This is a genomic window from Aquabacterium sp. (assembly GCF_036273115.1).
Lineage (GTDB): Bacteria > Pseudomonadota > Gammaproteobacteria > Burkholderiales > Burkholderiaceae_C > Aquabacterium.
This window is the reverse complement of the sequence record NZ_DASUIN010000002.1, coordinates 171458-229128: the sequence shown is the minus strand read 5'-3', so window position 1 is coordinate 229128 and position 57671 is coordinate 171458. Positions and strand designations below refer to the sequence as shown.

General features: G+C 61.6%; 49 protein-coding genes (2 of these 49 running past the window's edge). 16 read left to right on the top strand and 33 right to left on the bottom strand.

Translation table 11 applies throughout. The annotated features are described in order from the left end of the window. The 6 genes in view from VFW72_RS01770 to flhB are tightly spaced (at most 45 nt apart) and all read right to left on the bottom strand, a layout consistent with a single transcriptional unit that may run on beyond the window. Positions 1-367, bottom strand: the 5' portion of a protein-coding gene (locus tag VFW72_RS01770) for a methyl-accepting chemotaxis protein (RefSeq protein ID WP_329672541.1). It extends 1013 nt beyond the left edge of the window; 367 of the gene's 1380 nt are visible here — the first part of the coding sequence; the start codon lies at positions 365-367; its stop codon lies off the left edge, out of view. Positions 368-411: 44 nt separating this feature from the next. After that, the gene (locus tag VFW72_RS01765) at positions 412-1125 is read right to left on the bottom strand and encodes an RNA polymerase sigma factor FliA (RefSeq protein WP_329672540.1); all 714 of its coding nucleotides are present in this window, start codon (positions 1123-1125) and stop codon (positions 412-414) included. A gap of 16 nt (positions 1126-1141) precedes the next feature. Beyond that, positions 1142-1981: a flagellar biosynthesis protein gene (locus VFW72_RS01760; protein ID WP_329672539.1), complete on the bottom strand. Its 840-nt coding sequence runs from the start codon at positions 1979-1981 to the stop codon at positions 1142-1144. 45 nt (positions 1982-2026) lie between these two features. Continuing rightward, a complete protein-coding gene (gene flhF / locus VFW72_RS01755; protein ID WP_329672538.1) occupies positions 2027-3778 on the bottom strand; it encodes a flagellar biosynthesis protein FlhF in 1752 nt (583 codons plus the stop codon). Continuing rightward, on the bottom strand, positions 3775-5880 hold the full coding sequence (gene flhA, locus VFW72_RS01750; RefSeq protein WP_329672787.1) for a flagellar biosynthesis protein FlhA: 2106 nt from the start codon (positions 5878-5880) through the stop codon (positions 3775-3777). Before flhA ends, flhF begins: the two co-directional genes overlap by 4 nt. Then, the gene (gene flhB, locus VFW72_RS01745; RefSeq protein ID WP_329672537.1) at positions 5880-7076 is read right to left on the bottom strand and encodes a flagellar biosynthesis protein FlhB; all 1197 of its coding nucleotides are present in this window, start codon (positions 7074-7076) and stop codon (positions 5880-5882) included. Before flhB ends, flhA begins: the two co-directional genes overlap by 1 nt. 239 nt (positions 7077-7315) lie before the next feature. Here flhB and VFW72_RS01740 point away from each other — a divergent pair, with 239 nt between their 5' ends. Further along, positions 7316-9376 carry a DUF1631 family protein gene (locus tag VFW72_RS01740; protein ID WP_329672536.1) on the top strand — a complete coding sequence of 687 codons (2061 nt, stop codon included), beginning with the start codon at positions 7316-7318 and terminating at the stop codon, positions 9374-9376. Between the two features lie 60 nt (positions 9377-9436). Here the strand turns inward: VFW72_RS01740 and VFW72_RS01735 are convergent, their stop codons facing one another. From VFW72_RS01735 to ppk1, 10 genes are all read right to left on the bottom strand, one after another. Further along, entirely contained in the window at positions 9437-10984 is a 1548-nt protein-coding gene (locus tag VFW72_RS01735) for a SpoVR family protein (protein ID WP_329672535.1), read from the bottom strand. Next, positions 10981-12297 carry a YeaH/YhbH family protein gene (locus VFW72_RS01730; protein ID WP_329672534.1) on the bottom strand — a complete coding sequence of 439 codons (1317 nt, stop codon included), beginning with the start codon at positions 12295-12297 and terminating at the stop codon, positions 10981-10983. Before VFW72_RS01730 ends, VFW72_RS01735 begins: the two co-directional genes overlap by 4 nt. 117 nt (positions 12298-12414) lie before the next feature. Next, positions 12415-14337 carry a PrkA family serine protein kinase gene (locus VFW72_RS01725; protein WP_329672533.1) on the bottom strand — a complete coding sequence of 641 codons (1923 nt, stop codon included), beginning with the start codon at positions 14335-14337 and terminating at the stop codon, positions 12415-12417. A gap of 230 nt (positions 14338-14567) precedes the next feature. After that, positions 14568-17084: a GspE/PulE family protein gene (locus tag VFW72_RS01720; RefSeq protein WP_329672532.1), complete on the bottom strand. Its 2517-nt coding sequence runs from the start codon at positions 17082-17084 to the stop codon at positions 14568-14570. Positions 17085-17169: 85 nt separating this feature from the next. After that, a complete protein-coding gene (gene tolA, locus VFW72_RS01715) occupies positions 17170-18099 on the bottom strand; it encodes a cell envelope integrity protein TolA (protein ID WP_329672531.1) in 930 nt (309 codons plus the stop codon). A 2-nt stretch (positions 18100-18101) separates the two neighbouring features. Then, positions 18102-18485 carry a biopolymer transporter ExbD gene (locus tag VFW72_RS01710; protein ID WP_414638768.1) on the bottom strand — a complete coding sequence of 128 codons (384 nt, stop codon included), beginning with the start codon at positions 18483-18485 and terminating at the stop codon, positions 18102-18104. Between the two features lie 59 nt (positions 18486-18544). Beyond that, the gene (tolQ, locus tag VFW72_RS01705) at positions 18545-19249 is read right to left on the bottom strand and encodes a protein TolQ (RefSeq protein ID WP_329672529.1); all 705 of its coding nucleotides are present in this window, start codon (positions 19247-19249) and stop codon (positions 18545-18547) included. Between the two features lie 18 nt (positions 19250-19267). Continuing rightward, entirely contained in the window at positions 19268-19729 is a 462-nt protein-coding gene (gene ybgC, locus VFW72_RS01700; RefSeq protein ID WP_329672528.1) for a tol-pal system-associated acyl-CoA thioesterase, read from the bottom strand. 32 nt (positions 19730-19761) lie between these two features. Then, complete coding sequence (locus tag VFW72_RS01695; RefSeq protein ID WP_329672527.1) at positions 19762-20280, bottom strand: SixA phosphatase family protein; 519 nt, start codon at positions 20278-20280, stop codon at positions 19762-19764. 44 nt (positions 20281-20324) lie between these two features. Next, on the bottom strand, positions 20325-22355 hold the full coding sequence (ppk1, locus tag VFW72_RS01690; RefSeq protein WP_329672526.1) for a polyphosphate kinase 1: 2031 nt from the start codon (positions 22353-22355) through the stop codon (positions 20325-20327). Positions 22356-22605: 250 nt separating this feature from the next. Between ppk1 and VFW72_RS01685 the strand changes: the two genes are divergently transcribed. Next, positions 22606-24063 carry an NAD-dependent succinate-semialdehyde dehydrogenase gene (locus VFW72_RS01685; RefSeq protein WP_329672525.1) on the top strand — a complete coding sequence of 486 codons (1458 nt, stop codon included), beginning with the start codon at positions 22606-22608 and terminating at the stop codon, positions 24061-24063. A 5-nt stretch (positions 24064-24068) separates the two neighbouring features. Here the strand turns inward: VFW72_RS01685 and polA are convergent, their stop codons facing one another. Next, positions 24069-26915: a DNA polymerase I gene (gene polA / locus VFW72_RS01680; protein ID WP_329672524.1), complete on the bottom strand. Its 2847-nt coding sequence runs from the start codon at positions 26913-26915 to the stop codon at positions 24069-24071. 155 nt (positions 26916-27070) lie between these two features. Here polA and VFW72_RS01675 point away from each other — a divergent pair, with 155 nt between their 5' ends. Continuing rightward, positions 27071-28033 carry a homoserine kinase gene (locus tag VFW72_RS01675; RefSeq protein WP_329672523.1) on the top strand — a complete coding sequence of 321 codons (963 nt, stop codon included), beginning with the start codon at positions 27071-27073 and terminating at the stop codon, positions 28031-28033. Between the two features lie 4 nt (positions 28034-28037). Then, positions 28038-28817: a BPSS1780 family membrane protein gene (locus VFW72_RS01670; protein WP_329672522.1), complete on the top strand. Its 780-nt coding sequence runs from the start codon at positions 28038-28040 to the stop codon at positions 28815-28817. 6 nt (positions 28818-28823) lie between these two features. Here VFW72_RS01670 and VFW72_RS01665 read toward each other — a convergent pair whose 3' ends face one another. Further along, positions 28824-29747, bottom strand: coding sequence for a LysR substrate-binding domain-containing protein (locus tag VFW72_RS01665; RefSeq protein ID WP_329672521.1), 924 nt, complete (start codon positions 29745-29747; stop codon positions 28824-28826). A 39-nt stretch (positions 29748-29786) separates the two neighbouring features. Then, the gene (gene recG, locus VFW72_RS01660) at positions 29787-31838 is read right to left on the bottom strand and encodes an ATP-dependent DNA helicase RecG (protein WP_414638767.1); all 2052 of its coding nucleotides are present in this window, start codon (positions 31836-31838) and stop codon (positions 29787-29789) included. 208 nt (positions 31839-32046) lie between these two features. On the opposite strand from recG, the gene VFW72_RS01655 reads away from it, so the two are divergent. Beyond that, on the top strand, positions 32047-33318 hold the full coding sequence (locus tag VFW72_RS01655) for a glycerophosphodiester phosphodiesterase (RefSeq protein WP_329672519.1): 1272 nt from the start codon (positions 32047-32049) through the stop codon (positions 33316-33318). Between the two features lie 53 nt (positions 33319-33371). Here VFW72_RS01655 and VFW72_RS01650 read toward each other — a convergent pair whose 3' ends face one another. Then, positions 33372-33740, bottom strand: coding sequence for an ArsC family reductase (locus VFW72_RS01650; protein ID WP_329672518.1), 369 nt, complete (start codon positions 33738-33740; stop codon positions 33372-33374). Between the two features lie 145 nt (positions 33741-33885). Here VFW72_RS01650 and ubiG point away from each other — a divergent pair, with 145 nt between their 5' ends. Both ubiG and VFW72_RS01640 read left to right on the top strand, forming a co-directional pair. Then, complete coding sequence (gene ubiG / locus VFW72_RS01645; protein ID WP_329672786.1) at positions 33886-34593, top strand: bifunctional 2-polyprenyl-6-hydroxyphenol methylase/3-demethylubiquinol 3-O-methyltransferase UbiG; 708 nt, start codon at positions 33886-33888, stop codon at positions 34591-34593. Continuing rightward, the gene (locus VFW72_RS01640) at positions 34590-35267 is read left to right on the top strand and encodes an HAD-IA family hydrolase (RefSeq protein ID WP_329672517.1); all 678 of its coding nucleotides are present in this window, start codon (positions 34590-34592) and stop codon (positions 35265-35267) included. The genes ubiG and VFW72_RS01640 overlap by 4 nt, the downstream gene beginning before the upstream one ends. 69 nt (positions 35268-35336) lie before the next feature. Here the strand turns inward: VFW72_RS01640 and VFW72_RS01635 are convergent, their stop codons facing one another. From VFW72_RS01635 to VFW72_RS01620, 4 genes are read right to left on the bottom strand one after another with little or no spacing between them, the layout of a single operon-like run. Then, positions 35337-36791, bottom strand: a complete 1455-nt coding sequence (locus tag VFW72_RS01635) for a mannose-1-phosphate guanylyltransferase/mannose-6-phosphate isomerase (protein ID WP_329672516.1) — start codon at positions 36789-36791, stop codon at positions 35337-35339. A 47-nt stretch (positions 36792-36838) separates the two neighbouring features. Beyond that, on the bottom strand, positions 36839-37867 hold the full coding sequence (galE, locus tag VFW72_RS01630) for a UDP-glucose 4-epimerase GalE (RefSeq protein WP_329672515.1): 1029 nt from the start codon (positions 37865-37867) through the stop codon (positions 36839-36841). A gap of 20 nt (positions 37868-37887) precedes the next feature. Further along, the gene (locus VFW72_RS01625) at positions 37888-39090 is read right to left on the bottom strand and encodes a hypothetical protein (RefSeq protein WP_329672514.1); all 1203 of its coding nucleotides are present in this window, start codon (positions 39088-39090) and stop codon (positions 37888-37890) included. Positions 39091-39115: 25 nt separating this feature from the next. Then, positions 39116-40510 carry an undecaprenyl-phosphate glucose phosphotransferase gene (locus VFW72_RS01620; RefSeq protein ID WP_329672513.1) on the bottom strand — a complete coding sequence of 465 codons (1395 nt, stop codon included), beginning with the start codon at positions 40508-40510 and terminating at the stop codon, positions 39116-39118. 220 nt (positions 40511-40730) lie between these two features. Between VFW72_RS01620 and VFW72_RS01615 the strand changes: the two genes are divergently transcribed. The 9 genes from VFW72_RS01615 (at position 40731) to clsB (ending at position 50122) form a co-directional block, all read left to right on the top strand. Next, positions 40731-41282: a hypothetical protein gene (locus VFW72_RS01615; protein WP_329672512.1), complete on the top strand. Its 552-nt coding sequence runs from the start codon at positions 40731-40733 to the stop codon at positions 41280-41282. Positions 41283-41337: 55 nt separating this feature from the next. Further along, positions 41338-42900 (top strand): ubiquinone biosynthesis regulatory protein kinase UbiB, encoded by a 1563-nt coding sequence (gene ubiB / locus VFW72_RS01610; RefSeq protein ID WP_329672511.1) that lies wholly within the window; start codon positions 41338-41340, stop codon positions 42898-42900. A gap of 20 nt (positions 42901-42920) precedes the next feature. Then, positions 42921-44381 (top strand): sodium:solute symporter family protein, encoded by a 1461-nt coding sequence (locus VFW72_RS01605; RefSeq protein WP_329672510.1) that lies wholly within the window; start codon positions 42921-42923, stop codon positions 44379-44381. Between the two features lie 114 nt (positions 44382-44495). Then, positions 44496-44810, top strand: coding sequence for an FmdB family zinc ribbon protein (locus VFW72_RS01600; RefSeq protein WP_329672509.1), 315 nt, complete (start codon positions 44496-44498; stop codon positions 44808-44810). A gap of 21 nt (positions 44811-44831) precedes the next feature. Continuing rightward, positions 44832-45491, top strand: a complete 660-nt coding sequence (locus VFW72_RS01595) for a DUF502 domain-containing protein (RefSeq protein ID WP_329672508.1) — start codon at positions 44832-44834, stop codon at positions 45489-45491. Positions 45492-45581: 90 nt separating this feature from the next. Beyond that, positions 45582-47384, top strand: coding sequence for an aspartate--tRNA ligase (gene aspS, locus VFW72_RS01590; RefSeq protein ID WP_329672507.1), 1803 nt, complete (start codon positions 45582-45584; stop codon positions 47382-47384). An 82-nt stretch (positions 47385-47466) separates the two neighbouring features. Beyond that, positions 47467-47949: a dihydroneopterin triphosphate diphosphatase gene (gene nudB, locus VFW72_RS01585; RefSeq protein WP_329672506.1), complete on the top strand. Its 483-nt coding sequence runs from the start codon at positions 47467-47469 to the stop codon at positions 47947-47949. A gap of 44 nt (positions 47950-47993) precedes the next feature. Continuing rightward, positions 47994-48803, top strand: a complete 810-nt coding sequence (locus VFW72_RS01580; RefSeq protein WP_329672785.1) for an endonuclease/exonuclease/phosphatase family protein — start codon at positions 47994-47996, stop codon at positions 48801-48803. Beyond that, entirely contained in the window at positions 48803-50122 is a 1320-nt protein-coding gene (clsB, locus tag VFW72_RS01575) for a cardiolipin synthase ClsB (RefSeq protein WP_329672505.1), read from the top strand. Before VFW72_RS01580 ends, clsB begins: the two co-directional genes overlap by 1 nt. A 35-nt stretch (positions 50123-50157) precedes the next feature. On the opposite strand, the gene VFW72_RS01570 is transcribed toward clsB, so the two are convergent. The 9 genes in view from VFW72_RS01570 to cobU are tightly spaced (at most 11 nt apart) and all read right to left on the bottom strand, a layout consistent with a single transcriptional unit that may run on beyond the window. Beyond that, on the bottom strand, positions 50158-50757 hold the full coding sequence (locus VFW72_RS01570) for a histidine phosphatase family protein (RefSeq protein ID WP_329672504.1): 600 nt from the start codon (positions 50755-50757) through the stop codon (positions 50158-50160). Beyond that, on the bottom strand, positions 50703-51584 hold the full coding sequence (locus tag VFW72_RS01565) for an adenosylcobinamide-GDP ribazoletransferase (protein ID WP_329672503.1): 882 nt from the start codon (positions 51582-51584) through the stop codon (positions 50703-50705). The genes VFW72_RS01570 and VFW72_RS01565 overlap by 55 nt, the downstream gene beginning before the upstream one ends. Next, positions 51581-52624, bottom strand: coding sequence for a nicotinate-nucleotide--dimethylbenzimidazole phosphoribosyltransferase (cobT, locus tag VFW72_RS01560; protein WP_329672502.1), 1044 nt, complete (start codon positions 52622-52624; stop codon positions 51581-51583). Before cobT ends, VFW72_RS01565 begins: the two co-directional genes overlap by 4 nt. After that, positions 52621-54132 (bottom strand): cobyric acid synthase, encoded by a 1512-nt coding sequence (locus VFW72_RS01555; RefSeq protein ID WP_329672501.1) that lies wholly within the window; start codon positions 54130-54132, stop codon positions 52621-52623. The genes cobT and VFW72_RS01555 overlap by 4 nt, the downstream gene beginning before the upstream one ends. 11 nt (positions 54133-54143) lie before the next feature. After that, positions 54144-54713, bottom strand: coding sequence for a cob(I)yrinic acid a,c-diamide adenosyltransferase (cobO, locus tag VFW72_RS01550; RefSeq protein WP_329672500.1), 570 nt, complete (start codon positions 54711-54713; stop codon positions 54144-54146). Continuing rightward, a complete protein-coding gene (locus tag VFW72_RS01545) occupies positions 54713-55522 on the bottom strand; it encodes an ABC transporter ATP-binding protein (protein WP_329672499.1) in 810 nt (269 codons plus the stop codon). The genes cobO and VFW72_RS01545 overlap by 1 nt, the downstream gene beginning before the upstream one ends. A gap of 1 nt (position 55523) precedes the next feature. After that, positions 55524-56522, bottom strand: coding sequence for an iron ABC transporter permease (locus VFW72_RS01540; protein ID WP_329672498.1), 999 nt, complete (start codon positions 56520-56522; stop codon positions 55524-55526). After that, positions 56519-57490, bottom strand: a complete 972-nt coding sequence (locus VFW72_RS01535) for a helical backbone metal receptor (RefSeq protein ID WP_329672497.1) — start codon at positions 57488-57490, stop codon at positions 56519-56521. Before VFW72_RS01535 ends, VFW72_RS01540 begins: the two co-directional genes overlap by 4 nt. Then, positions 57487-57671 carry the final stretch of a bifunctional adenosylcobinamide kinase/adenosylcobinamide-phosphate guanylyltransferase gene (cobU, locus tag VFW72_RS01530; RefSeq protein ID WP_329672496.1) on the bottom strand. The gene runs 370 nt beyond the window's last position, so only the last 185 of its 555 coding nucleotides appear in the window; the start codon falls outside the window, past its right edge; the stop codon is at positions 57487-57489. Before cobU ends, VFW72_RS01535 begins: the two co-directional genes overlap by 4 nt.

Below are 57671 nucleotides of genomic sequence, written 5' to 3'. Positions count from 1 at the left end.
CACCCGCCACTTCCTGCAATGTGGCCACCACCCCTGACACTTCTTGCCCCACATGCGCCACCGTGTCGCGTGCACCAGCGACAGATTGCAAGCCCTGCACGGTGAGGTCCCGAATGAGCGACTGCGCCTGAATGATGTCTTGCAGCTGGGCCGTCAGCTGTTTCAGGGCGTCCTGCTGGTGAATGGCCACGGCGCTGGTGTCTTCCAGCGTACCGCGCAACTGCGCAGCTTCCTTGCCGAGGCTGTCGGCATCGCGCGCAAGACCCGAAGCCAGGGAACGAAGGTCGGGCTGCGGCGCCTCAGAAGGCAAAACGCCAGCAGACTCCCCAGGGAGAACTGCTGGCGCACGACGAAATACATTGAACATGGTCGCCTCACCGTCTTGATCAGATCAGTGATGCCGGCCACACCTCACCATTCGCGCAACTTCACTCTCAGACGTGCAATCGACTGGCTGTGCAACTGGCACACACGGGACTCGGTCACGCCCAGAACCGCAGCGATTTCCTTGAGATTCATGTCCTGCTCATAGTACATGCTCATGACGTACTGCTCACGCTCGGGCAAGTTCTTGATCGCTTCCACCAAGGCCACACGCATGCGGTGATCCTGCAGCATGCTCAGCGGGTCGTTGCCCTCGTCTGACACATGGCGGTCAAGGTAGTCATTGTCGCCATCCTCGCCACTCATGTCCTCCAGGTAGATCAGCTGGGTGCCGCGCACTTTGCCGAGCATTTCCTGGTATTCGACGAGGGTCAGGCCCATTTCCTTGGCGATTTCGCTTTCCTGCGGCGCTCGGCCCAGCTTCTGCTCCAGCTTGTGCACGGCCGACTCGATGTCGCGCTGCTGTTTGCGGGTGCCGCGGCTGAGCCAGTCTGCGCCACGCAGTTCGTCGAGCATGGCGCCGCGAATGCGCTGGGTGGCGAAGGTTTCAAATTGCACGCCCTGCCCTGCATCGAATCGGGTCAGCGCGTCGGACAGGCCGATCATGCCAACCTGGATCAGGTCGTCGATTTCGACGTTGGCGGGCAACTTGGCAATCATCTGGTGGGCCAGACGACGCACAAGCGGGCTGTATTGCTTGAGCATGGAATCGATGTCGAGACGGCCTTTGGCGGTGTACATGTTCTGCTCCATGGCATCAATTCAATACAGGGGCGACACGCGAGGGCAAAGCTGCCCCGGGTGACACCAGGTGGTCGAAAGCGGTGTCGCCCAGGGTCTGAACCCAGGCGCATCGCAACAGTCCTGCCGCCAGCTCCTGAAATTCGGCGCTGGGATCGCGGTCAGAGGATTCTTGAGGGTCGAGCCGCAAGCTGCGGTGCTGTGCTGCGCCCAGGAAACTGTCGGCACATTGCGCGAGGCGGCGAGCCACTTCGTCGGCCTGCTTCGAGCGGGCCGACGCGCACACCACCAGGTCGTAGGCCAGCCAATGGCCGCGCTGCACGATGACCTTGATGGCACCATACGCGTCGGTCAGGCCTTCTGCGAGGTCATTGCTGAACAGCAAGGGACGCAGATTGGCGTGCCCGGCTCGGTGACCAAAAATGCGAACCAGCTCGCTGGCCGAGGCGTGAATCAGGATGACATCGCTCTGCGGCGATGCGTCGGCCAGGGCATCCAGCAAGGTGGCACACGAGCCTCGGGCATCCACATGGCGCAGGGGCAGGCCTCGAGCCGGCATATAGCGCACCTGACGCGACAGGTCTTCAATGCCTTCAGCCAGGTCAAAGGCAGCCAACTCACTGGGAGGACGAGCCTGATCGCTGGCGTCGACCACCAGAGTGTGGAGACCAAAGCCGGCGTAGGTGGTACACAGGCGCTCTAGAACCAGCCCACCACAGGCTGCGGCTGGGTTGGCCACCACCGGGATGAACCGAATCACCCGGGAGGCAAACATCTGGCGCAGGCCGTGGGCCTGATCCGTGGGGCGCCCGGCTCCCGGGGCGCTTGCAGAGGTTGAACGGTCAGAACGAATCATGTTTTTGTGATGGTTATCAGATCGGTCAAACAGAATCAGATGTCATCAAACAGTTCGCGCGGACGCCTGTGCTTCACTCAGGTTGACTGGTGGCATCGAGAACACCAGGCTGACCTCGTTGGGATCCAGGCGATAAGCCGGGTTGAGGCTGGCACGCAGAGCCCGATGGATCAGCGCCTGAGCAGACAGACGATGCCAATCTTCTGGCACTCTTTGGCCGTTTGCTACACCGAGAACCCGAGTTTTGTGACGAATTAACGCATCCAGGGCTGGACCGAGCTTCACGGCTTCATCCAGCTTGGACAGAATCACGCCCGCGCATTGGTTTGCCTGGTAGGACAGCATCACGTCTTCGATGGCGTCACCCTGAGCTGCGGTGTTGACCACCAAGAGCTTTTGGATGCTGGGGTGAGCCAGCATGTCGAGCAGTTCCTTGCAACGGGCATCGCGCTGGGGCATGCCGGCGGTGTCGATCAGGATCAGCTTCTTGCTGGCCAGCAACTCGAGCAGGTCTTCCAGCGCAGCGCGGTCATGGGCCATGTGAACGGGCACGCCCAGGATGCGGCCATAGGCGCGCAGTTGTTCGTGGGCGCCCATCCGGTAGGCATCCAGGGTGATCAGGCCCAGGTTGTGGGCACCGTGTTTGGCAGCAAACGCGGCCGCCAGCTTGGCGGTGGTGGTGGTCTTGCCCACACCGGTCGAGCCGATCATGGCGAACACGCCAGTACGGTCTTCGATGCCGGGTTCCTGGTCGGCGGTGTTGAGGTTGCGTTGCAGCACCTGGGTGGCCCACTGCACTTCGTCGGCGGCACCGGAAGATACCTCGGCGGGCATCGCGTCCAGCATCTTGCGAATCAGCACAGCCGAGAAGCCTCCGTCGAGCAGCTTCTGCGCCAGTGCGGCCTGCGAAGGCGTGCGGCCCAGCTTTTCGATGAAAGCCATGGTCTCGAACTGCTCTTTCATCATGGCGCGCATGGCACGCAGCTCACCCAGCATGGTGGCATTGGCCTCTTGCGCGGCCTTCAAGGCTTCCATGGTGGCGGCGTCGGGGCGAGAATCGCGGCCCGGGTTCTGACGAGCAGTCAGGCCAGACAAGGTCAGCTCGGGGTTGTCGGTGCGCAGCGGCACCACCTGAGCAGGACGTGCCGGGGCAGGCTTGGGTTGTTCTACCGCTTGTGGCGCAGCAGCCTGAGGGCGCAGCAGTTGCTGCACATCGGGCCAGGCTTCCACGGGCTCATCACGCACGGGGGCCGCCTGCTGCATCATCGGCTCACCACCCAGATCCACCGAGGTGGACACGGCGGGGCGCTGGGGCTTTGGCTGAGCGAAACGCTGGCTCAGTTGCTCTTCGGGCGACACGGCCAGAGCGGGTTCGGTACGGGCTTGCAGAGCGGCCTGACGGCGCTTGAGCATGCGCTCGCGGACATAGTCCTGGAACGACAGGGTGCTCATGGCCAGTTGCTTGACGTCGTCTTGCACCGAGTTAGCCAGATTGGCCACGGTGTTGCCCACGCCAGACTTGCCCGACTCACGCTGAGGCGCAGCCTCCTTGGTCGCAGCCGCAGCAGCGGGTGCCACCTTGGGAAAGGTCACAGGCTCAGGGCGAGCTTGAGGCTCAGAGCGCTCGACAGGGTAAGAATCGATGGCTGGGACGCTGTCAGCGGCCATGGCCAGAATTTCGATGCCACCTTCAGGAGCGGGCTTGGTCGACAGGACGACGGCATCATCCCCGAAGGCTGCTTTGACCTTCTGCATGGCTTCGCGAGAATTGCGTCCGATAAAGCGTTTGACGTTCATGCGTGGCCTCCGATCAGGGTACCGATGCGAATCGAATGAGTCTCAGGAATTTCGCTGTGGCCGAGCACCTTCAGGCGGGGTGCGGCGCGCTTGAGCAGGCGGGCGACCATCGGGCGGATGGAATCGGGCACCAACAGGCAAGCGGGGTGGCCCAGGTTTTCCTGGCGTTGGGATGCGTCTGCGGCCTGGCGGGTCAGATGATCCGCCACACCGGGGTCGAGCATGGGGCCACCGGCGCTGGTCAGGGCCTGAGTCAGCAGGCGTTCCAGATCAGGTTCGATGGCGATGACATCCAGTTCGCGAACTGGACCGTAGATTTGCTGGACGATGGCGGGAGCGAGACCGACGCGAATGCGCTTGGCCAGCTCGGAGGGATCGTTGGCGAGCGCGGGGATCATCGCGGCTTGCTCGGCCACGGTTTCAATGATCGAGCGCATGTCGCGAATGTGCACGCCCTCTTCGAGGAGCAGTTGCAGCACTTTTTGCAGGGTAGCGATACCAACCATCTTGGGAACCACGTCTTCAATCAGTTTGGGAGCCAGTTTCGTTACATGCTCGACCAGTTGTTGAGTTTCGACTCGTCCCAGCAACTTCGCCGCATGCAGTTGCATCAAGTGTGAGAGATGAGTGGCCACGACAGTCGAGGGATCAACGACCGTGTAACCAGCCATTTGCGCGGCATCCCTTTGTCGTTCTTCCACCCACACCGCGGGCAGTCCGAAGGCGGGATCTACCGCCGGGGCACCCTGGATCGGATTGGTCACGTGGCCAGGGTTGATCGCCATCAGCATGCCTGGGAACACCTCGCCCTCGCCCACCACGGCACCGCGCAGGGTGATGCGGTAGAAGCTGGGGCGCAGCTCCAAATTGTCTTTAATGTGCACAGATGGCGGCAAAAAGCCGACTTCTTGCGCGAACTTGCGTCGAACGCCCTTGATTCGATTCAGCAAATCGCCGCCACGGTCCTTGTCGACCAGCTGAATCAGGCGGTAGCCCACTTCCAGGCCCAGGGTGTCAACAGGTTGCAGGTCTTCCCAGGTGGCTTCGCCATTCGGGTTGGCGGCCTCGGCTGGTTTCTCGACCGGCTTGGGCGCATTGCGCTCGGCCTCCTGCTTTTCGTTCAGCTTCCAGGCACCGTAACCCAGGCCACCAGCCACCGGCAGGAAGATCAGAGCCGGCATGCCAGGAATCACCCCCAACATGCCGATGATGCCAGCTGCCACCCCAATGACTTTGGGGTTGGTGAACATCTGGCCCATGATTTGCTGGCCAACGTCCTGATCTTTGCCGACGCGGGACACCACCATGGCGGAAGCCACCGAGATCAGCAGGGCAGGAATCTGGGCCACCAGGGCATCACCCACCGCCAGCAGCACATAAGAACTGGCCGCATCGCCGGGCGACAAATTGTGCTGAACCACCCCAATGATGAAGCCACCGATGATGTTGATGAACAGAATCAGGATGCCGGCAATCGCATCGCCACGCACGAACTTGGAGGCACCGTCCATCGAGCCATGGAACTCGGCCTCTTCGCCCACTTCCTTGCGGCGGCGTTTGGCTTCCTTGTCATCGATCAGGCCGGCACTGAGGTCGGCATCGATGGCCATCTGCTTACCGGGCATCGCATCCAAAGTGAAGCGAGCGCTGACTTCGGCAATCCGTTCAGAGCCCTTGGTGATCACCACGAAGTTGATCACCACCAGAATCGCAAACACGATCAGACCGACGGCGAAGTTGCCACCGATCAGGAAGTGACCGAACGACTCGATCACCCGGCCAGCCGCGCCAGTTCCGGTGTGGCCTTCCATCAGCACCACGCGGGTCGAGGCCACGTTCAGCGACAGACGCAACAGGGTCGTCAGCAGCAGCACCGAAGGAAAGGCCGCAAAGTCCAGCGGACGCAGCATGGTGGCCGCGACCATCATCACCATCAGGGCCGTGGCGATGTTGAAGGTGAAGAACAGGTCCAGCACAAAGGCTGGCAGGGGCAACACCATCAGGGCCAGCACGAAGACCACCACCAGCGGGGCCAACATGGCCTGGGTGTTCTTGGCCTGACCATTCAAGACGAGTTGAAGTTTTTGAAGCCAGGGGTTCATCATTCAGCCTCCACACTGCTCATGGCATCAGACTCGGCTTCGACCTGCTCTTTGAGCTTGGCCGATTGCAAAGGATCAAGGGCCGCCGGCACATCCAGGTCGGGCATGTTGCCGGGCATCGGGGCCTTGCCAGACAAGGCCGCCTTCAACTGGTACACATAGGCCAGCACCTGCGCCACAGCGCTGTATAGGGCCATGGGCACTTCGGCGTCGACTTCGGTATTGGCGTACAGCGCACGGGCCAGGGGCGGCGCTTCCAGCACGGGCACGCGGTTTTCGGTGGCAATGTCGCGAATGCGGAAAGCCAGCAGATCGAGGCCCTTGGCCACCACGCGCGGGGCGCCCATCGTCGCCTCGTCGTACTTCAGTGCCACGGCATAGTGGGTGGGGTTCATGACCACCAGATCAGCCGTGGGTACAGCAGCCAGCATACGCTTCTTGGCCATCTCGCGCATCCGTTGCTTGATGCGGCCCTTGACCTCCATATTGCCTTCCTGCTGCTTGAATTCGTCCTTCATTTCCTGATGGCTCATCTTCATCTTCTGAGCAAACAGGAAACGCTGCAAAGGCCAGTCCACGATGGCAAAGGCTGCCATCACCAGCAGCATGGAGCCCAGCACTTCGCCAATCGTCACGCCCAGGTCGTGAATGGCGGCAGGCAAGGGGCGGCCCAGCAACTGCACCATGTCAGGCCAGACCTTGGAGAGGAACATCGCGCCGGCTACACCCAGAATCAGGGCCAGCAGACATGATTTGAGGGCGTCGATCAACTGTTGCTTGGAAAACAGATTCCCGAGGCCAGTGATGGGATTGAGCTTGCCGAAATTGGGCTGCAGCACCTTGAAGGTCATCACCCAGCCGCCAGCAATCACGCCGGCTGCGACCGATGCCAATGCCACAGCCAGACCAAATGGCACGATCATCAGCAAGGCCTGACCAGCCAGGCTGCCCAGACGCTCGAGCATCATTTCAGGGGCAGCCACCGTGCGGGCGTCAAAGCGCATGCCGGCGGTCATCTGCAATTGCAGGCGGTCCATCCACACAGGGGTCAGCGCCAGCAAGATGCCAGTCGCAGCCAGAACCACCAGGAAATGCCCCAGATCGCGCGAACGCACGACCTGCCCGTCTTCTCGGGCTTTCTGCAGTTTCCGCTCTGACGCGGGTAACTGCTTGTCTTGTGAACTTTCTTCGGACATGGCGAAAGGGATTTACTGCGACCTGTCCCCGATTCTTGAGGACCGCAGCAAAATCTTTAGCGAGATAAGCGGGGCCCAACAGGCTCTATTTCGCGCCCCGGAAGGCACCCGCTCGAACCGACGCCCCGACCCGCCCTGCCCTCAACTCGACCAGCCCCTCACCGCAATCTCCACAAATGACCGCTTTGTGTGAGCCTCTTCACGGCTTACGCCCCCCGATAAACCACTAGCATGCCCCCATGGCCCACAACCCCCATTACCTGAAGCATGTCCAGAGCGTCATGGCCCGCGTGCCAACGCTGGCGGCGCAGTGGGTCTCGTTGACCTTGGGCGCTCTGCGGGCATCCAATACTGATCTGGCCTTGGCCAACGACCGTCGGCTGCTGTTCCAGCTGATGGAATCGCTTCAGAACCAACGCAAGAAGCTGGAAGACCAGTTTGCTTACCAGATTCAGGCCGAAATCGAGGCCGCCGATCGCCCTAGCAGCGCCACCAGCCTGGACAACATGCGGCTGGACCAACTGAAGTTGGTGGACGAATCAGAAGCGGAAAAAGAAATCGAAATTTCTCGCACCCTGCAACTCATCGACCTCAAGGCAGAGTGGGAATTGCGAGAGCTTCAAGCGTTTGCCGCCACGCTCCAGGGCGAGAGCACCTTGAGGCCCGAGGCCAACATCTTCCGGCCCACGGTTTTTGCGCGCGCCCTGAGCAACGCCACCAACGATCTGGGCTTATCCGTTGGCGAACGCAATCTGCTGCTGCGCATCGGCGCCAAGGTCTTGTCCGAACTGCTGCGTAATTTCTACGCTGAAATTTGCGACGATCTGCGCAACCAGGGGTACACGCCACTGGCGTACCGAGCCGTGACGATGCCTCCCCGCATCCCCGCCTCCGACATCAACGTGACGCAGCCTGGCGCCCTGCAAAGCCTGCTGCACCGCATTCCATCGCAGCACCTCATGGGTCGCGCCATGCCGGCACCCATGGTGGCAGCCTCGCTCGACCATGCCTTGGGGCAGCTTCCCAGTAGCGGTCAGATCAGCGCTCCTCCGCCACCCGGGGTCCGAGCCGATCCTCAAACTGTCGCCCTGATGTCGCGCCTGTTCGAGCAAATGGTGAAGGACGAGCAGCTGCAACCCGCCGTAAAAAAGGTCATTGCCCAGCTCCAGCCCTCGGTGCTGCGTGTGGCCATGCACGACCCTCGCCTGCTGCGAACCGACAAACACCCGGCCTGGCGCTTCATGAACGAAGTGGCGTCCTACGCGAACGGCCACACCGGCCCGAAGCAATCCGGGCTGTCCTCCTTCATGGCCTTCCTGCAACCGCTGGTTCAGAACCTGGTTGAAAACCCACGCCCGCAAGCGGCCGAGTTTGAAGAGGCCCTGCATAAGGTTCAGAACTTCATCGAACTGCGCTCTCAAGCAGAACTGCAGCCCACTCAACAGGCTGTCAGCGAGCTCGAGATCGCCGACCAGCGACAGGCCCTGAAACCCATCTTGCGCCAGCAGGTTGCGCGCCAATTGGCGGCAACGAAAGTGACCGAGCGCGTCAAAGACTTTCTCAGCGGCCCTTGGGTCGATGTGCTGGCCCACACCATGGCCACCCACGACCATGACGATGCCGAGGTGCAAACCATGCTCGGCACGGTCGACGACCTGCTCATGAGCTTGCAGCGACCGGCCACGCCCGAAGAGCGTCAAGCGCTTCGTCGAGCACTCCCCGGCCTGATCGAGCGGCTGCAAAAAGGCATGGCCTTGATCGACCTGCCTCAGGGTCAACGCGATGCCATTCTGGACGAGCTGATGATCATTCACAGCCGTTACCTCCGCTCGACGCCGAAGCCCCAACGCGAGCCTACGCCTGAGGAGTTGGTGCGTCAGATGCAGGACGAGATGACGCAGGAGGAGGAACTCGAGCCAGAGCCGGTTCGTCCGCGTCAGGAACTCGACACGAATGTCGGCTCCCTGCCGACCGTCCCCATGTCATTTGGTGATGAGATCCCGAGCGATGCGCCCAATGCGGCCGTGTCCGAATGGATCGACACCCTGCACAAAGGCAGTTGGTGCAAGCTGCTGCTCCAGGGGCAATGGGTCTCAGCCCACCTGCTCTGGTTCAGCGCGAACCGCCAATTCTTCATGTTCTCCAGCGATCATGCCGGACGCATGCACTCACTGACTCGCCGCGCGCTCGAGCGCCTGCGCTCGGAGGGCTTGGCCACCAGCCTGGAAGACCGCAACCTCATGCAACGTGCGGTTGACAGCCTGCTGCAGGATCTGGACACCAACACCGGGCCTCTGTAACACCTGCAGTCTTTGCAGCGGTCGAAGCACACAGCCCCAAGCCGCGCCGCCCCACTCCGATCACTCAGCGTTGGCCGGCACCACCGTCCAATGCTGGCGCATGTCTCCCGTGTGGTTCACGCTTTCCATATGGACCGGGAAGCCCCACAAGCGGGCCACATGTTTGAGCACCTCGCGGGTGCTGTCACCCAGAGGCCGGTCGTTGTGGCGGGTATGGCGCAGGGTCAAAGATCGGTCTCCCCGCAAATTCACACTCCAAACCTGAATATTGGGCTCGCGCGAGCCCAGATCGTATTGGCGCGACAAGGACTCGCGTAGCGCTCGGTAGCCCGAATCGTCGTGTATTGCGCTGACTTCATACTCCGACGCCTCTTCTTCATCACGAATGGCGAAGAAACGGAAATCGCGCATCACCTTGGGACTCAGGAACTGCCCGATGAAACTTTCATCCTTGAAGTTGCGCATGGCGTAGTCCAAGGTCTTCAGCCAAGCATGCTCTTCCTTGGGCGTGTTCTGAGCTGAACCGGCGAAATCGGGGAACCACAGGCGGTCTTCTTCGGTGGGGTGCTCACAGATCCGTTTCAGATCGGTGTACATGGCGAAACCAAGCGCGTAGGGGTTGATGCCACTGTACGCCCGGCTGCCCACCTGGGGCTGATAAATCACATTCGTGTGAGACTTCAGCCACTCCAGCATGATGCCGTCGGTGAGGTAGCCGTCGTCATACATGGTGTTGAGCAAGGTGTAGTGCCAGAACGTGGCCCACCCTTCGTTCATGACCTGGGTTTGCCGCTGCGGATAGAAGTACTGCGCCACCTTGCGCACGATGCGCACAATCTCGCGCTGCCAGGGCTCCAGCAAGGGCGCATTCTTTTCAATGAAGTACAGCAGGTTTTCTTGCGGCTCGGCCGGGAAGCGCCGCACCGATTCTTCCTCGCTGAACTTGTCGGCCCGGCGTGGCAGCGTGCGCCACAAGTCGTTGACCTGTTGTTGCAGGTAGGCCTCGCGCTCTTCGCGACGCGCCAGTTCCTTGTCCAGAGACAACTTGCTCGGCCGACGATACCGGTCTACACCGTGGTTCATCAGAGCATGGCACGAGTCCAGCAACTCTTCTACGGTGTCAATGCCATAGCGCTCTTCGCAGCGGGCCACGTAGTTCTTCGCATAGACCAGGTAGTCGATGATCGACCCCGCATCGGTCCACATGCGAAACAGGTAATTGCCCTTGAAGAAACTGTTGTGCCCATAGGCCGCATGCGCAATCACCAGGGCCTGCATGGCCATGGTGTTTTCTTCCATCAGGTAGCTGATGCAGGGGTTGGAGTTGATGACGATTTCATACGCCAGCCCCATGAAGCCACGGCGATAGTTTTTTTCGGTGGCAATGAATTCCTTGCCGTACGACCAGTGCCGATAGTTCACCGGCATGCCCACGCTGGCGTAGGCATCCATCATCTGCTCGGCAGTGATGATCTCAAGCTGGTTCGGGTAGGTGTCAAGCTGGTAGCGCTGCGCCGTGTTGCGGATGACGTCGTGGTATTCCTCGATCAACTCGAAAGACCAGTCAGAAGGGCCCGGCAAGGGTTTGGTGTGGTCAGACGTGCTCATGCATCCACTCCTTCCTTCTTGAACAACTCACGGAAGACGGGGTAGATCTGCGAGGGCTCCAGCACCTTGCGCATCGCAAAGTGCTTGTGCTTTTCCGCCAGAGCGAGGTATTCGTCCCACAGGTTCTGTTCGGTCTGCGCCACCTGCACATAGGCGTAGTAGCGCACCAGCGGCAAGATCTTGTCTTCGATGATTTCGCGGCAGCGGCTTGAATCGTGGTGCCAGTTGTCGCCATCGCTGGCCTGCGCCACATACAGGTTCCACTCGCTGGTGGGGTAGCGCGCCTGAATGATTTCATCAAGCAGCACCAAGGCACTCGACACCACGGTGCCGCCGGTTTCGGTAGCGTGGAAGAAATCGTGTTCGTTGACCTCTTGCGCCTGGGTATGGTGGCGAATGAACACCAACTCAATCTTGTCGTAGTGACGGGTCAGGAACAAATACAGCAAGATGAAGAAGCGCTTGGACAACTCCTTGCGCTGCTCGTCCATCGAGCCCGACACGTCCATCACGCAGAACATCACAGCCTTGGTGGTCGGCACCGGCACCTTGATGCGGCTGCGGAAGCGCAGATCAATCGGGTCCAGGAAGGGAATGCCCATGATGCGCCCACGCAGGTGGTGCAAACGCGCTTCAATCTCTTCAATTTCCTTGGCTCGTTCCTGCACCAAGGCGGCATCGCCCGGGGCACTGCCTGCCTCGGCATTGAGGCGACGCAACTCCTCCAGCCGCGCTTCCAGCTCTTGCACTTCGCGACGGCTGCTGGCGCCCAAAGCGATGCGGCGCCCCAAGGCCCCGCGCATGGAGCGCACCACGTGCAAGTTGTTGGGCGTGCCATCGCTGCTGTAACCCGCGCGCTGGCTTTTCCATTCAGGCACCTCAGCCAGTGCCGTGCGAACCAAATTGGGCAAGGCCAGGTCTTCAAAGAAGACCTGCATGAACTCTTCCTTGCTCAGGGTGAAGACAAAGTCGTCTTCACCTTCGCCGGAATCGCTCGCATCCCCCGATCCACTGCCCTGCCCGCCGCCACCTTGCGGCTTCTCGATGCGGTCGCCCCGCACATATTCGCGATTGCCGGGGTGCACCACTTCGCGCGTGCCGCCATCGCCATGACTGAACACAGGCTCAGACAGGTCACGCTTGGGAATGGCAATGTCTTCGCCTTTTTCAATGTCGCGAATGCTGCGGCCATTGATGGCGCGCTGAACGGCTTCTCGCACCTTGTCGCGGTAGCGACGCAAGAAGCGCTCGCGGTTGCCGACTGACTTGTTCTTGCCCGCCAGTCGGCGGTCGATGATGTGTTGACGCGTCATGTCAGCCCCTCGCTCGCGGAGTACCACGAGCGATCCCCCGAGGGGATCTCGCCCGCCTTGGGGCGGCCCGGCGACGGGCTCGCCCGCTCCGTTACGCTCACCTGCATAGAACTCCGATCAGGACGACTTACGCACTCGCAAGTACCATTCACACAGCAGTCTGACTTGCTTGGCCGTGTAGCCCTTCTGGACCATGCGGTTCACAAAGTCTTCGTGCTTCTTGACTTCATCTGCACTGGCCTTGGCGTTGAAGCTGATGACCGGCAACAATTCTTCGGTGTTGCTGAACATCTTCTTCTCGATCACGGTGCGCAGCTTTTCGTAGCTGGTCCACAAGGGGTTCTTGCCGCCGTTGTTGGCCCGGGCCCGCAACACGAAGTTCACGATCTCGTTACGGAAGTCCTTCGGGTTGGCAATGCCAGCAGGCTTTTCGATCTTTTCCAGTTCGGCGTTCAGCGCCCCACGATCAAAGATCTCGCCGGTGTCGGTGTCTCGGTATTCCTGATCCTGAATCCAGTAATCGGCGTAGGTGACATAACGGTCAAAGATGTTCTGGCCGTACTCGGAATAGCTTTCCAGGTACGCAGTCTGAATCTCTTTACCGATGAACTCGGCGTAACGAGGCGCCAGCATCTCCTTGATGTAGGCGATGTACTTTTGCTCCGTCTCAGCCGGGAACTGTTCGCGCTCGATCTGCTGCTCCAGCACATACATCAGGTGCACCGGGTTGGCCGCCACCTCCTGGCTGTCGAAGTTGAACACCTTCGAGATGATCTTGAAGGCAAAGCGGGTGGAGATGCCGCTCATGCCCTCATCGACACCTGCATAGTCGCGGTACTCCTGAATCGACTTGGCCTTGGGGTCGGTGTCTTTCAGATTCTCGCCGTCGTACACCTGCATCTTGCTGAAGATGCTGGAGTTTTCCGGCTCCTTCAGGCGTGTCAGGATGGCGAACTGGCTCATCATCTTCAGGGTGCCGGGAGCGCATGGCGCACTGGCCAGCGACGAGCCCCGCACCAGTTTTTCGTAGATCTTGATCTCTTCGCTCACACGCAGGCAGTACGGCACCTTGACGATGTAGATCCGATCCAGGAACGCTTCGTTGTTCTTGTTGTTGCGGAAGGCCTTCCACTCGGATTCGTTCGAGTGAGCCAGCACCACGCCGTCAAACGGGATGGCGCCGAAGCCTTCCGTGCCTTTGAAGTTGCCTTCCTGGGTCGCGGTCAGCAAGGGATGCAGCACCTTGATGGGGGCCTTGAACATTTCGACGAATTCCAGCAAGCCCTGATTGGCTAGGCACAGGCCACCCGAGTAGCTGTAGGCGTCGGGGTCGTCTTGCGCGTAGGTTTCCAGCTTGCGGATGTCGACCTTGCCCACCAGGCTGGAGATGTCCTGGTTGTTTTCATCACCGGGCTCGGTCTTGGCAATGCCCACCTGCTTGAGGATGCTCGGGTAGCGCTTGACCACCCGGAACTTGCGGATGTCGCCACCAAACTCTTCCAGGCGCTTCACCGCCCAGGGGCTGAGGATGCGCTGCAGATAGCGGCGAGGAATGCCGTATTCCTTTTCCAGAATCGGGCCATCCTCCGTCGGGTCAAACAGCCCCAGCGGCGACTCATTCACGGGCGACCCTTTGATCGCATAGAACGGCACCTTCTCGGCCAGCAGCTTCAGCCGTTCGGCAATCGAAGACTTGCCGCCACCCACCGGGCCCAGCAAGTAAAGAATCTGCTTCTTTTCTTCCAGGCCTTGCGCCGCATGGCGGAAGTAGCTCACGACCTGCTCGATGGCATCTTCCATGCCATAGAACTCTTCGAAAGCCGGGTAGATCTTGATGACCTTGTTGGTGAAGATGCGAGACAGGCGCGGATCGTTGCGCGTGTCGATCATCTGCGGCTCACCGATGGCCTTGAGCATGCGCTCGGCAGCCGTGGCGTAAGCGGTCGTGTCCCGCTTGCAGATCTCGAGGTATTCCTCCAGGGAATATTCCTCTTCGCGGGTGCGCTCGTAACGAGCGGCGAAGTTGCTGATGACGTCCATGCAGACCTCCAGAACCAACGACTCAAGCCATTGATGTTCATCTGGAAGACCGGGAATCCAGCTGCGGTGACCCGGCCTAACTGACTCGCATCGCCTTAACACCTAAGATCAATGAAATCGCCTGATCTGGATACCCAGAGAAACCATGGTTTCCCGGCCCAATTCGCGACTTCCTTGTCTCTATCTTGCACCTTTTTTGACAAGCGTGTTGCTGCATCAGTACAACAACCTCATCGATTGCTTGTCGCTCGCACTTCATCCAGACTGGTCACCCCAGCCAGGACTTTCTCGATACCGTCCTGGCGCAGCGTGCGCATGCCCTCTCGCATGGCTTGCTGCTGCAACTCTTCCGCCCGAGCTCCGGTCTGAATCATGCGGCGCAACTCGCGGCTGATGGACATCAGCTCATGAATGCCGGCCCGGCCTTTGAAGCCGGTGTGAGCACAGCGTTCACACCCTTTGTTGTGGTGCAGCATGAGCTTGCCGTTCTGGCCAAACTCTTGAGCCCACCGCGACAGCACCGCCTCTCGAGCCAACTCAGGTACCCCCTGGGGCACGCAGTAGAGGTAGTCGGCGAGCAACTCTTCAATGTAGGCATCACTCGCTGGTTCGGAAACCAGGCACTCCGTGCACAAGCGCCTGACCAGACGCTGCGCCAGCACCACCAGCAAGGAATCGGCAAAATTGAACGGGTCCATGCCGATGTCGAGCAGGCGCGTGACGGTTTCGGGCGCGCTGTTGGTGTGCAGGGTCGACAAGACCAAGTGACCGGTCAGCGAGGCTTCGATGCCCATGCCGGCGGTTTCCTCGTCGCGCATTTCCCCCACCATGATGACGTCGGGGTCAGCACGCAGAAACGCCCGCAACGCCTTCGCAAAGGTCCAGTCGATCTTGCTGTTGACCTGCACTTGCCGCAGCCCCGGCTGGGTGATTTCGATGGGGTCTTCTGCCGTCCAGATCTTGCGCTCTGGCACGTTGATGTAACTGAGCGCGGAGTGCAGCGTGGTGGTCTTGCCTGAACCGGTTGGCCCCACGCACAAGACCATGCCGTACGGCCGTTCCATGGCCTCTTTCAGACGTGTCAGGTTGCGGGAGTTCAAACCGATTTTGTCCAGCGGCAGGGGCTTGGCCGAGGCCAGAATCCGCATCACCACATCTTCCAGGCCGTTGTTGGTCGGAATGGTGGCCACCCGCAGCTCGATCTTGTACTGGGGCACAAACCGAGCAAAATTGATCTTGCCGTCTTGCGGCTTGCGGCGCTCGGAGATGTCGAGATCGCACATGATCTTCAAGCGCGCCACCATCGCATTGCGATAGTTGTGAGGCAGCTCCAGGTAGGGCAGCAGAGCCCCATCTTTGCGGAAGCGAATCTTGACCTTCTCACGCCCTGGGTAGCATTCGACATGGATGTCTGACACGCCCTGGGTGTAGGCCTCGACAATCATGGTGTTGATCAATCGCACCAGCGAGTTGTCGCTTTGCTCGATCGTCCGGTCTTCTTCCCGGTTGTTCGATTCTCGATCGGCTTCCAGATCAGCCACCAACTGGATGGAATCGACGGACTCCATGTCGTAGGCGGGCGGCTCGGCGCTCATGTTGGCGGCATGGTGGCCAACATCGGCCCCGATGTTGGCGTACAGATCACGAATGGCCCAGTCGATCTGGCTGTGCTGCGCCAGCACCGGCACGATCTTGCTCTGAGTCACGAACTCGATTTCAGCCAGTTTGGCGTGAGCACTGGGGTCTTCCAAGGCCACGATCAGGGTGTTGTCGCGCTGCAGCAAGGGCACAACATGCAAACGCGCCGCCACCTGAAATGGCACCTTCAGCAAGGCGTCCATTTCAGGCTTGAACTTCTCCAGGTTCACCAGCGGATAGCCCATCTTGCGCGACAAGGCCGTCTGCAAATCGTCACGCGAGACCAAACCCATCCGAATGAGCAATTCACCCAGTGGCACCCCCCGGTCGCGCTCTTGCTGATGCAGGGCATCGCGCAACTGCGCTTCGGTGATCATGCCCATGGCGGTCAGCGCCTCGCCAATGCGCACCATGGGCATGGAGCTTTGTTGCTCAATGGCGCGCAGCAATTGCTCGGCGGTGACCACCTGACGCGTCAGCAGAATTTCACCCAGGCGTTGATTGCGCAAGCGGGCTTGCTCGTCGATGGCCAGATTGATCTGGGCTGGCGTGGCCGCCTGATGCTCGACCAGCACCTCTCCAATGCGAGGCCCGAACTGGACCCGGTCAATCACTTCGGCTGGAATGAACAGGCGATTGACGTTGCCATCGGCGTCGAGCGGCGGAAACAGGAACAGGCCGAAGGGCATCTGGGCATGCCCCATGGTGTGGCCACGCAATTGCGACCCATCCTTGAGCCAGACCCGGTATTCCGTGTTCATGCGCTGATCCAGCACCGCTGCGTGCGGATCGACCTCGGGCGAGGTCACGGAGGCGGCGAAAGGCCGTGTCAGCAGCAGCGAGCGGAACTGGCCAAAGCGCAAGGGCATGGTGGTGCGTGACGGCGGCACCTGCACCTGAGCCACCTGCTCGTCTGGCACGAAAAACACGAGCCGTCCGCGCATGAGGCGGCCATTGAGGCCCACGATTTCGCAGGGCTCATGGTCGGTCTGGGGCTCGGGTTGCGGATAGCAGGCGTAAGGAGGCGTCGGCCAGCGGAACAGACCCGCGTCCGGGGCCGAAACATCGGTGTCTGTCAAAGACAGGGGCGGCTGAGACGGTTCAGACATGACACAGGTATCCTATTCAACCTGTGCCATCTTATGAAAAGCAGGCGTTCACAATCCGGCCATCAGAGGCCGAAAGTCAGGCTTGTTAGAAGTCCTGCGGGCGGAAATTGAACTCGAACGGACAAGGCACGCGCTTGTGCTCGTCTTGTGGCAGCACCTGGGTGCGTTCCAGGGCGCGCAGCACGGCCTGATCCCACTGTTCGTTGCCGGAAGCGGCAATGATGGTGCTGCGGGTGATGCGACCTTCCGAGTTGCACTCCACCTTGACCAATGCAGCTGGGTTACCCGCCACCCCATCGCGGGGGAACACGATGTTGGCCTTGATACGGGCTCGCAGACGGCCGATGTAGCTGTCGCTCAACCCTGCGGAGGCAATCTGGTCTTGCGCCAGGTTGCGCATCAGCCGATCCAGGTTGGCGCGGCGTTGCGCAGCCAGTTTTTCGGCTTCGGCCTTGGCCTTGGCCGCTTCAGCAGCCTTGGCGCGCGCCTCTTCCGCCTTGGCCTTGGCTTCCGCTTTCGGATCGGGCTTCACCGACTCTGGCTTGGCAGGGGCTTTCACAGGTGGCTTTTCAGCCGCCTTGGGGGGCACCTTCTTGGGCGGATCGGGCAGGAAGACCTCTTTGGGTTCCTTCTTGGCAGGCTTCTTGGCTTCCTTTTCCGCCTTGGCCTTGGGCTTGACTGGCACCATGGCCATGTCGGCCGGCTTCTCCAGGGGCTTTTCAACCGCGGGCTCGGCGGGAGGGACGGGTTTGGGCGGTGGAGTCACCTCAGCGGGCTGAGGTGGCGGCGGTGGTGGCGGCTCGGGCTGTGGATTGCCTTCCTGAACCTTGGGCACCTCGGTCCACATTTCTGCTTCGACCGGGGGCGGTGGCTGGATCTTCCAGTGCACGCCCAAGGCCAAAGCCCCCACCAGCAACAGGTGGGCGAACAAAGCCATCGCCAGGCCAGGCTTCCAGCCTCCGGCGTCTTGCGGACGGAACCGAGTTGAATCAGCCAGCACCATCGCTCCCGACATGGTCAACCGCCTGTGGTGCGCACCGACAGGCCCACGCGGCCAATGCCAGCGCGTTGCAGGGTGTCCATGATCTTGACCACGGCCTCGTAGCGCACGTCTTTGCGCGCAGAAATGATGACCGGCACCGCGGCCATGCCACCTTCCGCACTGTCTTGCACCTCTTTCACCTTGGTGGCCAGATCGGGCAGCATCACCATGCCGGCATCGCGACTGTTGACGCGCAACTTCACCCGATCTTCGTCTTCCACCACGATCTCGACCACTTTTTCAGGTGCCTTCTGGGCCTTGCCCATGGTGGGCAGGTCGACCATCCCTGTGGGCAGCAAAGGCGCACTGACCATGAAAATGATGAGCAACACCAGCATGACGTCGATGAACGGCACCATGTTGATTTCGCTCTTGGTTCGGCGGCGACGGCCGCCCAGGCCGAATGGTTCCGCCACGATCACTGCCCCACGTTGGCACGGCCGGGTTCGGCCGGGGTGGCATTGCGCGCCAGGATGTTGGAGAACTCTTCGACGAAAGACTCCATCTGGATGGCAATGCGATCAATGTCGCGTGAGAAGCGGTTGTAAGCCAGCACGGCGGGAATTGCAGCGAACAGGCCAATGGCCGTGGCCACCAGGGCTTCGGCAATGCCAGGGGCCACCGTGGCGAGGGTAACCTGCTGCAGGTTCGACAGGCCCGTGAAGGCGTGCATGATGCCCCAGACCGTGCCAAACAGACCGATGTAAGGGGATACGGAGCCCACCGAGCCCAGGAAGTCGAGCTTGGCTTCGATCATGTCCATTTCACGCTGATAGCTGGCGCGCATGGCACGACGCGACCCGTCAAGCAAGGCGGCCACGTCGTTGACGCGGCGCTCACGCAGCTTCATGAACTCGCGCATGCCGGCGGCGAAGATGCGCTCTTGAGGGGACACCGGGCCTTCGCCGCGTTGCGCGTCCTGGTAGAGCTCCTGCAAGGTTCGGCCCGCCCAGAATTCCTGGTCGAACTCTTCGTTGTCAGTGCGCACACGGCGCAAGCCAATGAATTTGCCGAAGATCACGGTCCAGCTGGCCAGCGATACCGTCAGCAGCAACGCCATCACCAATTGCACCACCAAGCTGGCATGCATCACCAACGCGATGATGGACAAATCCTGGTTCATGAAAATCAACCTCCAAAGTCAATTGTGATGGATGCCGGCCGCCCCGGTCAGCACGGCCAGCATGTCAGCCGGAATGCGTCCGGGCCTGAAGCCTTCAGCCCCCGGTTGCACCCAACCTATGCGGATGCGACCTTCGGTCAAGACCTGGTCGCCCCGCAGCACTTTCTGATCAAACACCATGGATGCCCTGCCCGCTTCCGCCACCTGCACGGTCACGGTCAGCCAGTCGTCAAGCCGCGCCGGCCGCACATAGCGCACCTGGGTTTCGCTGACGACAAACATGCCGCCCCCCGACTGCCGAGACGTTTCCTGGCCATAGCCCAGCGTGCGCAACCATTCGGTCCGCGCCCGCTCCATGAACTTCAGGTAGTTGGCGTAAAACACAATGCCGCCGGCGTCGGTGTCTTCCCAGTACACCCGGACATGGAGCTGAAACGAAGGGGCAGAGTTCCCCGACTCGGCGTTGGCAGAGGCATTCATCAGGCTCGATTATCGCGGCTTTACGAGCCGGATCAGAGCCAGTCGGGCGACTGCACCGTTTGCAGGGTCACTTGTTGTTCACCATGACGCTCGCGCAGGCGCAACCACCACACGGCCCCTTTCTTGACCGACCAGACCAGATCATGGCCCGTCAACAAGCGTGCAGCAGCAACGCCCAGGGTGGGTTGGTGCCCCACAATCAACACCGGCTCTTTGCCCTGAGGCCAGCGGGCGGCTTTGAGCAAGTCATCCACCGAAGCCGCCGGGTTCAACGCTTTGACCGTTTTGAACGAACGCCCCAGGGCCAGGGCGGTTTGCTGCGTGCGTTGTGCGGGGCTGACCAGCACCCGGGTCGACTCAGGCAAGCGCTGATTCAGCCAGGCGGCCATGCGCTCAGCTTGCTTGTGCCCCTTCGGGGTGAGGCTGCGCGCCAGATCGCGAACGGGATCGATCCGCACGGTGAGGTCCTGCCCCTGGGCCAGCGCTTGCGCCTGCTCGTCTGTCAGAGGCAGGTCTTCGGCCTGCGCGTGGCGCCACAAGATCAGATCCACTTTGTCCCCTCTCCCATTTCAGCGCCATCGGGCTCTAGCACGCCTTAAAGCGGCGCCCGGTAACGCGCCATCAACGCCTGCTGAGCGCTGTGCCCTTCGGTGCCCACACGGTTGTAGAACCCTTCGCTGTCTTGCACCCAGGCGTCCCGCCCGTCCATCAGGTAGGGGATCAGGCATTCGTCGATCACCCGCTGACGCAAGGCGGCATCGCGCACGGGCCAAGCCAGTTCGATGCGCCGCGTCATGTTGCGGTTCATCCAGTCGGCGCTCGACAGGTACAGGGCCTCGTCGTGCTCGTGTTCGCCCCAGCGGAAGTAAATGACGCGGGTGTGCTCCAACATCCGCCCCACCACCGAGCGCACACGGATGCGATCGGTCAGCCCCGCTACGCCGGGCGGCAACACGCAGGCGCCCCGCACGATGAGGTCGATTTCCACCCCTGCCTGGCCGGCATCAATCAAGGCGCGAATGAGCGGTTCGTCGGTCAGGGCATTGACCTTGACGACGATGCGCGCAGGCTTGCCCTCGCGAGCCGCGTCTGCCACCCGGGCCATCTGACGAATCAGGGCTTTTTGCAAATTGAAGGGAGCCAGCAGCAACTGGCGAGCCGCCTTCAGCTGGGTCATGCTGGACAACTGGGTGAACAGGTTGTCCACGTCGGCCGTGATGTCGGGGTTGCTGGTCAGGTAACCGACATCGGTGTAGAGCTTGGCCGTTTTGGGGTTGTAGTTGCCGGTGGACAGGTGGGCATAACGGCGCAGACGACCACCTTCACGGCGGGTCACCAGCATCATCTTGGCGTGGGTTTTCAAACCCACGATGCCGTACACCACCTGGGCACCCAGCGCCTCCAGGCGTTCCGCCCAGTTGATGTTGGCCTCTTCGTCGAACCGGGCTTTCAGCTCCACCACAGCCAGCACTTCCTTGCCCCGGCGCACGGCCTCCAGCAGCAAATCCATCAACACCGACTCGCTGCCAGTGCGGTAAATGGTTTGCTTGATGGCCAGCACATTGGGGTCGTACACCGCCTCGCGCAGGAACTGCACCACAGCGTCAAACGACTCGAAGGGGTGGTGCAGCATGACGTCGCTGCGGCGCAAGTGGTCGAACATGCCGCCGTGCTGCGGCAGGCCCTCGGGCCAGCTGGGCTGGTAAGGGGCGAAGCGCAGGTGATCGCCCTCGGCCTGGTCCACCAGTTGCGACAAGCGAACCAGATTGACCGGGCCATTCACATGGAACAGGGCGTGGCGAGACAGGTCGAACTGCTCAAGCAGGAAATCAGACAGGTCTTTCGGACAGCTGCGCACCACTTCCAGGCGAATGGCCTGACCGAACTGGCGGGTGCTCATTTTGGAGCGCAAGGCCAGACGCAGGTCGGTCACATCGTCTTCATCGACCTCGATGTCGGAATCTCGGGTGAGGCGGAACTGCGAAAACGCCTTGATCTCGCGACCAGGGAAGAGTTCGTGCAGGTGGGCGCGAATCACGCTGGACAAGAGCACAAAGGCTTGCTGCCCCTCACTGACCTCGTCTGGCAGGCGAATGACGCGAGGCAACACACGAGGAATGCGCACGATGGCGATGTCGTTATCGCGACCAAAGGCATCGCGACCGCCCAGACGCACAATGAAGTTCAGCGTCTTGTTGGCGACCTGCGGGAAGGGGTGGGAAGGGTCCAGCCCGATGGGCACCAACAGGGGTTGCACCTGCTTCTGGAAGAAACCCGCTACCCATTCGCGCTGCAGGTTATTGCGCTCTTCATGATTGAGGATGACGATGCCCGCCGCCCGCAGCTGGGGGCCCAATTCGTCGTTGAACACGCGGTACTGGTCTTCCACCAGTTGGTGCGATTCCTTGGCCACATCGGCCAGGTACTGGGCGCCGATACCGGTACCACGGGTTTTGGACGCTTCCAGAATATCGGCATAGCGAACCTCGAAAAACTCGTCGAGGTTGGACGACAGGATGCAGATGTAGCGCAGGCGCTCCAGCAGAGGGACGTCTTCACGTTGGGCCTGTGCGAGCACGCGGCGATTGAACTCGAGGATGGCCTGTTCGCGGCTGAGCAATTTCAAACGTGGAACTCCTGGCACAGAGGGACCTTCTGGAACAACAAATACAACGGGCAATACTGAATTCAGTGTATGACGGCACTCATGTCAGAAGTTTGACAAAAGCATGACAGCTCAGACCAAGGGTAAATGCGGGCATCTGGCGTTGCCCTGACGCATCGCCGTGTCCGAATCTGACAGGAGTACGATGCCCTAGCGTCACCTTGGCGCCCGTTTTACTCGGGCCTTGATTGGCCATTTGCCTCGCTTCACCATGATCGCCTTGCAAGACCCCCGCCTGCTGCAAACCCAGGCCTACATTGACGGGGCATGGGTGCCCGCCGACAACGGCGCCACCCACCCGGTGCACAACCCGGCCGATGGCGACTTGCTGGCCGAGGTGCCCGACATGGGCGCCGCCGAAACGACACGTGCCATTGCCGCAGCCGAAGCCGCCCTAGCGGCTTGGCGCCAACGCACAGCGCAAGACCGCGCCACCCTGCTCAGACGTTGGTTCGACCTGATTCACACCCATCGGGAAGACCTGGCCCGCCTCATGACCTTGGAGCAAGGCAAACCGCTGGCCGAGGCGCGTGGCGAGGTGAACTACGGGGCCTCTTTCATTGAATGGTTTGCCGAAGAGGGCAAGCGCGTGGCTGGCGAGGTAATTCCCGCCCCCAGTCCCGACAAACGGTTGGTCGTGATTCGCCAGGGCATCGGGGTGGTGGCTGCCATCACGCCGTGGAACTTCCCGATTGCCATGATCACGCGGAAGGTAGCCCCCGCGCTGGCGGCCGGGTGCACCATCGTGGTCAAACCCGCTGAAGCCACGCCCTTGTGCGCGCTGGCTTTGGCCGAACTGGCGCATCGCGCCGGCATCCCTGCGGGCGTGCTGAATGTGGTCACCACAGCGCGGCCGGCGTTGGTGGGACAGGTGCTCACGGCCAGCCCCACTGTACGCAAGCTGTCTTTCACCGGCTCGACGGCGGTGGGCAAACAGTTGATGGCGCAGTGCGCCGCCACGGTCAAACGCCTGTCGCTGGAGTTGGGCGGCAATGCCCCCTTCATCGTGTTTGACGATGCCGATCTGGATGCAGCAGTGCGAGGCGCCCTGGCCTCGAAGTACCGAAATGCCGGCCAGACCTGTGTATGCGCGAACCGCCTGCTGGTGCATGACAAGGTGTATGACGCTTTCACCGCCAAACTGGTGGCAGCAGTGGCCGCGCTGAAAGTGGGACACGGCCTGGCTCCCGACACGCAACTGGGCCCCCTCATCAATGCCGCCGCAGTCGACAAAGTAGACGCGCTGGTGCAAGACGCCATTCGCCTGGGCGCACAGGTCGCGCTAGGAGGCACCCGGCACGCTTTGGGAGGGCATTTTTACGCGCCCACGGTGCTGACCCACGTCACGCCTCAGATGCGCCTGGCGCAGGAAGAGATCTTTGGCCCCGTGGCCCCCATCTTTCGCTTCCACACCGACGACGAAGCCGTGCAGTTGGCCAACGACACCCGCTCGGGCCTGGCCGCCTACTTCTATGCCCGCGACATCGGTCGCGTGTGGCGGGTGGCTGAACAACTGGAGTACGGCATGGTCGGCATCAACGAGGGCCTGATCTCCAACGAGATGGCGCCCTTCGGCGGGGTGAAGGAGTCAGGCATCGGCCGCGAAGGCTCGCGGCACGGGATCGAGGAATACCTGCAGCTCAAGTATCTGTGCTTGGGCGGAATGTGAACCGCTCAGTGCGCAGCCTCCCAGTTCGGCCCCACCCCGACTTCGGCCAGCAAAGGCACACGCAACTGCGCCACTGAGGCCATCAGGCGAGGCAACTCCACGCGCACCCACTCGACTTCGTCATCGAGCACCTCGAGAACCAGTTCGTCATGCACCTGCATGATGATGCGTGAACGCTTGCCCTGCGCATCCAGCGCATCCTGCACAGCCACCATGGCCAGCTTGATCAAATCGGCTGCGGTGCCCTGCATCGGAGCGTTGATGGCCGCTCGCTCGGCCGCGGCACGCAGCGGACCATTGCCACTGTTGATTTCAGGCAGCCACAAGCGGCGCCCGAACACGGTTTCCACATAGCCCTGCGCCTTGGCCATGGTACGGGTGTCGTCCATGTACCGTTTGACGCCGGCAAAGCGCTGGAAATAGCGGTCGATGTAGGCGGAGGCGGCGCTGCGCTCGATACCCAGGTTCTTGGCCAGGCCATGGGCGCTCATGCCGTAAATCAAACCGAAATTGATGACCTTGGCATAGCGGCGCTGCTCGCTGGCGACCTCATCGACCGGCACCCCGAACACCTCGCTGGCCGTGGCGCGGTGCACGTCCACCCCTTCGGCAAAGGCCCGCAGCAGGTTCTCGTCTTGCGAGATGTGCGCCATGATGCGCAATTCGATCTGCGAGTAGTCAGCTGACACAATGACATAGCCCGGCGGCGCAATGAAGGCCTCGCGAATGCGGCGCCCCTCGGCCGTGCGCACCGGAATGTTCTGCAAATTCGGGTCGTTGCTCGACAGGCGCCCCGTCACCGCCACAGCCTGAGCATAGTTGGTGTGCACCCGGCCCGTTTCAGCGTTGATCATCAACGGCAGCTTGTCCGTGTAGGTGGACTTGAGCTTGGCCATGCTGCGGTATTCCAGAATGCGCGCCGGCAAGGGGTAGTCTTCCGCCAGCTTTTCCAGTACCTCTTCATTCGTCGAAGGCGCACCGGTTGCCGTCTTCTTCACAATCGGCAAGCCTTGCTTGACGAACAAAATTTCGCCCAACTGCTTGGGTGACCCCAGGTTGAAAGGCTGGCCAGCCAGTTCATACGCTTCCTGCTCCAGCTGCATGATGCGCTGACCCAGTTCATGGCTTTGCTGTTGCAACAAGGCCTTGTCGATCAGCACCCCGTTGCGCTCGATGCGCTGCAACACCCGCGAGGTGGGCAATTCGAAACGCTCATAAATGTCACGCAGCTTGGGCTCAGCTTCCAGTTGCGGCCACAGGGTTTCGTGCACATGCAGGGTCAAATCACTGTCTTCGCTGGCGTATTGCGTGGCCACAGGCACGGCCACCTGGGCAAATGGAATTTGCTGGGCGCCCTTGCCTGCCACGTCTTCATAGTTCAGGCCGCTGCGGCCCACATGGCGCTGTGCCAGGCTGCTCAAGCTGTGGGGGCGATGGGCCTCCAGCACATAGCTTTGCAACATGGTGTCGTGGGCATAGCCGCGCATCTGAATGCCATGGTTGGCCAACACATGGGTGTCGTACTTGATGTTCTGCCCCACCTTGGGCCGCGAAGCATCTTCCAGCCAAGGCTTCAAACGGGCCAGCACCTCATCCAACGGCAACTGCGTGGGGGCATCGGGCCCTTCATGGCGCAAGGGCAGATAGCAAGCCGCGCCCACCCGGTCGGAAAAACTCATGCCCACAATGCGGGCCTGCATGGGGTCAAGCGAATCGGTTTCGGTATCGAACGCCACCAGCGGGGCCGCTTGAATGCGAGCCAGCCAGGCATCGAACTGGGCCCAGTCCAGCACGGTGTCGTACTGGGCTTCCACCAGGGCCGAAGCGACTGCCGCGCCGCCTGTTTCGGGCGGATCTTCTTGAGAAAACAGATCCGGTGTACCGCCGGTCGCAGCCTTCGTCTGAGGCAACGCCGCGCTGACGGTCACTGCCCCGCCCCCCAACTGGCGCTCCACCTCAGCCTTGGCCGTGCGGAAACCAAAGCGGGTGTAGAAGCTCAGCAGTCCGTGCAGGTCAGGCGCCTTCAAGGCCAGGGCGTCCAGCTCAGGCCAATTGGGCACATGCCCCGCCAGATCGCAGTCTTGTTTGACGGTGATGAGGCGGCGGCCTTGTGGCAGCCAGTCCAGCGCCTTGCGCAGGTTCTCACCGGTCACGCCTTTGAATGAATCAGCGGCCGCGATCACGCCATCGAGCGAACCGTGTTCGAGCAACCACTTCACGGCCGTCTTGGGGCCGACTTTCTCCACCCCGGGCACGTTGTCCACCGTATCGCCAATCAGGGTCAGGTAGTCAATGATGAGCTCAGGCGGCACGCCAAATTTGGCCTGCACCCCGCCGATGTCCAGCACCTCGGGCGGCTTGGCCATGGTGTTGATCAGAGAAACCTGAGGCGTCACCAATTGCGCCAGATCCTTGTCGCCGGTGGAAATGACCACACGGTGCCCCGAAGCCGCAGCCACCCGGGCCAAGGTTCCAATCGCATCGTCGGCCTCGATGCCCGGCACCTCCAGCACGGGCCACCCCAGCAGCTTGACCACCTCATGGATGGGTTCAATCTGCGAACGCAGGTCATCGGGCATGGGCGGACGATGAGCCTTGTAGGCGGGGTACCACTCATCACGGAAGGTGGGCCCCTTGGCATCGAACACGCACACCGCGTGCTCGGCCTGAATGTGATCTCGCAACCACCCCAGCATGTTCACCACGCCATGAATGGCGCCGGTGGCTTCGCCCTGTGGCCCGCGCAGGTCGGGCATGGCGTGAAAGGCCCGATACAGGTAGCTGGAGCCATCCACCAGCAACAAGATGGGCAGGGAATCAGGAGACGGAGAGGAAGGAGCCATTGCGTTCATGGCCGCCATTGTGAGGCCATGCGTGAGGCCATGCTGAGGCCCCGGCGAAACGGAAACAATTGCCAAAAAGTAGGCCCAGCCCAGCCCAGGGGCCGGCCAGACTTTTACAATCGCGGGCTTGCCCTGTTTTTGTTCACCCCAGCCCGAGTCACCCCATGGCCGTTTTCACCGAAGTCACCCCTCAAGAAGCCTCCGGATTGCTGGCCGATTTGGGGCTGGGCACCCTGCAATCGATGCGTGGGTCCACCTCCGGTATTGAAAACACCAACTATTTCGTGAGCACCGACCGGGGTGACTATGTGCTGACCCTGTTCGAGCGCCTGAGCTTCGAGCAACTGCCCTTCTACTTGAACCTGATGCGGCACCTGGCGGTCAAGGGCATTCCAGTGCCGGCCCCCCAGGCCAATGCACAAGGTGAAATTCTGCACACACTCAAAGGCAAGCCCGCAGCGGTGGTGACCCTCCTCAAGGGCCGCAACCAGTTGGCCCCGCAAGCACCCGACTGCGCTCAGGTGGGAGCCATGCTGGCCAAGATGCATCTGGCTGGTCAGGACTATGCAGCCCAGCAGCCCAATTTGCGTGGCCTGTCCTGGTGGGTGGACACCGTTCCCGTGGTCACCCCGCACCTGAATGCCGAGCAAAAGGCCCTGATCGAATCCGAACTGGCTTTCCAGCAAGAGCTGGCCACGTCGTCGGCTTACCAGAGCTTGCCTCGCGGCCCCATTCACGCCGACCTGTTCCGCGACAACGTGATGTTCGACGGCGCTCAGTTGTCGGGCTTCTTCGACTTCTATTTCGCAGGCTGCGACACCTTCGGGTTTGACATTGCTGTGTGTCTGAACGACTGGTGTATTGATCTGGCCACGGGTGCGCTAGACGAGGCGCGTGCTCAAGCCTTTGTGGCCGCCTACGATGCCGAGCGCCGCCTGACCGACGCCGAACTGGCCTTGATGCCTGCCTTGCTGCGGGGCGCCGCGCTGCGCTTCTGGACCTCGCGCCTGTGGGACTTCTACCTGCCGCGCGACGCAGCCATGCTGCAGCCTCATGACCCGACGCACTTCGAGCGCGTGCTCACCTTGCGTCGCCAGCAACCCTGGCAGTACAAGCGGAGCGCCTGACATCATGAAGCTACGCCTGGTGCCTGCCCGCCAAGGGTTTGTGTGGCTGCGACATGGTCTGATGGCCTGCTGGCAGCAATCGGTCGGCTACCTGGGCTTGATGGGCATGCTCACCAGTGGCGCGCTGCTGCTGATGGTCTTGCCCTTGATCGGGCCGCTGCTGGTCATGGGGGCCATGCCCATGATCTGGATGGGCTTCATGCTGGCCACGCGTCGTGTGCTCACCGGCCAACGCATCACCCCCGCAGTCTTGATTGAACCGGCTCGTGTGGCCGATGCCCCGCGCAAAGAATGGCTACAACTGGGTGCCGCCTACATCGGCGCCATGTTCCTGGCCATGACGGTGGCCGACTGGGTCGGCCCTGGTGTGCAAGCCCTGCAAGACGCCAACGCGCAAGCCAAAGATGTGGTCGACCTGATCAGCGACCCGTTGGTGCAGGCCGATCTGTTCTGGCGCTGGGTACTGACCCTGCCGGTGGCTCTGGTGTTCTGGCACACGCCCGCTCTGGTCATGTGGGGCCGCATTCCCGTGGCCAAGGCCCTGTTTTTCAGCGCCGTGGCCAGTTGGCGCAACCTGACCGCCTTTGCCGTGTATGGCCTGGGCTGGCTGGGCGTGGCCACAGCCTTGGGCCTGGTCATTCGGGCTCTGGCGGCCCTCATTCCCGTTCCCGCCGTGACCGAAGTGCTGGCAGTGATCCTGGGTATGTGGGTGGCAGGCGCGTTCTACGCCTCGCTGTACTTCACGGTGGTCGACTGCTTCGAGGCCCCCGCGCAGGCCAGCTGAGCCCGCTTAAGCCGACAAGCGCGTCACCCCTGTCAATGGGCAGGCGTAAATGGCATTGCGCAGAGCCGCAATGGCCTCGTAGCGAGTGAAACTGCGGCGCCATGCCAGCACCACGCGCCGTGTGGGCACCGGGTCTTCAAAGGGAATGTAGGCGATGTGCTGATTGGGCTCGGCCGGCACCGACAATTGCGGCACCACAGTCACCCCCATGCCTGCGGCCACCATGTACTTGATGGTCTCGAGCGACGAACCTTCAAAGCTCTTGCGAATGCCTTCGGCATCACTCGAGAAGCGAGCGTATTCAGGGCACACCTCAAGAACATGGTCGCGGAAGCAATGCCCGGCCCCCAGCAGCAGCATGGTTTCCTTCTTGAGCTCTTCGGCGCTGACCTTGTCACGACTGGCCAGGTGATGCGTGCGGGGCACAGCCACCATGAAGGGCTCCTCGTACAAGGGGGCCATGGCCAGGCCGGCATCCATGAAGGGCTCAGCCATGATGGCGCAATCCAATTCACCTGCACGGAGCATGTCGAGCAGCTTGGCGGTGAAGTTTTCCTGCAGCATCAGCGGCATTTGCGGCACGTGATCGATGGCCTGACGGACCAGATCGGGCAGCAAATAGGGGCCAATGGTGTAGATGACCCCCAGGCGCAAAGGCCCGGCCAGTGGGTCCTTGCCGCGCTTGGCGATTTCCTTGATGGCCTGAGCCTGCTCCAGGACAGACTGGGCCTGGCGGATGATGTCTTCACCCAGCGGCGTGACCGTGATTTCCGAGCTGCCACGCTCGAACAGCTTCACATCCAGTTCGTCTTCCAGCTTCTTGACAGCGACCGACAGCGTCGGCTGCGAAACGAAACAAGCCTCTGCCGCACGCCCGAAGTGCTTTTCCCGAGCCACGGCCACGATGTATCGAAGTTCAGTCAGCGTCATGATGAAGCCATTGTGCCTGCAAGCCTGCCGCGCCGAGCTTCAAGCCTTCAGGTATTCCGATTTGTTGCCCAGCCAGCGCGCAATGTGCCGCTGTGCGGCCTGAGGATACTGCGAAAGCATTTGCTCAGCGGCCGCACGAGCACGTGCGACCATCGCCTGGTCTTCCACCAAATCGGCAAAACGCAGCAAGGCCGCGCCCGACTGCCTTGACCCCATGAATTCGCCCGGGCCTCGGATATCGAGATCGCGCCGTGCAATTTCGAAGCCGTCGTTGGTCTCGGCCATGGCCTTCAAGCGCGATTTACCCGTATCTGACAAGGGTGAGGCATACAAGAGCACACACACACTGGCCACCGCCCCGCGCCCCACCCGGCCGCGCAACTGGTGCAGCTGGCTGAGGCCAAAACGCTCGGCGTGCTCGATGACCATCAGGCTGGCGTTGGGCACGTCCACCCCCACTTCGATCACGGTGGTGGCCACCAGCACCGACAACTCGCCCGAAGAAAACCGGGCCATGACGTCGGCCTTTTCGGCGGCTGGCAAGCGGCCATGCAGCAGGCCCACGCCAAAACCTTGCAGGGCTTCGCTCAGTTCCTGGTGGGTCTGGGTCACGTTACTCAGGTCCAGTGGCGGGCGCTTGTTGCTGGCACGTCCGGCCTTTTCATCGGCCGCCTGGTCCGACTCTTCCGTCTCATCGATCAGCGGGCACACCCAGTACACCTGACTGCCCTTGGCCACTTCGTCGCGAATGCGTTCGATCACCTCAGGGCGCCGGGTGTCGGCAAACACCTTGGTGACGATGGGTGTGCGCCCGGGAGGGAGCTCGTCAATCGTGCTGACTTCGAGGTCTGCCAGATAGGTCATGGCCAGGGTGCGAGGAATGGGCGTGGCGCTCATCATCAGCAGATGGGGTTCCAGCTCGGCTGACTCCAGCTTGCGGCGCAGTTGCAGGCGTTGTGCCACGCCAAAACGGTGTTGCTCGTCAATCAGGGCCAGGCCCAGACGGGCAAACTCGACCTGGTCTTGAATGACCGCATGGGTGCCCACCACCAACTGCGCCTCGCCACTGGCTACCAGGGCCAGTTGTTCGCGCTTGGTCTTGGCTTTGAGGCTGCCGGTCAACCAGGCCACCTTCACGCCCAAGGGCTCCAGCCACCCCACCAGTTTGCGGAAATGTTGTTCAGCCAGGATTTCTGTGGGGGCCATCAAGGCACACTGCCAGCCGGCATCCATGGCAATCGCGGCGGCAATGGCCGCCACCACCGTTTTACCCGAACCGACGTCGCCCTGCAGCAAGCGGTGCATGGGCTGAGGTCGGGCCAGGTCTTCGGCAATTTCCGTGCACACACGCTGCTGGGCAGCCGTCAAGGCAAACGGCAGAACCCCCAGCAGCCGCTCGTGCAGGCCCTGCGGCCGCGTCTGCAACACGGGGGCCTTGAGGGCCGCCCGCTCCATGCGCGCCTGCAGTTGCGACATCTGCTGGGCCAGCAGCTCTTCGAATTTCAAGCGCTGCCAAGCCGGGTGGCTGTGGTCCTCCAACGCCGCCACCGACACCTCCGGGCTAGGATGGTGCAAAAAGTGCAAAGCCTCACGCAGACTGGGCCAACGCGCCGGCAACAAATGGGCCGGAATGATGTCATCCAACGGTGCACGAGCCAATCCTGCAGCCACCGCCTTGCGCAAGTAGGCCTGCGGCAGGCCCGCGCTGGTCGGGTAAACGGGCGTAAGGGCTTCGGCCAAAGGCGTGTCATCGCGCACCACCTTCACCGTGGGGTGCACCATCTCGCGGCCAAAAAACCCAAGGCGCAACTCGCCACGCACGCGCAAGCGCACGCCCGGGGCCCAGCTCTTTTGCTGTGACCCGTAGAAGTTCAAAAACCGCAGCAGCACCTCGCCTGTGCCGTCGTCCAGCTTGACAATCAACTGGCGCCGCCCACGCATTTCAATGCGGTTGTCGCGCACCACCCCCTCGACCTGAACGGTCTGCCCATCACGGGCATCGCGCAACAGCGTCAGGCGCGTCTCGTCTTCATAACGCAATGGCAAATGCAAAGCCAGGTCGATGTCGCGCACCAGCCCGAGCTTGTCCATGGCCTTTTGCGGCACGGATCGCTTGTCGGTCTGGTTCTTCGCTGCACTGGCAGACGCACTTTGCGCCACGGATCGGTTCCTTGCTTGAATCAACAGGCTGTCATTGTGCCCGCGCCAAACGGACTGTGACGCCCCCCCATCGGGGTCACGTGGGGGTCATGCGCACTGCCTAAGGTTGGAAGTGAAACCTGCACCGAGGAGACACACCATGCATTCCCGCATTCATTTCCACCTTCCCTCCAGCATCCGCACCCTGCTGGCGATCTCTGCCGCCGCCCTGTTGATGAATGGCCCCGCCTATGCCCACGAGGGCCGCGCCACCGAAGGGCGCGAACACATGCAAGCCGGACAACGTCCGCTCGTCATTGGGCACCGAGGTGCGCCTGGCTATTTGCCAGAGCACACGCTCGAAAGCTACGCGCTGGCGATTGAACTGGGTGCCGACTTCATTGAGCCTGATCTGGTCATCACCAAGGATGGGGTCCTGATTGCTCGCCACGAGCCCAACATCGTCAACACCACCGATGTGGCTAACCACCCCGAGTTCGCCTCACGCCGCCGCAAGGCCATGGTCGATGGCGCCCTGGAAGAAGGCTTCTTCGTCAGCGACTTCACGCTGGCTGAAATCAAGACGCTGCGCGCCAAGCAGGCCTTTGCCGAACGCCCGCATCAGTTCGACGGTCAGTTCCAGATCCCGACCCTGGACGAAGTGATTGCACTGGCCAAGCGTAAGTCGATCGAGAAGGGCCGCACGATCGGCATCTATCCGGAAACCAAGCATCCCACGTATCACCAGAAACTGGGCCTGCCTCTGGAGCCCCGTTTGCTGCAAGCCCTGACACGCGCTGGGTGGAACCACCGTCAGGCTCCCGTGTTCATTCAATCGTTCGAGCAAGCCAACCTCAAGGCCCTGCGCAAGCAGACTTCGGTCCGACTGATTCAGCTGATCGACGCCAACGACGTGAACGCCGATGGCAGCCTCGATTTCACTGCGCCCTACGATCGCCCTTATGACTGGACCGCGTCCGGCCAACCCGAACTGTTGGCCCGCACCTTTGGCTACCTGACCACCGATGACGGGCTCAAAGAAGTCGCCAGCTACGCCGATGGCATTGGCCCCTGGAAGCGCTACATCGTGTCCACAGAAGCCAACCCGGATGGCACCGGCCCCGGTGAAGCCCAGTTGAAACTGGCAGAAGCTGGCGACCTGATTGACCGGGCCCACCAAGCTGGCCTGCTGGTTCACACCTGGACCTTCCGCAACGAAGCCCGTCGATTGGCCGGCGACTACGCAGGCAACCCCGTCAACGAGTATCTGCAGTTCTACCAATTGGGCATTGACGGCGTGTTCTCGGATTTCGCCGACACCGCCGTGGCAGCCCGCACGCTACATGAACTGGCCACAGAGCCCGGCTATGCGCGCTGTCTGACTGGCCAGATTCGGTCAGCCAAAGACCTGCGCCTTTGCCAAGGCCAGTAAGCTGATCGAAACGGGGTGGTCGGTCACCGACTGACCACCTTGTTCGCCCACGTTCAACCCGCCAGCTTCGACGCCAGCTCGCTCATCCGCTTGTCGTCAAACCCCACCGACAACACCTTGCCCTCAAGCTCCACCACAGGACGCTTGATCACACTGGCTTTGTCCAGCATCAGGACACACGCCGAGGCCTTGTCCACCACACCAGCCTTGGTCGCCTCATCAAGTTGACGCCAGGTGGTCCCCTGGCGATTCACCAGCAGCTCCCAGCCCACTTGCTCAATCCAGTCGTTCAGCCGATCGGCCGGCACACCCTGCTTCTTGTAGTCGTGAAAGGTGTAGCTCAGCCCCTGTTCCTCGAGCCAGGTCCGGGCCTTCTTGACGGTGTTGCAGTTCGGAATGCCGTAAACGATCAGGGTGCTCATGTTTCAGAATGGACGGGGATAGAGTTCAAACAGTGACTGTGGCACAAGGCAGCCCTCCGCCCGCCCCAAACCAGATCAAAAAAATGCGAGGAAATTGTCCATGCCTCGTGAAGTGCGCCTGGGTTTGGGTAGCATCACACCCATGATGACGAATGCCGACCCCCAAGAGCTCGCGAAATTTGGTGACCTGGCCCACAAGTGGTGGGATCCGGAAAGCGAATTCCGCCCACTGCACGAAATCAACCCCCTGCGGCTTGACTGGATCGACCAGCTCAGCGCCATTCGCGGCAAGCGCGTGGTCGATGTCGGCTGTGGCGGCGGCATTCTGGCCGAATCGATGGCCCGACGTGGCGCCGATGTGCTGGGCATTGATCTGTCCGAGCGCCCCTTGAAGGTGGCCCAATTGCACGCCATGGAAGCAGGCGTCGCCAACCTAGACTACCGCTCCGTGTCCGCCGAAAACTTGGCCGCAGAACAGCCTGGCCAGTTCGATGTGGTCACCTGCATGGAAATGCTCGAACACGTGCCCGACCCGGCTTCGGTCGTGAAGGCCTGTACCGACATGGCCAAGCCTGGCGGATGGGTGTTTTTCTCCACCATCAACCGCAACCCAAAGGCCTACCTGTTCGCCATCTTGGGCGCCGAATACCTGCTCAAGATGCTGCCCAAAGGCACCCACGAATTCGCACGCTTCATCCAGCCGGCCGAACTGGCCCGCTGGTGCCGCGAAGCGGGCCTCGACATGGGTCAGTTCAAAGGCATGGAATACAACCCAATCACCCGCCGCTACTGGCTCTCGGGTGACACCAGCGTCAACTACCTGCTGGCCTGCCGCAAACCCCAGAGCACATGAAACCCACCCTCACATGGGCTCAGCCCCCGCAGGCTGTTCTGTTCGATCTGGACGGCACCTTAGCCGACACCGCAGGCGACCTCGCCGGTGCGCTGAACCAACTGCGTGCACAGCAAGGCCTGGCACCACAACCGCTTGAATTGCTGCGCCCCTGGGCCTCGGCAGGCGCAAGAGGCTTGCTGGCAGCAGGCATGGACATCCACCCCGATCACCCTGACTACGAGTCTTACCGCCTGGGCTTCCTCGACGCCTACATGGGCTGCCTGGCAGAAACCACGTGTCTCTTTGAGGGCATGGAAGCGGTCTTGCAAGACATCGAGTCTCGCGGACTCAAATGGGGCGTGGTCACCAACAAGCCGCATCGCTTCACGCTGCCCGTCATGGCCGGCCTGGGGCTGGCATCGCGCGCGGGCGTCATCATCAGCGGGGACACCACGGCGCATGCCAAACCGCACCCATTGCCTTTGCTCACGGCTTGCGAGCAACTGGGCGTGTCGCCCGCTGCGACCCTGTATGTGGGTGACGACCTGCGCGACATTCAAGCTGCCAAAGCGGCCCACATGCCAAGCGCGGCTGCGGCCTGGGGCTATCTGGGCCACGGCACCGACATCCGTGTGTGGGAAGCCGACGTGATCGCCGACACCCCCATCGATCTCATTCGCTGCTGGGCTTGAACCCCTGACCTCGCTCACAAAAAAGCCACCCTCGGGTGGCTTTTTTTAGTCAGGTCGATCACCGAAACATCAAGCCGAACGACCGTAGTTGTCCTGGAAGCGAACGATGTCGTCTTCACCCAGGTAGCTACCCGACTGCACTTCGATGATTTCCAACGGAATCGTGCCTGGGTTCACCAAGCGGTGAACCGTACCCAACGGAATGTAGGTCGACTGGTTTTCCGACAGCAGCAAAACCTTATCGCCGTTGGTGACCTCGGCGGTACCACTCACCACAATCCAGTGCTCGGCGCGGTGATGGTGCATCTGCAGGCTCAAGGACGCCTTGGGCTTGACCATGATGCGCTTAACCTGGAAGCGTGGGCCAGCATCGATCGAGTCGTACCACCCCCAAGGGCGGTGCACGCGGCGGTGCAAGGTGCCTTCGGAGCGCGACTGGCTGCCCAGCTTCTCGACGATCTTCTTCACGTCCTGGCTGCGGCTGCGGTCGGCCACCAACACCGCATCGGGCGTTTCCACCACGACGATGTTGTCCAGCCCCACAGTGCTCACCAAGCGGCTGGTGGCGTGGACCAGGGTGTTTTGCGTGTCTTGCATCAACACATCGCCATGCACCGCATTGCCCTTGGCATCGTGCTCGCTGACCTGCCAGACGGCATCCCAAGCCCCGAGATCGGACCACCCCGCATCCAGCGGCACCATCCGCACCACGAAACCGCTCTCGGGCTTCGCAGGGCATTGTTCCATCACAGCATAGTCCACCGATTCAGACGGCACGGCCACGAACTCGGCCTTGCCTGGGCGCACGAATACATCGTCCTTGGCACGCACGTCCCATGACTTGCGCGTGGCCTCAGCAATGTCGGCGCGGAACTGCCCCAAAGCAGCCAGCCAACGCGAGGCCCTCATCACGAACATGCCGCTGTTCCAGTAGTAGCCGCCTTGGGCCAGGTACGACTTGGCTGTTTCCAGATTGGGTTTTTCCACAAAGGCTTGCACGGGACGTGCGCCCTGGGCATCGGCCTCACCCGAACGGATATAGCCAAAACCGGTTTCGGGGCGATCGGGGGTGATGCCCAGAATCACAATGTCACCACCTGCTGCGGCACGGATGGCCGTTTGCAGCGCAGCCACGTATGCGGCTTCATTCGTCACGGTCTGGTCCGCAGGCGTCACCACCAGGATCGGGTCTTCACCATTCTCGATGGCTTGCAAAGCCGCCAAAGTCACCGCTGGCGCGGTATTGCGCCCCGCAGGTTCGAGCACCAGCGAAGAAGGGACACCCTTCACTTCACGCAACTGGTCCAACACCAGGAAACGATGCTCTTCGTTGCCAACCACGCAAGGCTGCGACACCGCGATGTCGTCAGCACCCAGCGCCTGAAGGCGCAAATGGGCTTGCTGGAACAGGCTCTGGTTGCCCTGAAGCACCAGGAATTGCTTCGGATACAGGGCACGCGACAGCGGCCACAGGCGGGTCCCTGAACCGCCAGCCATGATGACGGGAAGAATGTTGTGCGTCATGTTGTTCACTTCTCTGTCAAATTAAAACGCCAGAGCCCCCTGAGCCCTCAGCCCTCAAAACCATTCGGGTTGGTGGACTGCCAGCGCCAGGAGTCCACACACATGTCATTCAGCCCCCTGCGCGCCTTCCACCCCATCGCGTTGAACGCATGAGTCGGATCGGCGTAGCAGGCATCGACATCACCTGGACGTCGCGGCGCAAACACCACCGGAATTTCGCGGCCACAGGCCTGGCCATAAGCACGCGCGAGATCAAGCACGCTGTAGCCTTGCCCGGTTCCCAGGTTGACGGTCAGCGACTGCCCCTTGTCGGCCAGATAGCGCAACGCCGCCACGTGCCCCTCAGCCAAATCACACACGTGGATGTAGTCGCGCACTCCCGTGCCATCGGGCGTGTCATAGTCGTTGCCAAACACGTTCAGGTGTTCACGCTTGCCCACCGCCACCTGAGCCACGTAGGGCATCAGGTTGTTGGGCACCCCTCTGGGATCTTCACCAATGCGACCACTGGCATGGGCACCCACCGGGTTGAAATACCGTAGATAGGCCACGTGCCAACGAGCATCACAGCGCTCCAACTCGCGCAGCATTTCTTCGCCCATCAGCTTGGTCTGACCATAAGGATTGGTTGCTCGCAAAGGCGCGTTTTCGGTGATCGGCAAAGATTCCGGTTTGCCATACACCGTGGCCGACGAACTGAACACCACGTCATACACCCCGTGGCGCTTCATGGCCTGACAGACCGACAGCAAGCCTCCGATGTTGTTTTCAAAGTAGTCCAATGGACGCTCGACGGACTCACCCACGGCTTTCAGCGCCGCAAAATGAATGACCGCGCGCACGCCGCCGAATTGTTTCCCGAGCTCAAAACACCGATCCAGAGCGCTCGCATCGCGTACATCGCCCTGCACAAACTGCGGCTCAAATCCGCCAATTTCACGCAAGCGATTCAACACGATCGGCGAGCTATTCACATAGCTGTCCACCCCGATGACGTCATAGCCGGCATCTTTCAGCGCCAACCATGTATGAGAAGCGATGTAGCCGGTTGCCCCGGTCAACAGAATACAGGCCATAGGAAAACAGTTCGATTGGCTTAATCAAGGATGAACGCGGCCGAGACGTCAACCGAATGTCCAGAATACGGATTACGAGTGGCGTCCTTGGTCTGCGAGTACTTGTTCAGGCCAGCAGACAGCTTCAACCAGCGCTCGGGCGCATAGGTAGCCACAAGCCCGTAGCGACGGAAATGGCTCGTGTCGTTGATCTTGTTGTTGATCAGGTCGTTCTCGACGTTGTAGCGATTCCAGCTGGTCGAGGCAGTCAAGGACATCTTGGCGGAAACCAGCCACTTGGCATACAAGTTCAGTGCCGTCACCCGGTTGTTGAAGGCGAGCTGAGCCGTGTTGCGCGTGAGGCCGATGGAGGGATCGAACGACAGGTAATTGGTACTGTATTGATCCGAGTTGGAGGTGCGATAGGCGGTCACGCCGTAACTCACGGCACCACGCGGGGTGTAGTTCCAATTCAGGTTACCGGTCAGACCATTGAAACGTCGGTCGGCCTGGACACGACGCTTGCTTTCAGTCCAACTCACCGTGGCGTTCAACTGGCTCAGCCCACTGACGGTCCAACTGGTGGCCAGGTCCAGATTGTTTTCGTCAATTTCCTCGCCCGACTGTGTGAACTGAGAGTTCACATGACGCAGGCCCAGGCTGTAATTGAGCATGTCGGTGCTGTAGTAAACCGCCTTGAGCCCTTGTTGATCCTGCCGGTAATTCAGATACTGGTACTCGGGCACGGAGTAGCCCAGGGTCGCCTTACCCACCGAACCAACCAACGCCCAAATGCCCGACACGCCATAGATCAACTGACCGAACGCATTCTTGTTGGTCCGGGTGTTTTTGACCAGGTGGTCTGTCACCTTGTTGTTCTCGAACTGGTTCAGGTTCTCACCATAGGAACCATTCAATAGCACACGCCAGTTCGACATCAGGTCGGAACTGAAACCCAGATCAACGTCTTTGGCATCGTTGTTGAGCAGATCGCCGTATTTGCTGTAACGCACGGCAGACACCTTGGCCGAACCGGTGTACGTCTGGCGGCCATATTGCTTGTCCAGCCCCAACTGCAATGCAGTGACATTGACCGTGTCGCTGATCGGGTTCTGTGTTCGGGCCAGATTCGAATCGTGCGTCCAGGTGTGGGAAGCCGTCAGAGACAAGGGCTCGGCATGCGCCCCCGTTGCGGCAAGCGAGGCCAAGGCTGCGGCCACCAGACCAATGGAATTCCTGTTCATACGATGAGTCACATGCACCTCTACGTCAGTACGCGTTGCGATCAAACACCATCAGGCGGATCGTACGAATGATGATCTGAAGATCCAGACCCAAAGACCAGTTGCGCAGGTACTCCAGGTCGTACTCGACACGTGCCTGCATCTTGTCAATGGTTTCCGTTTCTCCCCGATAGCCATTGACCTGAGCCCACCCCGTGATACCGGGACGCACCTTGTGGCGCACCATGTAAGCCTTGATCAAGCGACGGTATTCTTCGTTGTGGGCCACTGCATGCGGGCGGGGCCCGACGATGCTCATGCGCCCTTGAAGAACGTTGATGAACTGCGGCAGTTCGTCCAGCGAGGTCTTGCGAATGAAGGCCCCAAAAGGTGTGATGCGGGAATCGCCCTTGGTCGCTTGCTTGACCACCGCCCCGTTGTCCTGCGTTCGCATCGAACGGAACTTGTAGACAATGATTTCCTCACCATCCAGGCCGTTGCGCTTCTGCCTGAAAATGATCGGACCCGGCGAGCTCATTTTCACGCCGATGGCCACGGCCAGCAATATGGGGGAAATCAATACCAGGATGATGCTGGCCAAAATGATGTCGGACACCCGCTTGATCAATTCGTTGGTGCCGGTAAACGGTGTCTCGCAAATACCCACGACCGGGACGCCGTTCATATCCTGCAAGCGGCCTTGAATGATGCTGATACCAAATACATCGGGCACAAAATACAAGGATGCGGTCGTGCCTTGAACGGCTTCGAGCAACTCGACAATACGCGGCTGAGAACCCAGCGGCAGGGTGATATACACCTCATGAATGCTGTGGGCATACACATAGTTGGCCACATCGCGCAAGCCGCCCAGCCTCATGCTCACAGCTTCAGGCAAAACCCGGCTGTCGGTTCGATCGTCAAAGTAGCCGACGAACTCGGTGCCCTGATCTGGGTTGCTTTGCAGCGCACGGGCCACCTTGCCCCCCAACGGCCCCGCGCCGACCACAATCGCACGCCGGCGCGCCCCCGGACGGGTCGCCCGCCGCTTGATGATGGCCTTGCCGATCAGGACCGCCACCCACTGCAGCAACGGGGTCAGCACCGCCCAGGCCACCATGACGTTGGCCTCGAAAAACATCAGGCTGTTGGTGGCATAGCCACAAAGCCACAAGATGACCAGCATGGCCACCCAGGACGACATGATGTCAACGCCCGCTTCGAGTCGTGAGTCATTGAAGCGATTCCGCCCTGGAAAGGTCAACGCGAACACCAGCAGGCACAGCGCCATCGAGGCCCGCAGCACGGGCTCATCAAAATAGGCCATGCAGATCAGCAGGGACACGACGGTGATGACGGGCTCCATGAAAGCCGCGACGAACGATGTCACCGACTGCGGGGCATTGAAAAACGTCCGGTTGTAATTTCGGTTATTGAACATGTACGCCAGAGCCCCTTATATAGGGGCTCGGAAATCATTGCAGTAAGTGAATGGACGGTGCGGACGATTCAATTTGACGACCTCACCCAAGCTGGGTATGGTCCCTGATCGTCTGGATTTACTCTAGCCATTGTGGCGCAAAAAGCGTGACAGTTTGCTGATCGCATCCCGTCGATTCGAGGGTTTCCGCGCAGTCAGTTCGGAGCCCTACAATCGGCCCATGGCACTCTCCCCCCTCTCCTGGATCGCGCCAGCGGCGCTGGATCGTCTGACCTTGCTTCTCAACCACATCGTGTCGAGCGAACCGGTGGCACAGGGCAAACTCCGCCCGTTTGCCGGGCGCATCATTGACATTCGCTGGTCCAAGGAGGCCCCCATCAAGTTGCCCAGTTATGTGGGTGCCGCGATGGACAGCCTGATGCCCATGCCGCCGTCCATCCGCTTTCAGATCACCCCAGCAGGACTGTTCGAGCGCGACGAATCCAGGGTCAACCCCGAGGCGCCCACGGGTGAGTCGACGACAGCGCATTTGACGCTCACCATTCAACTCAAAGATCCACTGACCATGGCCGCCCGCGCCCTCAAGGGCGAACGCCCCGAGGTCAACATCGAAGGGGACGCAGCCTTGGCGGAGGCGGCATCCTGGTTGATGAAAAATCTGCGCTGGGATGTGGAAGATGATGTGGCCCGCTGGATGGGCACGACGCCGGCCCAATTGCTGGGCACCCTGACCGGCGGCATCAAGCAAGCGCTCGAACGCTGGCGCCCTTGATTGACTGACGTCTGATTCCCCCCTGCCTGCCCTGCCATCCACATAGGCCCACTTCATGCGCGCTCTGGTTCGTCCTCTCTTCATTGGACTGATTGCCCTGCGATACGGGCTGGACGGCCTCTTGCTCGACAGCCTGCGCCGCCCCAAGCTCAGCTTGCTGGGTCGAATTCTGTCAATTGGCCGCAAGCTCGATGCCCCCCGAGGCCAACGCCTGCGCGAAGCCCTGGAGCGTCTCGGCCCGATCTTCGTGAAATTCGGGCAGATGCTGTCGACCCGGCGCGACTTACTGCCTGCCGACGTGGCGGATGAACTGGCCAAACTGCAAGACCGGGTGCCCCCATTCCCAAGTGCCGAATCAGTTCGTCTGGTAGAAAAAGCACTGGGCAAACCCATTAGCGAAGTATTCAGCCAGTTCGACGCCGACCCGATTGCCAGCGCCTCGATTGCGCAAGTGCACTTTGCCGTTCTACATGATGGGCGGGAAGTGGCCGTCAAGGTCTTGCGCCCTGGCATGCTGGCGGTCATCGACGATGACCTGGCGCTGATGCGCACCCTGGCCTCATGGGTGGAACGCCTGTGGGCCGATGGCAAGCGCCTCAAGCCACGCGAGGTGGTGGCCGAGTTCGACAAATACCTGCACGACGAACTGGATCTGGTTCGCGAGGCCGCCAACGCCGCACAACTGCGCCGCAACATGGATGGCCTGAACCTGGTGCTGGTGCCAGAAATGGTCTGGGACTATTGCACCCCCACCGTGATGGTGATGGAACGGATGAAGGGCGTCCCCATCAGCCAGATGACCCGACTGCGTGACGCGGGTGTCGACATCAAGAAGCTGGCGCGCGACGGTGTGACCATTTTCTTCACCCAGGTCTTCCGCGATGGCTTCTTCCATGCCGACATGCACCCGGGCAATATCCAGGTCAGCCTCGACCCGGCCACCTTTGGGCGCTACATTGCGCTGGACTTCGGCATCATCGGCACACTCACCGAGGTCGACAAAGACTACCTGGCGCAGAACTTCATCGCGTTCTTCCGCCGTGACTACAAGCGGGTGGCCGAACTGCACATTGAAAGCGGCTGGGTGCCACCGAACACCCGTGTCGACGAACTCGAAGGCGCTGTCCGCACCGTTTGCGAGCCCTATTTCGACCGCCCCTTGAAGGAAATCTCACTGGGCCAGGTGTTGATGCGTTTGTTCCAGATCTCGCGCCGCTTCAACGTCGAAATTCAGCCCCAACTGGTGTTGCTGCAAAAAACCCTGCTGAACGTAGAAGGCTTAGGGCGTCAACTGGACCCCGAGCTGGACCTGTGGAGCACCGCCAAACCTTTCCTGGAGCGGTGGATGCACGAGCAAGTCGGCTGGCGCGGTCTGGTCGACCGCCTCAAACGCGAAGCACCCCGTTATGCCAAGTTGCTGCCCGAGTTGCCGCGCCTGATCCATCACAACTTAGAATCCGGCTCGCTCGACATCCGGCGCGACCTGCATGCCATCTTGGCAGAGCAACGCCGCACCAACCGGCTGCTGTCTGGCATGGCTTGGGTGGCGGTGGGCTTTTTCATGGGCTTGCTGGCTGCACAGCTGATGCTTCGCCTGCATGGTGCAGGTGTGTTGTAACCCTGCATCGTGTCACTGAAATGAACATCACTTTGCTCGCGTTCGTGATCCTGTACCTGGTGGGCACTATGGGCATCGGGATCTATGCCGGCACCCGTATCAAGAGCACCACCGACTTCGCCATCGCGGGTCGCAGCCTGCCGCTGGCCATGGTGATCACCACGACCTTCGCTACCTGGTTTGGCGCCGAAACGGTCATGGGCATCCCTGCGAAGTTCGTCAATGGTGGGCTCAACGCCGTCGTGGAAGACCCGTTTGGCGCCTCCATGTGTCTGGTGCTGGTGGGCGCCTTCTTCGCCTCTCGCCTGTACAAGATGAGTTTGCTGACCATCGGCGACTTCTACCGCCAGCGTTATGGCGAAGGCGTTGAAATCTTCTGTTCGGTGGCCATCATCCTGAGCTACCTGGGCTGGGTGGCCGCGCAGATCACCGCCCTGGGGCTGGTGTTTTCTCTGCTGTCGGGTGGCGCCATCGCACCCGCCGTGGGCATGACGATTGGTACCGTGCTGGTGCTGATTTACGTTCTCATCGGCGGCATGCTGGCCGTGGCCTGGACTGACTTCATTCAGATGATCGTGCTAGTCGTGGGCCTGTCGTTCATTGCCCTGCTGGCGGGGGAACAAGCGGGCGGCGCTGGCCAGGTGCTGGATCTGGCCGTGAGCAAGGACTGGTTCAAGATCCTGCCGGAACACACAGTCAGCGGTTGGCTGGGCTTCGTGGGCGCTGCCGTCACCATGATGCTGGGCTCCATTCCCCAGCAAGACGTTTTCCAGCGCGTGATGTCGGCCAAAGACAGCGCGACAGCCCGCAAAGGCGCCATCATTGGCGGCTTCAGCTACCTGGCGTTCGCTTTTGTGCCGATGTTCATCGTGGCCTCGTCGCTGATCATCATGCCTGAGCAAACCCGCGACCTGCTGACCAATGATCCGCAAAAGGTGCTGCCCACCCTGATCATGTCGAAGATGCCGCTGATCGCCCAGATCTTCTTCTTTGGGGCCCTGGTTTCGGCCATCAAGTCCACCTCGTCGGCCACTTTGCTGGCGCCCTCCACCAGCTTTGTGGAAAACATCCTGAAGAACATTCGCCCCGGCATGAGTGACCGCCAGGTCCTGCTGTCCCTGCGGATCACGATCTTTGTGTTCACTGCGCTGGTGCTGACCTACGCCATCAAGATGGAAGGCACCGCCATTTACGATCTGGTCTCCTCGGCCTACCAGGTCACCCTGGTCGCGGCCTTCGTGCCTCTGAGCTTTGGCCTGTTCTGGAAGCGGGCCACGACGCAAGGCGCCATCCTGTCGATCGTCTGCGGCATCGGCGTATGGGGCACCTTCCTGGCCGCCTCAAGCCTGGCGTGGTCGTGGGCTGAAGTGGTACCAGGCCAACTGGCTGGCCTCGGTGCCGCCCTGCTGGGCATGGTGCTGGGCTCCCTGGCCCCTCAACTGATTGCCGACCACAAAACCAAACTGGCCCACATGGCGTGAGTTTTGCCACGCGCATGGCCCCACGTCTGCGGGGCAGTGCAACCAGGGTCTTGAAATGCTCAACAGGCGCCCCCATTAAAATGGCGTCTTTAAGGGAAAACCCAAGGGGTTACCATGCCGATCTACGCCTATCGCTGTGAATCTTGCGGCCACGCCAAAGACGTGCTGCAAAAAATGTCCGATCCCGTTTTGACCACCTGCCCCCATTGCGGCGCCGAAACCTTCAAAAAGCAGCTCACGGCTGCCGGGTTTCAGCTCAAGGGTTCGGGTTGGTACGTGACCGACTTCCGTGGCGGCTCTGGTGGCACCAGCGCGCCCGCGACCGGGCCGGCCACCACTGAAGCGGCACCATCGTCCGATTCCGGCGGCTCATCGTCCGGCGGCGACAGCGGTGCCACCCCCTGTGGCTCGTCCTGCGCCTGCCACTGACCCAACCCAAACACCCACCAAGTGAAAAAATACATTCTCACCGGCCTGCTGGTCTGGTTGCCTCTGGCCATCACCATCTGGGTTCTGAAAAACGTCGTCGGCACACTCGATGGCGTATTCGCCTGGCTGATGGTGGCCGCGCAAGCGGTCCTGCCCAGCTCTCTGCACCCGTATCTGAACGATTTGCAGCGCATTCCCGGCTTGAGCGTGATCATTCTGGTGGCGGCCTTGTGGCTCACCGGTGTGGCGGTCACCAACATGGCGGGACAGTGGCTGCTCAACCAGTCCAACCGCCTGCTGTCCAACATCCCCATCGTCAAAAGCATCTACACCTCGGTCAAACAGGTGTCTGACACGCTGTTTTCCAGCAGCGGCCAGGCTTTTCGGGAAGCCGTTCTGGTGCAATACCCTCGCGAAGGCTCCTGGACCATCGCCTTCGTCACGGGCAAACCCAGTGGCGAGGTGGCGGATCGACTGGCTGCCGAGCACGTCACCTTGTATGTGCCCACCACGCCGAACCCCACGTCTGGCTTCATGTTGATGGTGCCTCGCACCGATGTGCGTCAGCTCGACATGTCGGTCGACGAAGCACTGAAGTACATCATCTCGATGGGGGTGGTGGCACCGCCCCCGCATGCGGCCAAAGCCGGCGCGCCCACGAAGACTGCGACTTCGTCCTGAACGGCCACAAAAATCCTCGATTCCTGAGGGACAATCGAGGGTTCTGAGGCGCCAACGCGCGCCTCGCACAAGATCATCCGGAGAACAACGATGCGTACCACTTATTGCGGACTGGTCAGCGAAGCGCTGATGGGCCAGACCGTTACCCTGATGGGCTGGGCCCACCGTCGTCGCGACCACGGCGGCGTGATCTTCATCGACCTGCGTGACCGCGAAGGCCTGGTGCAGGTCGTGTTTGACCCTGACCGCGCTGATTCCTTCAAGATCGCCGAAGACGTGCGCAACGAGTTCTGCCTGAAGGTAACCGGTGTGGTGCGCGCACGCCCTGCCGGCACGGAAAACGCTGGCCTGACCAGCGGCAAGATCGAAGTGCTGGGCCACACCCTGGAAGTGCTGAACGCCTCGGTGACGCCTCCGTTCCAGATCGACGACGAAAACCTGTCGGAAACCACTCGTCTGACCCACCGCGTGCTGGACCTGCGTCGCCCCTACATGCAGAAGAACCTCATGCTGCGCTACCGCGTGGCCATGGAGTGCCGCAAGTACCTGGACGAGCACGGCTTTGTCGACATCGAAACCCCGATGCTGACCAAGTCCACCCCCGAAGGCGCCCGTGACTACCTGGTGCCCTCGCGCGTGCACGACGGCCAGTTCTTCGCCCTGCCCCAGTCGCCTCAGCTGTTCAAACAGTTGCTGATGGTGGCCGGCTACGACCGCTACTACCAGATCACCAAGTGCTTCCGCGACGAAGACTTGCGCGCGGACCGTCAGCCCGAATTCACCCAGATCGATATTGAAACGAGCTTCCTGACCGAACAGGAAATCCGTGACATGTTCGAGGGCATGATCCGCCACGTGTTCAAGAAGGCGCTGGACGTGGACCTGGGCGAGTACCCAGTCATGAAGTACGCCGACGCGATGCACTTGTACGGTTCGGACAAGCCTGACCTGCGCGTCAAGCTGCAGTTCACTGAACTGACCGACGTGATGGCCGATGTGGACTTCAAAGTCTTCTCCACCCCCGCCACAACCAAGGGTGGCCGCGTGGTGGCCCTGTGCGTTCCCGGTGGCGGCACCATGAGCCGTGGCGAGATTGACGCCTACACCGAGTTCGTGAAGATCTACGGCGCCAAGGGTCTGGCCTGGATCAAGGTCAACGAAGTGGCCAAGGGCCGCGATGGCCTGCAATCGCCCATCGTCAAGAACCTGCACGATGCCGCCATTGCCAAGATCCTGGAGCGCACTGGCGCCAAGGACGGCGACCTGATCTTCTTCGGTGCCGACAAGGCCAAGGTCGTCAACGACGCCATCGGCGCGTTGCGCCTGAAGGTGGGTCACTCCGACTTCGGCAAGAAGGCTGGTTTGTTTGAAGACCGTTGGGCACCGCTGTGGGTGGTCGACTTCCCCATGTTCGAACACGACGACGAGGAAGACCGCTGGAACGCCGTGCACCACCCCTTCACCGCACCGAAGGATGGTCACGAAGACTACATGGACACCGATCCAGGCAAGTGCATCGCCAAGGCCTATGACATGGTGTTGAATGGCTGGGAACTGGGTGGCGGCTCGATCCGTATCCACCGCGCTGAAGTGCAGTCCAAGGTGTTCAAGGCCCTGAACATCACCGACGAAGACGCCAAGGTCAAGTTCGGCTTCCTGCTGGACGCTCTGCAGTATGGCGCGCCTCCACACGGTGGTCTGGCCTTCGGTCTGGACCGTCTGGTCACCTTGATGACCAAGGCCGAGTCCATCCGCGACGTGATCGCCTTCCCCAAGACGCAACGTGCCCAGTGTCTGTTGACCGGCGCACCTTCCAACGTCGACGAGAAGCAACTGCGCGAACTGCACATCCGTCTGCGCAATGCGCAAGCGGCAGCCCCTGCTTCGAACTGATCCAGCACGTCGAGCAAATCGACACTACACTGCGCAGGCCACCTCAGGGTGGCCTGTTTTCTTTGGTGCACCTGATTTCGCCATGTCTGGCCCAACTCACAAGATTCCCCAATCCGTTCTGGTGGTCATCTATACCCCTGACCTGGACGTGCTCTTGCTCGAACGGGCTCGCCAACCGGACTTCTGGCAAAGCGTGACCGGATCGAAAGATGCGCTGGATGAGGCCTGGCGCGATACGGCTGTCCGAGAGGTAGCCGAAGAGACCGGGATCGAGGTTGGTAGCCAGCAAATTCCCCATCATGCACTTCAAGATTGGGGCATGGAGAATGTCTACGAGATCTATCCAGTCTGGCGGGCACGTTATGCCCCGGGGGTGACACACAACCTGGAGCGGGTGTTTGGACTGGAAGTCCCCAAGGGCACCCCCGTGACCCTGGCGCCCAGAGAACACACGCAATTTGTGTGGCTTCCCTGGCAGGCGGCCGCCGACAAGTGCTTTTCGCCGTCCAACGCTGAGGCGATTTTGCAACTGCCTCGCCTCATCGGGAAAGCCCGCGAGGGCTGACCGTTTCGGGTGGCACTGGTTCGCGCTATTGTTGGGGCATTGTGCTGAATCCGCTTCAATCCTCCCTGCTGCCCTCGTCCTCCATAGGCTCGCCCTATTTGCGAGTGGCCACCTACAACATTCACAAAGGCGTGATGGGCATGGGCCCCACCAAGCGCCTGGAGATTCACAACCTCGGTTTGGCTGTCGAAGCCTTTGACGCCGACATTGTGTGTCTGCAAGAGGTTCGACGCTTTCACCACCGAGAGGCCCGCAAGTTTTCGCGTACCGACTACGGGCACCGCGCTTGGCCTCACCAGGCGCAGGCAGACTATCTGGCCCCCGAAGGCTATGAGGTGGCCTACCGAACCAACGCCGTGACCCGGCACGGCGAACACGGCAACGCCTTGCTGGCACGCTGGCCCATCGGAGAAATCCGCCACCACGACGTGTCGGACCACCGGTTTGAACAGCGTGGCCTGCTGCACACCACGGTGCACTGGAACCAGACCACCGTCCACGTGATTGTGGTGCACCTGGGTTTGTTCCACCAAAGCCGGGTGCGCCAGACCGAGCGGGTCGCAGAACTGGCACTCAGCCAGATTCCCGCCGATGCCCCCGTGGTGGTGGCGGGAGACTTCAATGACTGGAACGAAAAGCTCGATCACATCTTGACGGATGCGGGCTTGGTGCGTGCCGCGCGGCCCGATGGCTCGCGGGTGCCCACCTTCCCCTCCCTGGTGCCAGTGCTGACGCTCGACCGTGTCTACACCCGCAAGCTGGCCTGCCGCAACATGATGGTGCCGCGCGGCGAAGCATGGGCCCGGATGTCGGATCACCTGCCCCTTGTGGTTGAGTTGGAGCTGCAAGGCTGATGCCTGTACCCGTGCGCGCCCCCACCGAACCTGAGGACGACGGCTGGCAAGGGCTGGCCTGGTATGCGCAGCGCAAGCCCGTCTTCACGGGGGGCAACGAACTCAGGCTACTCAAGGCCGGACAAGCCCTTTTCCCGGCCATGTGCGAGCAGATCGAACGCGCGCACCACAGCATCTGGCTGGCGCTGTACCTGGTTTCGCCGTATGGCCAGAGTGGTGCCGTGCTGCAGGCTTTGCAGCGGGCGGCACGGCGTGGCGTCAAGGTGCACCTGGTGGCCGACGGCGTGGGCTCACACGACGCCCCCCCCTCGATGTGGACGCAATTGCGTTCCGAGGGCATTGATGTGGTCATCCACCGCCCGTTTCACAGGATCTGGGGGATGTTCAACAGCAGTGAATGGCGCCGCATGCACTTCAAGCTGTGCGTGATTGACGAGTCGGTCTCGTTTGTGGGCGGCATCAATCTGATTGACGACCGGTTTGATCTGCACAACGGTTGGTCCGACACGATTCGGCTGGACTATGCCGTGGAAGCCAGCGGCCCCGTGTCCACCCCGGTTCTGCACACCATCAAGGCCATGTGGACTCGCGCTCAGTTTGGGCAGGATTGGCGCGACGAGCTGTGGCCCCTGGTACAGGACAGCGGACGCATGCGGCGACTGCGCCACCTCTGGCAACAGGCCCGCATGCGCTTGACGCCTTCAGAGCAGGCTCCGTTTGCCAAGGCCGCCAGCAACCCTCACCCCACTCGCTGCGCCTTCGTGCTGCGGGACAACCTGCGACAGCGCCGCACGATTGAACGGGCGGCGATTCAAGCGATCAAGCAGGCACGACACGAAATCGACATCGTCACGCCCTATTTCTATCCGGGGCGACAACTGCGGCTAGCCTTGCGCCATGCGGCAGCCCGCGGTGTGCGAGTGCGCCTGCTGCTGCAAGGCAAGGTCGATCTGCCCATTGCAGGCCTTGCCGCACGCGTGCTCTACGACGAACTGATTCGACACGGCATCGAGATTCACGAGTATCAGAAGGCTTTCCTGCACGCCAAGGTGATGCGGGTAGACAAGGACTGGTGCACGATCGGTTCATCCAACCTCGACCCTCTGTCGCTGGTGTTGAACATGGAAGCCAACGTGATCGTGCGCGATCAGCATTTCACAGCCACCCTGACCCGAGAGCTGGAGTCCGACTTCGCCGACAGCCAATTGGTTCAGCTGGCGGCAACCCAACGGCACTGGGCTGATCGGATGGGCCATTGGCTGTTCAGGATGGCGGCCAAGCTTTACCTGCGGTTAGCGGGCATCAGTGGGCACTATTGAGTGCACTTGATTGACGAAGGCGGTAACGCGTGCCGTCAGTCCAGAACCCAGCAATGGCCATAAGAAGGCGGTGCAGGCCATTCATGCGCCCCAGCAGGCAAGCGGCGTTCATGGACCACCCAGCGTCGCGCCAGCATCCAGCCCGCATGGCCCACCACAAGGTGGGGTTGGTCAGGCGCCAGGCCAAGCTCGGCAGCAGGCTGCCATTCCCCCGCCCGGGTCAACAGGGTGCGCAGGCTATCCCCTCCGCCAGGGGAATAGTCGAGGAAGTCACCCACCCAGGCGTCGACCTCGACGCGAGGAATGTCGGACCACAGCCGCCCGTCCCAGGCACCAAAGCTGGCTTCACTCAAAGCGGCGTCGACCACATGGCGCCAACCCCAGGCACGCAGGTAGCGACCGACCATGGCGGAACGCCTCAGAGGCGAGGTGAACACAATGCGCGCCAGCCCTTGTCGGCGCGCTTGCTGGCGAATGCGATGTGCCAGGCGTTTGGCCTTGCGCGAATCGACGGGGGCATCCCACTGGCCGACACAGCGCCCTGCGACCTGCTGTGGTCGAGGATGACGCCAGACCCGGATCACCATCGCACCCAACTCACCGGATGAACCACGGCCAACCAGGCCAGCAAGCAAGCCACCTCGGCGAGTTGTTGGCTGGCACCCAAAGTGTCCCCCGTGAAACCGCCGAGGCGGCGCATGAACCAGCGGCGGCAATAAGCCACCACAGCCACCACGGCCAGGCTGGACCACCCCAGGCAACGTAACAGGGTCGGAACCGGCCAACCTGCCTGCTGCAAGGCCAGCATGAAGCCCAAGACCACCAAGGCCGCCCAGCCCAGGGCCGCCAGGACGCTGCCCGCCCCCGCCTGCAGCGCCAGGGGCTTGGCCTTGGCGTGGTCCGGATCCCCCCCATAGGGCAACAGGGCGGTCAAAGCGACCGGAGCCCAGCGCGACAGGGTGTGGGCCCAGATCAGCCCCATCACGGTCCACCCCAGCAGAACCTGATGCACGTGACTGGATTCGGCGTCAGTCAACTCGCTCAGGTGAGGTGTGACCAGCGACACCAGCACTGAGGCTTTGAGACCGAGCATCAGCACCAGCCCCATGCCGCCGTAGGCCCCCAGACGGGAGTCTTTCATGATGGTCAAGGCTCGCTCTCGGCTGACGGCTCCACCTAAACCATCGCAGGTGTCTGCCCAGCCGTCTTCATGAAAGCCGCCGGTCAGCCAGATCGTGGCCGCCATACTCAAAACCACCGCCACGACCGGTGGCCACCACAGACTGGCTGCGGCCAGCACGAATGCGCCCCACAACCCGACCAGGGCGCCAACCAATGGGAAGTAACGCACGCACTGCTGCAGCCATTCGGCTTGAAAACCGACCCACGCCGGCACAGGCACCCGGGTGAAGAACTGCAGCGCCGTGAAGAACAGGCGTAGCTCGTGAATGATCCGCTTCATGCGTCAGCCTGACTCACGCCAGCGCTTTCAAAGCTGGCCATGTCTCGCAAAATGGCACATGCCGATTCGAGCAAAGGCCAGGCCAATGCAGCGCCAGAGCCCTCGCCCAGACGCAAGCCCAGATGCAGCAAGGGCTGAACCCCCATGTGAGCCAACATGCGGGCATGACCACTTTCATCAGACTGATGCGCAAACACGCAGCGCGACAACACCTCGGGCTGCAACGCCGAGGCCACCAAGGCCGCACTGCTGGCAATGAAGCCATCGACCACGATGACGCGGTCTTCTGTCGCTGCTTGCAGCATGGCGCCACACATCATGGCGATCTCGAAGCCGCCCAATGCAGCGAGTGCCTCCAGGGGCGATTGCGCGTGATCGTTGACTGCGAGGGCTTGATCCAGCACCGCCAGCTTGCGCTGCAGCCCGGCATCATCCACCCCGGTTCCCCGGCCGACGCATTGCACCAAGGGCAAACCTGTGAGGCGGGTCATCAGCAACGCTGCACTCGATGTGTTGCCTATGCCCATCTCCCCCAGCAGGATGGCATTGCCTGGCAAACCGCGAACGAGGTCCGCGCCTTCTTCCAATGCCTGCTGGCATTGGGCCAAACTCATGGCCGGACCGACCGAGGCATCAGCCGTTCCAGGTGCAACCTTTCTGATCTGCAGGCCAGCACGTGGCACCAGATCTTTGGCCACCCCGGCGTCCACCACAGTCAGGGACAAGCCGTGCTGACGGGCCAGCACGCTCACGGCAGCGCCTCCGGCCAGAAAGTTTTCAACCATCTGCCAGGTCACATCGCTGGGGTAGGCCGACACGCCTCGCGCTGCCAGACCGTGGTCGGCGGCCAGCACCACCATCTGCGGTGAAACCAGGCTGGGGCGCTCGGTGTTGAGGATGAGGCCGATCTGCTTGGCCAACGATTCCAGCCGCCCCAATGAACCCAGGGGTTTGGTTTTGTGATCCAGCACATGCTGAAGTCGTGCCGCCAATGCCGGGCGTGCCAACGGGGGCACATTGATACCGCTCGAGGAACTCATGTCTGCCTTGTCCATTCAGAAAGAACACCGGCGTCAAAGTGCCGGTCAATGTAATCGGCCAAGCCGTCCAGCACCTGATCCCAACTGCGGGTGCCGGGCCCGAACTGGGCACGCAAAAGATCCGCTGATTCAAACAGGCCATGGGCGTACACACCCAGCACGGAGCCGCGAGTCCAGCCGAGGGCGTGGCCCGTCCCCTGATCGCGTGCCCACAGCGCAACCTGCGCCTCGCCGCCTTCCACCACGGCTGTGCGACCTTGGTGAATTTCATAGCCCGACCATCGTTGCTGGCGCCAGGGCGCCCAGGCAGAGGCCAAACCATCTGCAAACTGCAACTCGGCTGGCTGCACCAGTTTATGCGGATCGAACCGGGTCACCAGGGGCAAGAGGCCCAAGCCAGGTTGCTGAGCCAGGCCGCCATCCACGCCATCAGGGTCACACAGCCACTCGCCTAACATTTGCAAGCCGCCGCAGATGCCCAGAACCGGTCGCCCCGCTTGGGCATGCGCCACCACGGCATCAGACAGCCCTTGTGACCTCAACCAGGCCAGATCAGACTGGGTGCGTTTCGAGCCGGGCAAGATGATCCAGTCCACGCCATCGAGGTCTTGCGGTCTGCGAGCCCATGACAAACGCACATGGGGCAGATGGCGCAGCGACTGAAATTCATCCAGATTACTGATCGCCGGGTAAGCCAACACAGCCACATGGGTCATGTTGCTGGACGCCGAAAACTCACCATCGACTCGCCATGCGCCACCATCGACCCCATCCTCCTCGGGCAGACCATGGCCTCGCCATTCCGGCAAGACAGCTACCGTGGGCACGCCCGTCAGATCCTGCAACTGCTGAGGCCCTGGTGCCAGCAAGCTGGCATCGCCACGAAAACGGTTGAGCACAAAGCCCTGGATGAGTGCCCGCTCCGACTCGGGCAACAACTGGTGCGTGCCATACAAGTGAGCAAACGCGCCACCTCGATCGATGTCCGTCACCAACAGGCAGCGGGCGCGTGCCTCGATGGCTGTGCGCATGTTCACGTAATCGCTGGCATGCAAGTTGATCTCGGCAGGAGACCCGGCGCCCTCGATGATCACCAGATCGTGGCTGGCCATCAACTCGTGCAAGGCCTGGCGCGCATGCGGCCACAGCAACTCACTGCGCTCGCGCCAAGGCACGCGACGGTAGTCATCGCGCACCTGACCCCAAACCACCACCTGGCTGCCGGTGTCACTTTCCGGCTTGAGCAAGATGGGATTCATCCTCACGTCGGGCTGACATCGCGCAGCCAGGGCCTGAAAGTACTGGGCCGAGCCAATTTCACCCCATCGACCATCAGGGCCCGGCACCACACGAGCGTTGTTGCTCATGTTTTGAGCCTTGAAGGGAGCCACCTTCAAGCCCTGGCGCGCGGCCCATCGGCACAAGGCCGTGGTCAACCAACTCTTGCCTGCCCCACTGGTGGTGCCCAGAACCATGATGGCCTGGGCTTGCGCGCCCTTCGTTGACATGAATATCAGGCTCAGTCTTCAATGCCGCGCTGAGCGGGAATGCCCGCCTCATACGCATGCTTGACCTTGCGCATCTCGGTCACCGTGTCGGCGATGTCCACCAACTCGGCGGGACAATCACGACCGGTCAGCACCACATGCACCTCACGCGGGCGGTTGCGCAAGACGTCGACCACATCCTGCAGAGGCACCCAGCCATAGATGAGGGGATAGGTCACTTCGTCGAGCACCACGAGGAAGTGCTCCCCACTGTTGATGGCCTCGGCCGCACGCGCCCAGCCTTGGCGGGCCAGTTCGGCGGAATGCTCCAGGTCTTTGCTCTTCCAGCTGAAACCGTCGCCCAGACCTTCAATCGGCACCCCCAGCTTATCAAACGTGCGGTGCTCGCCGAACCGCGCACTGGGCACCTTCATGAACTGGAAAATCTTGACTGATTTACCGCGCCCATGCGCGCGCAAGGCCAACCCGAAGGCGGCCGTGCTCTTGCCCTTGCCATCGCCGGTGTTGATGATCAAGAGCCCGCGGCGTTCGGCCTTTTCCTGTTGTTGCGGGGCTTCGGTAGGTGGGTTCTGAATGTCCATCAGCGTTGTTCCGTTGGGTTGTGGTCGCCTTGACCAAATTCAAATTGAGTCAGCACCGTCCATTGCCCATCGACTTGAGCAATGCGGATGGCTCGATCAAAGACGGCTTCCATGCTTCGGTGCACATCAGGGTCGTGTGCGGCACCGTACGCCTGGAGCTGCCCGTCTTGCAGCACCACGATCTGGTCGGCATGCAAAGCCAGCGGCAGTTCGTGCAACACGCTGACCACACAGCGGCCATGCGCCGCCTCGCGGCGCAAGACCTGAGCCACCAGGCGCTGGTGGGGGGCATCGAGATGCGCGACAGGCTCATCCAGCAGCAACACTGGCGCTTGCACCGCCAGCGCTCGGGCCAGGTTCACCCGTTGCCGCTCGCCGCCCGACAAGGCGCACAGACGCCGCTCGGCCTTGTCCTGCAAGTCGGTGTCACGCAGGGCTTGGTCAATGGCCGATTGGTCTGCGGCGGTGCATGCCCCCAAACCCAACCAGCCCTGATAAGGCATGCGAGCCAAAGCCACGGTGTCCCGCACCGTCATGGCGTCATCACCTTCTGACTGCTGCCCCAGCCAGGCCAGTGCGCGAGCCCGCTCGCGCGTGGGCCATTGTGATAGTGCCCGGCCCTGAAGCGACACCTGCCCCTGCCCCACCGGCAGCAAGCCAGCCAGGCAGCGCAGCAAGGTCGACTTGCCAGCGCCATTGGGCCCCACGACGGCCAACCATTGTCCGGCCTGGGCTTGCAGCGACACGCCGTGCAGCACAACACGCCCGCCTCTCTGGGCCTGAATCTGATGCGCGTTCAACACCATCATGTCATGCCCCGCGCCTTTGAATCAGGGCCAGCAAATACACACCGCCCATGACCGCTGTGAGCACACCGACCGGCAGTTCCTGCGGGGCCAGCAACCAGCGCGACAGCACATCAGCTGCCAGCAGGAGGACCCCGCCCATCAAGCTGGCATGCCACAGCAAGGTCCGATGCCGCGCGCCACACCAGGGGCGAACCAGATGAGGGGCCACCAGCCCGACAAAGGCAACCAGCCCGGCCTGCGCGACCGCACCCGCACACGACAAGGCCAGCACCGCCACCAGGGCCCCACGCGCCAACCCCAACGGTACACCCAAGGTGCGCGCGGTGTCTTCGCCCAGCGCCAGGGCATCCAGTACACGCGACAACATCAGCGCGACAGGCAAACTCAGCGCCAAAACAACGGCCATGGCGGCACAGGAAGACCAACCCAACAACGCCGTGTTGCCGAGCATGAATGCTTGCATGGTCCGCCAGGTCTCAGCAGACCAGACCATCAGCAATTGGGTCAACGCCCCCAACACCACCCCGACCACCACGCCACACAGCAGCAAGCGCATGGTGTGCACCGCGCCTCGCGCCAGCACCAGGGTCAGCCAGACACCCGCCACAGCCCCCACGAAGGCCACACCGGTCAATCCTACTTGTGACCACCACGTCGCGGCCACAACCCATCCCGAGCCCACGGTCAAAGCCAAGGCCATCAACAAGGCGGCCCCTGCGGAGCTGCCCAGCAAATAGGGCTCGGCCAATGGGTTGCGGAACAAGCCCTGGGCCACCGCACCGGCCAGCCCCAAAAGGCAGCCCACCAGAAAAGCGCCCACGGTCCGGGGGGCGCGGATGTCCCACACCACGCTCCACCAGACTGGATCCAGGCCAGAAGCAGAACCAGAAGCCGGCATAGGCCATTGCCAACCAGAACTGCCAATCAACAAGCCCAAAACGCCCCACACCAATGCCATGCCGAGCAACGCCAACCCGGCCCAAGTCGCAGAAGCTCTCATCGCGCTTCCCCTTGAGCAACCGCAGCCATGTTCATGCACCGAGCCAGCACTGCGGCCGCCTGCCCCAATCGGGGCCCCGGGCGGGCCAACAGGTCGTAGTCAGGCGCAAGCAGACCACACACACGGCCTCCACGCACTGCGCGCAAGCTCGCCCAGCCCGGGCGCTTGGCCAGCGCCGCGGCGTCATGCGCGGGCAAAACAATCAAGTCGGGATCAGCTCGAACCACGTATTCGGGGTTGATCTTAGGAAAGGGCCCCAGCTCTGGGGGCACCACGTTGCGCCCGCCCAGCAGCGCCCACAAACGCCCGATGAAAGAGGCCTCGCCTGCCGCGTAGGGCGTTGTCGCCACCTCGACATAGACACGCAAACCATGCGAGCCAGCCCGGACCGACTGCTGGGCTTGCTTCAATTCGGTCTGAACGCGCTGCCAGACCACATCGGCCTGATTGGGCTGCCCCAGCAATGTGGCCACCGCCTTCATCACACGCGGCACGTCTTCCAAGGTTTGCGCCTCGAACTCGGCCACCGGCACGCGCATGCTTCGCAACCGAGCTGCCAGACGAGACGACGGCGAGGCCAGAACCAGATCAGGCCGCAAAGCCACAATCGCCTCCAGATTGGCGTCATCCAGGCCGCCCACACGCGGCAAGGTTTGAACTGATGCGGGCCAATTCGACCAGCGATCCACGCCCACCAGGCGTTCGCACGCCCCCAGTACACACACGGATTCGGTCAGCGATGGCAAAAGACTGATCACCCGCTGAGGAGGCTGGGACAGGCTCACCCTGGTCCCACGATCATCCCGCACGGTCAGCGCTGCCGGCTGTTGTATTGCGTTGGCACCGGGTAGATTCGTTTGCGGCCGAGTCTGAGCATGAGCAACCACACACCCCAAGACCAGAGCGGCCCAAAGCACCAGACCGAACGCCCAACTCATGGCATAGGCCTGACCACGGCGCCGGGTCACCACACCTGCACCTCTTGCGTCCAGGGCTGCCCCGCCGCCATCAAGGTCACCAGCTTGCAGCGTTGCGCCACGTCCTGGTTCAACCGCCCCAACTCATCCACGAAATGGCGCACACCCGAACCAGAGGGAATCACCCCCCAACCAATTTCATTGGTCACCAACACAATCGGGCCGCGTGCAC

Coding starts and splice junctions, on each gene's coding strand:
- VFW72_RS01765 (WP_329672540.1), bottom strand. CDS start 1,125: ATGTACACCGCCAAAGGCCGTCTCGACATCGATTCCATGCTCAAGCAA.
- VFW72_RS01760 (WP_329672539.1), bottom strand. CDS start 1,981: ATGATTCGTTCTGACCGTTCAACCTCTGCAAGCGCCCCGGGAGCCGGG.
- flhF (WP_329672538.1), bottom strand. CDS start 3,778: ATGAACGTCAAACGCTTTATCGGACGCAATTCTCGCGAAGCCATGCAG.
- flhA (WP_329672787.1), bottom strand. CDS start 5,880: ATGAACCCCTGGCTTCAAAAACTTCAACTCGTCTTGAATGGTCAGGCC.
- flhB (WP_329672537.1), bottom strand. CDS start 7,076: ATGTCCGAAGAAAGTTCACAAGACAAGCAGTTACCCGCGTCAGAGCGG.
- VFW72_RS01740 (WP_329672536.1), top strand. CDS start 7,316: ATGGCCCACAACCCCCATTACCTGAAGCATGTCCAGAGCGTCATGGCC.
- VFW72_RS01735 (WP_329672535.1), bottom strand. CDS start 10,984: ATGAGCACGTCTGACCACACCAAACCCTTGCCGGGCCCTTCTGACTGG.
- VFW72_RS01730 (WP_329672534.1), bottom strand. CDS start 12,297: ATGACGCGTCAACACATCATCGACCGCCGACTGGCGGGCAAGAACAAG.
- VFW72_RS01725 (WP_329672533.1), bottom strand. CDS start 14,337: ATGGACGTCATCAGCAACTTCGCCGCTCGTTACGAGCGCACCCGCGAA.
- VFW72_RS01720 (WP_329672532.1), bottom strand. CDS start 17,084: ATGTCTGAACCGTCTCAGCCGCCCCTGTCTTTGACAGACACCGATGTT.
- tolA (WP_329672531.1), bottom strand. CDS start 18,099: ATGTCGGGAGCGATGGTGCTGGCTGATTCAACTCGGTTCCGTCCGCAA.
- VFW72_RS01710 (WP_414638768.1), bottom strand. CDS start 18,485: ATGGTGCCGTTCATCGACGTCATGCTGGTGTTGCTCATCATTTTCATG.
- tolQ (WP_329672529.1), bottom strand. CDS start 19,249: ATGAACCAGGATTTGTCCATCATCGCGTTGGTGATGCATGCCAGCTTG.
- ybgC (WP_329672528.1), bottom strand. CDS start 19,729: ATGAATGCCTCTGCCAACGCCGAGTCGGGGAACTCTGCCCCTTCGTTT.
- VFW72_RS01685 (WP_329672525.1), top strand. CDS start 22,606: ATGATCGCCTTGCAAGACCCCCGCCTGCTGCAAACCCAGGCCTACATT.
- polA (WP_329672524.1), bottom strand. CDS start 26,915: ATGAACGCAATGGCTCCTTCCTCTCCGTCTCCTGATTCCCTGCCCATC.
- VFW72_RS01675 (WP_329672523.1), top strand. CDS start 27,071: ATGGCCGTTTTCACCGAAGTCACCCCTCAAGAAGCCTCCGGATTGCTG.
- VFW72_RS01670 (WP_329672522.1), top strand. CDS start 28,038: ATGAAGCTACGCCTGGTGCCTGCCCGCCAAGGGTTTGTGTGGCTGCGA.
- VFW72_RS01665 (WP_329672521.1), bottom strand. CDS start 29,747: ATGACGCTGACTGAACTTCGATACATCGTGGCCGTGGCTCGGGAAAAG.
- recG (WP_414638767.1), bottom strand. CDS start 31,838: ATGGACAAGCTCGGGCTGGTGCGCGACATCGACCTGGCTTTGCATTTG.
- VFW72_RS01655 (WP_329672519.1), top strand. CDS start 32,047: ATGCATTCCCGCATTCATTTCCACCTTCCCTCCAGCATCCGCACCCTG.
- VFW72_RS01650 (WP_329672518.1), bottom strand. CDS start 33,740: ATGAGCACCCTGATCGTTTACGGCATTCCGAACTGCAACACCGTCAAG.
- ubiG (WP_329672786.1), top strand. CDS start 33,886: ATGACGAATGCCGACCCCCAAGAGCTCGCGAAATTTGGTGACCTGGCC.
- VFW72_RS01640 (WP_329672517.1), top strand. CDS start 34,590: ATGAAACCCACCCTCACATGGGCTCAGCCCCCGCAGGCTGTTCTGTTC.
- VFW72_RS01635 (WP_329672516.1), bottom strand. CDS start 36,791: ATGACGCACAACATTCTTCCCGTCATCATGGCTGGCGGTTCAGGGACC.
- galE (WP_329672515.1), bottom strand. CDS start 37,867: ATGGCCTGTATTCTGTTGACCGGGGCAACCGGCTACATCGCTTCTCAT.
- VFW72_RS01625 (WP_329672514.1), bottom strand. CDS start 39,090: ATGAACAGGAATTCCATTGGTCTGGTGGCCGCAGCCTTGGCCTCGCTT.
- VFW72_RS01620 (WP_329672513.1), bottom strand. CDS start 40,510: ATGTTCAATAACCGAAATTACAACCGGACGTTTTTCAATGCCCCGCAG.
- VFW72_RS01615 (WP_329672512.1), top strand. CDS start 40,731: ATGGCACTCTCCCCCCTCTCCTGGATCGCGCCAGCGGCGCTGGATCGT.
- ubiB (WP_329672511.1), top strand. CDS start 41,338: ATGCGCGCTCTGGTTCGTCCTCTCTTCATTGGACTGATTGCCCTGCGA.
- VFW72_RS01605 (WP_329672510.1), top strand. CDS start 42,921: ATGAACATCACTTTGCTCGCGTTCGTGATCCTGTACCTGGTGGGCACT.
- VFW72_RS01600 (WP_329672509.1), top strand. CDS start 44,496: ATGCCGATCTACGCCTATCGCTGTGAATCTTGCGGCCACGCCAAAGAC.
- aspS (WP_329672507.1), top strand. CDS start 45,582: ATGCGTACCACTTATTGCGGACTGGTCAGCGAAGCGCTGATGGGCCAG.
- nudB (WP_329672506.1), top strand. CDS start 47,467: ATGTCTGGCCCAACTCACAAGATTCCCCAATCCGTTCTGGTGGTCATC.
- clsB (WP_329672505.1), top strand. CDS start 48,803: ATGCCTGTACCCGTGCGCGCCCCCACCGAACCTGAGGACGACGGCTGG.
- VFW72_RS01565 (WP_329672503.1), bottom strand. CDS start 51,584: ATGAAGCGGATCATTCACGAGCTACGCCTGTTCTTCACGGCGCTGCAG.
- cobT (WP_329672502.1), bottom strand. CDS start 52,624: ATGAGTTCCTCGAGCGGTATCAATGTGCCCCCGTTGGCACGCCCGGCA.
- VFW72_RS01555 (WP_329672501.1), bottom strand. CDS start 54,132: ATGTCAACGAAGGGCGCGCAAGCCCAGGCCATCATGGTTCTGGGCACC.
- cobO (WP_329672500.1), bottom strand. CDS start 54,713: ATGGACATTCAGAACCCACCTACCGAAGCCCCGCAACAACAGGAAAAG.
- VFW72_RS01545 (WP_329672499.1), bottom strand. CDS start 55,522: ATGATGGTGTTGAACGCGCATCAGATTCAGGCCCAGAGAGGCGGGCGT.
- VFW72_RS01540 (WP_329672498.1), bottom strand. CDS start 56,522: ATGAGAGCTTCTGCGACTTGGGCCGGGTTGGCGTTGCTCGGCATGGCA.